At 39.2% G+C, this 57,671-nt stretch carries 49 protein-coding genes and 7 pseudogenes (1 of these 56 running past the window's edge); 20 read left to right on the top strand and 36 right to left on the bottom strand.

Going from position 1 to position 57,671, the window contains the following annotated elements:
• Window positions 1-838: the 5' portion of an alkaline phosphatase gene (gene phoA, locus D3222_RS06860; RefSeq protein WP_118985491.1), read on the bottom strand. The gene continues 599 nt to the left of window position 1, outside the view; 838 of the gene's 1,437 nt are visible here — the first part of the coding sequence; its start codon is at window positions 836-838; its stop codon lies beyond the left edge, outside the window.
• Window positions 839-1,013: 175 nt separating this feature from the next.
• Here phoA and D3222_RS25425 point away from each other — a divergent pair.
• Window positions 1,014-1,289, top strand: a pseudogene (locus D3222_RS25425) (IS30 family transposase); the annotation flags it as partial.
• Window positions 1,290-1,656: 367 nt separating this feature from the next.
• On the opposite strand, the gene D3222_RS06850 reads toward D3222_RS25425, so the two are convergent.
• From D3222_RS06850 to D3222_RS06775, 16 genes are all read right to left on the bottom strand, one after another.
• Entirely contained in the window at window positions 1,657-1,905 is a 249-nt protein-coding gene (locus D3222_RS06850; protein ID WP_118985490.1) for a hypothetical protein, read from the bottom strand.
• 45 nt (window positions 1,906-1,950) lie between these two features.
• Entirely contained in the window at window positions 1,951-2,271 is a 321-nt protein-coding gene (locus tag D3222_RS06845; RefSeq protein ID WP_118985489.1) for a contact-dependent growth inhibition system immunity protein, read from the bottom strand.
• Between the two features lie 3 nt (window positions 2,272-2,274).
• Window positions 2,275-2,583: a contact-dependent growth inhibition system immunity protein gene (locus D3222_RS06840; protein WP_118985488.1), complete on the bottom strand. Its 309-nt coding sequence runs from the start codon at window positions 2,581-2,583 to the stop codon at window positions 2,275-2,277.
• 179 nt (window positions 2,584-2,762) lie between these two features.
• Window positions 2,763-3,242 (bottom strand): Hcp family type VI secretion system effector, encoded by a 480-nt coding sequence (locus D3222_RS06835; RefSeq protein WP_118985487.1) that lies wholly within the window; start codon window positions 3,240-3,242, stop codon window positions 2,763-2,765.
• A gap of 263 nt (window positions 3,243-3,505) precedes the next feature.
• Complete coding sequence (locus D3222_RS06830) at window positions 3,506-3,817, bottom strand: YjeO family protein (RefSeq protein ID WP_118985486.1); 312 nt, start codon at window positions 3,815-3,817, stop codon at window positions 3,506-3,508.
• A 309-nt stretch (window positions 3,818-4,126) separates the two neighbouring features.
• Window positions 4,127-5,017 (bottom strand): 4-hydroxyphenylacetate catabolism regulatory protein HpaA, encoded by an 891-nt coding sequence (hpaA, locus tag D3222_RS06825; protein ID WP_118985485.1) that lies wholly within the window; start codon window positions 5,015-5,017, stop codon window positions 4,127-4,129.
• Window positions 5,018-5,042: 25 nt separating this feature from the next.
• Window positions 5,043-6,419 (bottom strand): 4-hydroxyphenylacetate permease, encoded by a 1,377-nt coding sequence (gene hpaX / locus D3222_RS06820; protein WP_118985484.1) that lies wholly within the window; start codon window positions 6,417-6,419, stop codon window positions 5,043-5,045.
• Between the two features lie 97 nt (window positions 6,420-6,516).
• Window positions 6,517-7,323, bottom strand: coding sequence for a 4-hydroxy-2-oxoheptanedioate aldolase (gene hpaI, locus D3222_RS06815; RefSeq protein ID WP_118985483.1), 807 nt, complete (start codon window positions 7,321-7,323; stop codon window positions 6,517-6,519).
• A gap of 11 nt (window positions 7,324-7,334) precedes the next feature.
• A complete protein-coding gene (gene hpaH, locus D3222_RS06810) occupies window positions 7,335-8,138 on the bottom strand; it encodes a 2-oxo-hept-4-ene-1,7-dioate hydratase (protein WP_118985482.1) in 804 nt (267 codons plus the stop codon).
• Window positions 8,139-8,142: 4 nt separating this feature from the next.
• Window positions 8,143-9,633 carry an NAD-dependent succinate-semialdehyde dehydrogenase gene (locus D3222_RS06805; RefSeq protein ID WP_118985481.1) on the bottom strand — a complete coding sequence of 497 codons (1,491 nt, stop codon included), beginning with the start codon at window positions 9,631-9,633 and terminating at the stop codon, window positions 8,143-8,145.
• Window positions 9,623-10,852, bottom strand: coding sequence for a Bcr/CflA family multidrug efflux MFS transporter (locus tag D3222_RS06800; protein ID WP_118985480.1), 1,230 nt, complete (start codon window positions 10,850-10,852; stop codon window positions 9,623-9,625). The genes D3222_RS06805 and D3222_RS06800 overlap by 11 nt, the downstream gene beginning before the upstream one ends.
• Window positions 10,853-10,854: 2 nt before the next feature.
• On the bottom strand, window positions 10,855-11,241 hold the full coding sequence (locus tag D3222_RS06795) for a 5-carboxymethyl-2-hydroxymuconate Delta-isomerase (protein ID WP_118985479.1): 387 nt from the start codon (window positions 11,239-11,241) through the stop codon (window positions 10,855-10,857).
• A 13-nt stretch (window positions 11,242-11,254) separates the two neighbouring features.
• Window positions 11,255-12,133: a 3,4-dihydroxyphenylacetate 2,3-dioxygenase gene (gene hpaD, locus D3222_RS06790; protein WP_118985478.1), complete on the bottom strand. Its 879-nt coding sequence runs from the start codon at window positions 12,131-12,133 to the stop codon at window positions 11,255-11,257.
• 64 nt (window positions 12,134-12,197) lie between these two features.
• On the bottom strand, window positions 12,198-13,664 hold the full coding sequence (gene hpaE, locus D3222_RS06785) for a 5-carboxymethyl-2-hydroxymuconate semialdehyde dehydrogenase (RefSeq protein WP_118985477.1): 1,467 nt from the start codon (window positions 13,662-13,664) through the stop codon (window positions 12,198-12,200).
• Window positions 13,664-14,425 (bottom strand): fumarylacetoacetate hydrolase family protein, encoded by a 762-nt coding sequence (locus D3222_RS06780; protein ID WP_118985476.1) that lies wholly within the window; start codon window positions 14,423-14,425, stop codon window positions 13,664-13,666. The genes hpaE and D3222_RS06780 overlap by 1 nt, the downstream gene beginning before the upstream one ends.
• Window positions 14,422-15,054, bottom strand: a complete 633-nt coding sequence (locus tag D3222_RS06775; protein WP_118985475.1) for a fumarylacetoacetate hydrolase family protein — start codon at window positions 15,052-15,054, stop codon at window positions 14,422-14,424. The genes D3222_RS06780 and D3222_RS06775 overlap by 4 nt, the downstream gene beginning before the upstream one ends.
• Before the next feature lie 511 nt (window positions 15,055-15,565).
• Here D3222_RS06775 and hpaR point away from each other — a divergent pair.
• The gene (gene hpaR / locus D3222_RS06770) at window positions 15,566-16,018 is read left to right on the top strand and encodes a homoprotocatechuate degradation operon regulator HpaR (RefSeq protein WP_118985474.1); all 453 of its coding nucleotides are present in this window, start codon (window positions 15,566-15,568) and stop codon (window positions 16,016-16,018) included.
• A gap of 76 nt (window positions 16,019-16,094) precedes the next feature.
• Here the strand turns inward: hpaR and D3222_RS06765 are convergent, their stop codons facing one another.
• The 6 genes and pseudogenes from D3222_RS06765 to D3222_RS06740 form a co-directional block, all read right to left on the bottom strand.
• On the bottom strand, window positions 16,095-16,838 hold the full coding sequence (locus tag D3222_RS06765; RefSeq protein WP_118985473.1) for a 4'-phosphopantetheinyl transferase family protein: 744 nt from the start codon (window positions 16,836-16,838) through the stop codon (window positions 16,095-16,097).
• A 45-nt stretch (window positions 16,839-16,883) separates the two neighbouring features.
• Window positions 16,884-17,909, bottom strand: a complete 1,026-nt coding sequence (locus D3222_RS06760) for a fimbrial protein (RefSeq protein WP_118985472.1) — start codon at window positions 17,907-17,909, stop codon at window positions 16,884-16,886.
• Window positions 17,910-17,938: 29 nt separating this feature from the next.
• The gene (locus tag D3222_RS06755) at window positions 17,939-20,419 is read right to left on the bottom strand and encodes a fimbria/pilus outer membrane usher protein (RefSeq protein WP_232832433.1); all 2,481 of its coding nucleotides are present in this window, start codon (window positions 20,417-20,419) and stop codon (window positions 17,939-17,941) included.
• Between the two features lie 23 nt (window positions 20,420-20,442).
• Window positions 20,443-21,111, bottom strand: coding sequence for a fimbrial biogenesis chaperone (locus tag D3222_RS06750; protein WP_118985471.1), 669 nt, complete (start codon window positions 21,109-21,111; stop codon window positions 20,443-20,445).
• A 63-nt stretch (window positions 21,112-21,174) separates the two neighbouring features.
• Complete coding sequence (locus D3222_RS06745) at window positions 21,175-21,690, bottom strand: fimbrial protein (protein WP_157975296.1); 516 nt, start codon at window positions 21,688-21,690, stop codon at window positions 21,175-21,177.
• A 995-nt stretch (window positions 21,691-22,685) separates the two neighbouring features.
• Window positions 22,686-23,036: pseudogene (locus D3222_RS06740) on the bottom strand (transposase); the annotation flags it as partial.
• Between the two features lie 320 nt (window positions 23,037-23,356).
• Between D3222_RS06740 and D3222_RS06730 the strand changes: the two are divergent.
• Window positions 23,357-23,563, top strand: a pseudogene (locus tag D3222_RS06730) (transposase); the annotation flags it as partial.
• Between the two features lie 82 nt (window positions 23,564-23,645).
• Here the strand turns inward: D3222_RS06730 and D3222_RS06725 are convergent.
• The 7 genes from D3222_RS06725 to D3222_RS06695 all read right to left on the bottom strand — a co-directional run bounded on the left by D3222_RS06725 (window position 23,646) and on the right by D3222_RS06695 (window position 32,151).
• Window positions 23,646-24,656, bottom strand: coding sequence for a fimbrial protein (locus D3222_RS06725; protein WP_118985469.1), 1,011 nt, complete (start codon window positions 24,654-24,656; stop codon window positions 23,646-23,648).
• A gap of 261 nt (window positions 24,657-24,917) precedes the next feature.
• On the bottom strand, window positions 24,918-25,886 hold the full coding sequence (locus D3222_RS06720) for a fimbrial protein (RefSeq protein ID WP_157975295.1): 969 nt from the start codon (window positions 25,884-25,886) through the stop codon (window positions 24,918-24,920).
• A 152-nt stretch (window positions 25,887-26,038) separates the two neighbouring features.
• Window positions 26,039-28,519 carry a fimbria/pilus outer membrane usher protein gene (locus tag D3222_RS06715; RefSeq protein ID WP_232832432.1) on the bottom strand — a complete coding sequence of 827 codons (2,481 nt, stop codon included), beginning with the start codon at window positions 28,517-28,519 and terminating at the stop codon, window positions 26,039-26,041.
• A 23-nt stretch (window positions 28,520-28,542) separates the two neighbouring features.
• Window positions 28,543-29,211, bottom strand: a complete 669-nt coding sequence (locus D3222_RS06710; RefSeq protein WP_118985467.1) for a fimbrial biogenesis chaperone — start codon at window positions 29,209-29,211, stop codon at window positions 28,543-28,545.
• Window positions 29,212-29,277: 66 nt separating this feature from the next.
• Window positions 29,278-29,787: a fimbrial protein gene (locus D3222_RS06705; RefSeq protein WP_118985466.1), complete on the bottom strand. Its 510-nt coding sequence runs from the start codon at window positions 29,785-29,787 to the stop codon at window positions 29,278-29,280.
• A 1,382-nt stretch (window positions 29,788-31,169) separates the two neighbouring features.
• The gene (locus D3222_RS06700) at window positions 31,170-31,586 is read right to left on the bottom strand and encodes a glycosyltransferase family 9 protein (RefSeq protein WP_118985465.1); all 417 of its coding nucleotides are present in this window, start codon (window positions 31,584-31,586) and stop codon (window positions 31,170-31,172) included.
• A 142-nt stretch (window positions 31,587-31,728) separates the two neighbouring features.
• Entirely contained in the window at window positions 31,729-32,151 is a 423-nt protein-coding gene (locus D3222_RS06695) for a glycosyltransferase family 9 protein (protein ID WP_118985464.1), read from the bottom strand.
• 216 nt (window positions 32,152-32,367) lie between these two features.
• Here D3222_RS06695 and D3222_RS06690 point away from each other — a divergent pair.
• The 16 genes and pseudogenes from D3222_RS06690 to D3222_RS06615 all read left to right on the top strand — a co-directional run bounded on the left by D3222_RS06690 (window position 32,368) and on the right by D3222_RS06615 (window position 52,150).
• Window positions 32,368-33,252 (top strand): annotated as a pseudogene (locus tag D3222_RS06690) (IS982 family transposase).
• 229 nt (window positions 33,253-33,481) lie between these two features.
• Window positions 33,482-34,153, top strand: a pseudogene (locus D3222_RS26965) (conjugative transfer ATPase); the annotation flags it as partial.
• Window positions 34,154-34,929: 776 nt separating this feature from the next.
• Window positions 34,930-35,193 (top strand): acyl carrier protein, encoded by a 264-nt coding sequence (locus D3222_RS06680; RefSeq protein WP_118985463.1) that lies wholly within the window; start codon window positions 34,930-34,932, stop codon window positions 35,191-35,193.
• A gap of 34 nt (window positions 35,194-35,227) precedes the next feature.
• Window positions 35,228-36,073 (top strand): hypothetical protein, encoded by an 846-nt coding sequence (locus D3222_RS06675; protein ID WP_232832430.1) that lies wholly within the window; start codon window positions 35,228-35,230, stop codon window positions 36,071-36,073.
• Between the two features lie 10 nt (window positions 36,074-36,083).
• Window positions 36,084-36,758, top strand: coding sequence for a hypothetical protein (locus D3222_RS06670; RefSeq protein WP_118985461.1), 675 nt, complete (start codon window positions 36,084-36,086; stop codon window positions 36,756-36,758).
• Window positions 36,751-37,830, top strand: a complete 1,080-nt coding sequence (locus D3222_RS06665; RefSeq protein ID WP_118985460.1) for an acyl-CoA dehydrogenase family protein — start codon at window positions 36,751-36,753, stop codon at window positions 37,828-37,830. The genes D3222_RS06670 and D3222_RS06665 overlap by 8 nt, the downstream gene beginning before the upstream one ends.
• A 34-nt stretch (window positions 37,831-37,864) precedes the next feature.
• Window positions 37,865-39,235, top strand: a complete 1,371-nt coding sequence (locus tag D3222_RS06660; protein ID WP_232832429.1) for an MATE family efflux transporter — start codon at window positions 37,865-37,867, stop codon at window positions 39,233-39,235.
• 25 nt (window positions 39,236-39,260) lie between these two features.
• Entirely contained in the window at window positions 39,261-40,838 is a 1,578-nt protein-coding gene (locus D3222_RS06655) for a class I adenylate-forming enzyme family protein (RefSeq protein WP_118985458.1), read from the top strand.
• Window positions 40,835-41,905: an efflux RND transporter periplasmic adaptor subunit gene (locus D3222_RS06650; protein ID WP_118985457.1), complete on the top strand. Its 1,071-nt coding sequence runs from the start codon at window positions 40,835-40,837 to the stop codon at window positions 41,903-41,905. Before D3222_RS06655 ends, D3222_RS06650 begins: the two co-directional genes overlap by 4 nt.
• A complete protein-coding gene (locus D3222_RS06645) occupies window positions 41,905-44,946 on the top strand; it encodes an efflux RND transporter permease subunit (protein ID WP_118985456.1) in 3,042 nt (1,013 codons plus the stop codon). The genes D3222_RS06650 and D3222_RS06645 overlap by 1 nt, the downstream gene beginning before the upstream one ends.
• Window positions 44,943-45,890, top strand: a complete 948-nt coding sequence (locus tag D3222_RS06640; protein ID WP_118985455.1) for a ketoacyl-ACP synthase III family protein — start codon at window positions 44,943-44,945, stop codon at window positions 45,888-45,890. The genes D3222_RS06645 and D3222_RS06640 overlap by 4 nt, the downstream gene beginning before the upstream one ends.
• Window positions 45,887-47,452: an AMP-binding protein gene (locus D3222_RS06635; protein WP_118985454.1), complete on the top strand. Its 1,566-nt coding sequence runs from the start codon at window positions 45,887-45,889 to the stop codon at window positions 47,450-47,452. Before D3222_RS06640 ends, D3222_RS06635 begins: the two co-directional genes overlap by 4 nt.
• 368 nt (window positions 47,453-47,820) lie before the next feature.
• Window positions 47,821-48,753: an alpha/beta hydrolase family protein gene (locus D3222_RS06630; protein ID WP_118985453.1), complete on the top strand. Its 933-nt coding sequence runs from the start codon at window positions 47,821-47,823 to the stop codon at window positions 48,751-48,753.
• Window positions 48,746-49,660: a transglutaminase domain-containing protein gene (locus tag D3222_RS06625; RefSeq protein ID WP_118985452.1), complete on the top strand. Its 915-nt coding sequence runs from the start codon at window positions 48,746-48,748 to the stop codon at window positions 49,658-49,660. The genes D3222_RS06630 and D3222_RS06625 overlap by 8 nt, the downstream gene beginning before the upstream one ends.
• Before the next feature lie 5 nt (window positions 49,661-49,665).
• Window positions 49,666-50,601, top strand: coding sequence for a ketoacyl-ACP synthase III family protein (locus D3222_RS06620; protein ID WP_118985451.1), 936 nt, complete (start codon window positions 49,666-49,668; stop codon window positions 50,599-50,601).
• A gap of 289 nt (window positions 50,602-50,890) precedes the next feature.
• Complete coding sequence (locus tag D3222_RS06615; protein ID WP_118985450.1) at window positions 50,891-52,150, top strand: pyridoxal-dependent decarboxylase, exosortase A system-associated; 1,260 nt, start codon at window positions 50,891-50,893, stop codon at window positions 52,148-52,150.
• A gap of 311 nt (window positions 52,151-52,461) precedes the next feature.
• Here the strand turns inward: D3222_RS06615 and D3222_RS26960 are convergent, their stop codons facing one another.
• From D3222_RS26960 to D3222_RS06585, 6 genes and pseudogenes are all read right to left on the bottom strand, one after another.
• The gene (locus D3222_RS26960; protein WP_441339093.1) at window positions 52,462-52,509 is read right to left on the bottom strand and encodes a hypothetical protein; all 48 of its coding nucleotides are present in this window, start codon (window positions 52,507-52,509) and stop codon (window positions 52,462-52,464) included.
• 684 nt (window positions 52,510-53,193) lie between these two features.
• Complete coding sequence (locus D3222_RS06600) at window positions 53,194-53,931, bottom strand: hypothetical protein (protein ID WP_118985449.1); 738 nt, start codon at window positions 53,929-53,931, stop codon at window positions 53,194-53,196.
• A 304-nt stretch (window positions 53,932-54,235) separates the two neighbouring features.
• Window positions 54,236-54,835, bottom strand: coding sequence for a substrate binding domain-containing protein (locus tag D3222_RS06595; RefSeq protein ID WP_198672761.1), 600 nt, complete (start codon window positions 54,833-54,835; stop codon window positions 54,236-54,238).
• A gap of 152 nt (window positions 54,836-54,987) precedes the next feature.
• Entirely contained in the window at window positions 54,988-55,131 is a 144-nt protein-coding gene (locus D3222_RS25420) for a helix-turn-helix domain-containing protein (RefSeq protein WP_198672760.1), read from the bottom strand.
• A gap of 128 nt (window positions 55,132-55,259) precedes the next feature.
• Window positions 55,260-56,100, bottom strand: a pseudogene (locus D3222_RS06590) (phosphoenolpyruvate hydrolase family protein).
• On the bottom strand, window positions 56,084-57,328 hold the full coding sequence (locus tag D3222_RS06585; RefSeq protein WP_118985448.1) for a Tm-1-like ATP-binding domain-containing protein: 1,245 nt from the start codon (window positions 57,326-57,328) through the stop codon (window positions 56,084-56,086). Before D3222_RS06585 ends, D3222_RS06590 begins: the two are co-directional and overlap by 17 nt.
• Before the next feature lie 140 nt (window positions 57,329-57,468).
• Between D3222_RS06585 and D3222_RS06580 the strand changes: the two are divergent.
• A pseudogene (locus D3222_RS06580) lies at window positions 57,469-57,671 on the top strand (TetR/AcrR family transcriptional regulator); the annotation flags it as partial.

Genomic DNA, 57,671 nt, shown 5'->3' with positions numbered 1-57,671 from the left:
GATTCGCTTCTTTCACCGCGTTCAATGATGTTATATCTGTGATCCATTGATACCCTTGCTCCAGTGCCTGCTGCTTCAGCGTTTTTCCTGTATTGACACCTGCCACTGATTGCTGGGAAAAGATATCGATTCCTCCCCCTAACGTGACATCTGCACGTGCCGCCAGAAGTTGTTCCGTGATAGAACCTTTTCCCCCCTTTTCGAGGGCATCAGTGGGACACATTTCCGACGTTTCTGTTGGGCCATAGCATTCACGTTGCGTGACATGCGCATACAGTGCTGCCGATGTTGCATCCTGAACTTCAGCCGTAGTGACATTACCGGTTGCTTTTCTGTTCTTTTTTGCAAGCTCCAATAAGGTTTGATGGGGTTTGTTAAAAACATCAATGGATAATGCCCCGTTGTAAGTTTTTACTCCAGTAGCCCAAGCCGTGGCTGAAGATGCTGAATCCGAAACATAATTGGGTTTCTTGGTGTCTTTATTTAATGAGTAATGTGTATATTGTCCAACTAATGGCATTGCATCAATTCCCTTGAAAAATCCTCCTGCACCTTCTGCGTAGTTACGAGCTAGTGTAATTGCAGAATCTCCCATTCCATCACCAATAAACAAGATGACGTTCTTGACTTTATTATTATCTAATGAGTCTCTAAGCGCTGTAGTTTGTTCTTGTGTAAATCTGCGGGCCCCACCAAATTTTGTTATGTCACCTCTTGATATACGATATTCAGACGGGAGTTGTTCTTTACTATTGATAGCCAATGTAGGTAAGCATGTTCCTATTGTTAATAATGTCACAAGAAACATAATGAATTTCTTAAATCTTTTATTCGTCATCTTGTTTTTCCTATGAAAATTTAATTTTATTTGAGGGTTTGATAGTGAAGAATTTATCACACTTTCCTTAGATAAATGAAAATAAAGCTGAAAAAGCTAAATAGCTGCTTTTAATTTTACTATATCATGACCTTGGTTTGTAGATATTCCGTATCATCGAGAACTACAGCTATATGGCTTAGAATTTGCGAGTCATTGAATTATCGGGAAAAAATTAGAAACAAATATCCGCTTTGCGGCTCCTTATGCTATCAGGGAAAGAGAGGTAAATGAGAATATCAATGGACTAATCAGACAATACTTTCCAAAGGAACAGGCTTCAATAAAGTTTCTAATCGAGAGATAAATTTTGTCGTAAACCGATTAAATAATTTCCTACTGAAAGATTCGGAATGGAAAAGCTCCCAATGAATTATTTAAAGGAATACGAATTTGTTTGCTCGCAGCATAATTATGTTGTGCTTGCTATGCGAAACAGTCTAACTTGTTTATATACCCTTCATCTTTCAAGCTACTGCTTTGTTGGCTGCTTTCACTCACCCCAGTCACATCGTTATCTATGCTCCTGGGGATTCGTTCACTTGCCGCCTCGCTGCAACTCGAAATCTATTAGGTATATGTAATTAATGTTTTTGAAGTTTGGCTAATAAATGGCGTGGGTTATTATTGAATGGCGCTTTTGAAATGTAATATATAATTAATTACCTTAAAAAGCGTTTTTTACTTGAAAGTTTCATGGGTGAAAAGTTGATTTATTTGTCCTTTTCAAGGTGTTTTTTTATATAACTTTGCATTATTTTTGATGACTGATTCAGATGTTATAATACGGCGGAAATAGTTTCCCATAATTTTGGATCAGCTGCACCATAATGATGGTGGCTAAAAAATCTTTTTATATTTTTAGCGTCACGGATAAAATGATTAATATTGTCTAATAATATTATCGGTGCAACATTAAGATAATTTCCTTGCAACTCATTGAACATTTTGTGAAATGATTCAAAACCATTCTTATCAATAGCATTTGTAAGCTTATCTATGTGCTGCAATTTTTCTCTCATTTCCATGATATTTAATCTCTTTATTTACTGTCATATTAAAAATGACTATGATTAGTCATCTTGTTCAGAATATTCGTTTAAATAATCCTGAGATTTTTTTGATACGTGCTCTAAAAATTCAAGTGCTGTGAGTCCCCACCATTCTAGGAGAACGTCAGCATCATGGTAATGATAATCAAATGTGCTCTCTGCATCTTCGGAAATGTCAATAAGACCATTGATTTCTTCTATTAACCCTTTTATCATTCCCAAAGTTGCGTCATTAAGAAAATCATTGATAACATCATCAAGCTCGGGACCTGATATTATATCGAAGTCCTGATTAAAGTAGGTATGCATTAAGATATCTAGAAATGGATATTGTCCGGTCATAAGCTAAACTTCCTTTTTTAGATAATCTCGTGCTCTTTTGGATACATAGTTTAAAAAACCAAGTGCTGTAGCAGTATCCCAAAAATCTGGGTCAAAATCACTATAATAGAGAGTGTTAAAATCTTTTTCTATATCTTCTGAAGTGTTAATAAAAGAGTCAATCTCTTCTATTAATTTTTTTATCATTTTCTGAGTTGCAACATTAAGAAAGCAATCTAAGACTTCATCCATAGTTTCTCCATACAATAAGTCGTAATCTTGACAAAAATAAGCACCTACTAAGATGTCTAAAAATGGGTATTGTCCGTTCATTTTAATTAAACCTTTTTATATGTTAGAGTGTATAGTCTTAGTCTTTTAAATTTTGTCTCTGTAAATCCTAATATCCGACAAGATCGCTGCAAGTTGCACAGGTGATAAAACAATTCGTAACCCATTCTCAGATTTTGAATCAACAGGGGTATCAGTTAAATAAGTGACATTATTCATCGTCAATAAATCCTGTCATCCCAGAAGCTATAAGAACTGGTTGAGCAGGCCAGATTGTTCCTCGTGATATTTTTATAAGTGAAACAGATAATTTCTTGTGGTACGCCGGCATTATTATCTCTGGAATGCGGAAGGTTGCATTTTATGCTGGAGATAAAGGCGTGGCCTAGCCTGATGGAATAATTTTTTTCTAATCCGCCGGTTAGTGATGTTCGATAATTTTCAAACAGGCATTCCAGTTCTTCATTTTCATCGAAGCTTCGCGCTAGTAAAGGCGAAGATTTATCGATGGGTTTTATTACCATAACCGGATGATGGGATACGTGTTGTTCCCTCGTCATTAAATGTTGAAGAGAGTAAATGAAAACCTCATTCTCATGGCCGTGTTGGTAATTATTTCCTATGGAGTTTAAGGAGCCGCAGCCAGCGGAGATCAGCCCCTGTTTTTTGCCTTTCAATGTTAGATAAATGATATTTGCCATACTGGTTGCTCCTTTAATGCGCTTTTTTATCCTGTTGTAGGGTGTGTGCAAAAAGCAATCAAAAATTTATAAATTTAATATAATTTACATTTGTAAGAGGGATAAAATATTATAAAAACAGAATACTTAAAAATATGGCATCAAAGTATTAAGAGGAACTGAAAAATCTGAACTATTCAGGTGTCGTATTTGTGACAATCGCATAGCGTGAGTTGATATTCAGGTAACACCCGGAGGTTGTTACCTGAATGTTTGAAATTATTCTAAACGCATACTATTAATCTGAGGAAAAAACGCCATATCCAGTATCCCAGTAAAGCGAATGTAATGGCATTAAGAGAAAAGGATTTGAATTTTTTCTTCACGGTTGCATAAAGTAAGGGAGACATAATCAGTAAACATGTTGGAGCAAATACATCACGATTATCATCTATCAGCTCTCTGTAAACAGTACAGAGATTATCTATATCCTGACCACCGATATAATGCTCTTCTTCTAAGTATGACATCATATATATAAATAACGCACAAAAGATAGCATAAGTGATATTTAAAACTATGGCTGATTTGCTCATTCTGAAATTCTCGTGATTATATGAAGTCTATGACATCAAAAAGTGGGAATCCGAATTCACCTGCCATATAGTAAGGATTTTGCATATGTTGTGTTTCCTTTTCTTAAATTTATTTATATCGGCACTCCGGTTGCCATCATTTATCCTTCAAAAAGCTCCAGTGAGTTACAGAGTCTCAGTATATTCAGAATTTTAATTCTTGGAAGAGATTTTGTAATAAAAACGAGTAAGTTTAGCACGAATTAATAGCACGAGGTTTGCTGAATAAGCAGAATAAAATGCCGGGTTTGGTATAATTAGCATGGATATTTATTTTTCGTGAATATTTTTTTCTCGCCAATGACTAGGCGAGTAGCCAACTAATCGATTAAAGAAACGGGCAAAATAGGCTGGATCTTTAAATCCGAGCTGATAAGCAACCTCGAATACTGGGCAATCACTGAATAATAATAGCCGTTTGGCTTCACGCAGTTGACGGTCGAAGATGAGTCGTTTCGGGGGACGATTGGTAAACCGACGGCACATATCTTTTAACCGCGATTCTGTAATATCTAACTTATGAGCATATTCCGGTACGGAAAGATGATGATGATAATGATTGTCTATTAATTGGTTAAAGCGCTGAAACAATTTAATTTCTCCTCGCACGCCATTAATCGGGTGATCATCAAGAGGAATATTGCGCAATAACAGGGTAAATATGGCTTGTGCCAGGAATGTCAGCGATTGCTCTCGACCAATAAAGTTATTAGATGATTCGCGGGCGATTAACGCCCAATAGTGATTAAAAGCGGCAAGTTCTTCCGGTTTATCGGCGACGGATAAGCAAATAGCCGGAATATTAAGAATATCTTTATTAGCTGGATAGAGTGATTCTAATAACGGTAATATCAGATCTTGCCGTACGGTAAGGACATATCCGTCACTATCATCTTGAGTGAAAAAAGCGTGAGGAACGGAGGGCGGAGTCAGGATAAACAGCGGTGCCTGTACAGAATAGTGTTGAGCATCCAATTGTAATTCAATATGGCCGGTGATCAAAAAATGGAGTTGGAAGAAACCATCGTGACGATGAGCTTGCATATTACGACCGAAAAATGCCGCCATCCGACCAAAGGTCTGATAATGCACATCATCGGTGCCTTGGGTTTCATCATAATCCTTGCTGATATCAATATTGGCAATGATAGACTCAGCCATGATGGTTTTTCCTTTTTATTGAAAATTACGGCGCTGTTCTCTGTCTGGCGTGTGTCATTGGGATCAGCCAGATAATGGCTGCGCCAATGACCAGCAATCCGGCAACGAAATAGAGACCCGTATTAAAGCTCCCTGTCTGATCTTTCAGCCAACCGATTAATAACGGGCTAAGTGCTGAACCTATGTTACCTGTCGCGCTAATAACTGCAATGCCGATTGCTCTCGCGCGTAAGCTGATAGCTTGATCCGGCGTTGTCCAGAAGACCGCCATTGCGGTAAATGAACCGGTTGAAGCCATAATAATCCCAATAAGCTGAATGACACTGTGGTTGGTTAATGAGGTCAATACCCAGCCCACGGCGGCGAACAGATAGGGTAGGGCCGTATGCATTTTACGTTCTTGTAACCGGTCTGAACGGCGACTCCAGTAAACCATCCCGATGATGGTACAAAACTGAGGAATCGCGGTCAGAATGCCGATCATGATGTTACTGCTGCCCTGATTGAAGCTTTGCACAATCTGTGGCGTCCAGATATTAATCGCACTCAGGGTATTGGTTAGACAGAAGTAGGCCAGGGTATACATCAGCATGATCGGTGCGAAAATCTCATGCCATATACTGCGTTTTTGCATTGCCTGATAAGTTGGTGAGCTGGCTGGTTGAACCAGAGCAGGCTGGTCGTTATCGATCATCTCTTGTAAGCATTTTTTGTCTTCGTCTGTCAGCCAGTTAGCGCGTTTGGGTGAATCATCAAGGTAGAACCAAACGACAATTCCCAATAATACCGAAGGAAAACCTTCCAGCAGGAATAACCACTGCCAGCCGTGAAGGTTTAGGAGGCCATCCATTTCCAGAATATAACCGGAAGCCAGAGAACCAAACGCCATCGTCACCGGCATTGCCACCATAAACAGCGCATTGGCGCGGGCGCGATAGTAAGCTGGAAACCAGTAAGTCAGATACAACAGGATACCCGGCACGAAACCTGCTTCGGCGATACCGACCAGCATACGCAAGATATACAGACTGGTTGGTCCGGTGGCGAACATGGTGGCCGTGGAGGCGATCCCCCAGAGCACCATAATCGCGGCTATCCAGCGTCGCGCGCCGACAATGCTAAGCATGATATTGCTAGGAATACCGAAGATGACATAAGTGGCATAGAACAGCGTTGCCGCCAGACCGAACATGGTTGCGTTCAGTCCAAGATCTTTACCCATTGTCAGGCCGGCAAACCCGATATTAATTCGATCCAGAAACGAAAATACAAATAAGACGAACAGGAAAATAATCAGGCGACGGAATAACTTGTTAATGACGGATTGCTGTCGTGCCGTTAGCGGTTTATGTTGACCAGCCGGAAGATCCGGCTGTTGCACGGCAGTTGATGAATCGCTCATTATCATTTTCCTTAATTACTGTTTTATGTGTATTACGTTGTTTAGGAAATTAAAAGCTGGTTGAGTAAATCGGTTGTTAATACTGTGATTGCTGAGATTAATAAACACCGGATGAAGGTGCTGCCGGCGGCTCTTTATCCGAGATAAATCGTGCCGCCAGCGCTTCCGCTGTCCGAGCCAATAAAGTTGTATCAATACCAACCGCCACGAATAGGGCGCCGAGTTTCAGGTAATGCTCGGCAACATTGGGTGCGGACATCAGAATGCCCGGCGCTTTACCCGCCGCTTTGATTTGGGCGATGGCTTGCTCAATTGCGGCTTTCACTTCAGGATGTTGCGGATTATTGGTAAAGCCCATATCGGAACTCAGATCCGCCGGACCGATAAAGACACCATCTACACCGTCTACTTTGAGGATCTCCGGCAGGTTACGGAGTGCTTCACGGGTTTCTACCTGAACCAGAACGCAGATTTCATCGTTGGCGCGGTGCGGATAATCAGGAATTCTGTTCCAGTGGGAAGCTCTTGCCAGAGCGCTACCTACGCCACGGATACCCGCCGGTGGATAACGGGTTGCGCGAACCGCTTCGTAAGCCTGCTCGGCGTTTTGTATCATGGGGATTAATAACGTTTGGGCGCCGATATCCAGTAGTTGTTTAATGATGACCAGATCATTCCAGGGCGGACGCACAATGGGATGGCTTGGATAAGGGGCAATGGCTTGCAACTGGCTTAGAATCGTCTGAACATCGTTCGGTGCATGTTCGCCATCAATAAGTAGCCAGTCGAACCCGGCTCCGGCCACTAATTCAGCACTGTAGGGGCTACAAAGCCCCAACCATAGGCCGATTTGTGGCTGACCTGCTTTTAATGCCTGTTTAAATTTATTGGTTAACCGATCCATATTTTTCCTCTTTAAACAAAACGGCAACTGATAGCGCCGATGGGGCCGTAATCCACATGGAAGGTATCCCCTTTATTTGCTGGAACCGGGCGGGTAAACGATCCACTGAGAATGATTTGTCCCGCTTCAAGCTGAACACCATGTGGAGCCAGTTTGTTTGCCAACCATGCGACACCGTTAGCCGGATGATTAAGTACCGCAGCCGCGACACCAGATTCTTCAATCACGCCATTGCGATAGAGCAGGGCGCTGATCCAGCGCAGATCAAACTCGTCGGGTTTAATTGGCCGGCCGCCCATGATGACGCCACCGTTGGCGGCATTGTCAGAAATCGTATCGAACACTTTGCGTGGACGTTTGGTTTCCGGATCGATGTTATGGCAACGGGCGTCGATCAATTCCAATGCTGGAATGACATAATCGGTTGCATTGTAAACATCAAACAGTGTGCAGTTCGGGCCCCGCAAAGGTTTTGCCAGAATGAATGCCAGTTCGACCTCAATACGAGGCACAATAAAGCGATCGCATGGAATATCACTGCCATCAGGGAAAAACATATCGTCCAGCAGAGCGCCATAGTCCGGCTCACTGATTTGTGAACTGGCTTGCATGGCCTTTGAGGTCAAACCAATTTTATGGCCTTTGAGTACGCGACCTTCGGCAATTTTCAACTCCACCCAGTGACGCTGAATGGCATAAGCATCATCAATGGTGATTTCAGGGTAATCCAATGAGATTTGGCGTATTTGTTCGCGGCTTTTTTCTGCCTGATGCAGACGATGTGCAACCTGTGATACGACTTCTTTCTGTAACATGCGGTTAAACTCCTGTGTCTTCTATGCCACCAAAGCAGAGGTATTTCACTTCCAGATAATCTTCGATGCCGTAACGTGAACCCTCACGTCCCAGTCCCGACTGTTTAATGCCGCCGAATGGCGCTGCTTCATTAGAAATCAAACCTTCATTGATCCCGACCATGCCGCTTTCCAGCGCTTCCGCCACACGGTAGATCCGGCCGATATCGCGGGAATAAAAATAAGCCGCCAGACCAAATTCAGTATTATTTGCCAGATGAATGGCTTCTGCTTCATCACGGAATTTGAAGAGTGGTGCAATAGGCCCGAATGTTTCTTCTTGGGAGATAAGCATGGATTCATTGACATCAGCCAATACGGTAGGTTCGAAGAACAAACCGCCCAGAGCGTGTGGTTTACCCCCTGCCAAGATGCGTGCGCCACGGGAAGTGGCATCACTGATATGTTCCTGCACTTTATCAACGGCGGCTTGATTAATCAGTGGGCCTTGTTGTGATTTGGTATCGCAGGCCGGGCCAACCTGCAACCGATTAACGGCTTGCTCCAGACGTTCGGCAAAGGTGTCATAAATGGATTCCTGCACCAAAATTCGGTTAGCGCAAACACAGGTTTGACCGCTGTTGCGGAATTTAGCTATCAACGCCCCCTGTACAGCGGCATCGATATCAGCATCATCAAAAACGATAAATGGCGCATTGCCGCCTAATTCCAGCGATAGCTTTTTCACGGTGTCGGCACTTTGTGCCATCAATAGCTTGCCGACACGGGTTGAACCGGTAAAAGAGAGTTTGCGAACAATCGGGCTTTGGGTCATAACCCCGCCGATGGCTTTCGCATCAACTCCGGTCACCACATTGAATACGCCAGCAGGAATGCCGGCTTGTTCCGCTAGTGCCGCCAGAGCCAGAGCGGAAAGCGGGGTTTCTGAGGCGGGTTTTAGGATCACCGTGCAGCCCGCGGCCAGAGCAGGGCCAACCTTGCGGGTGATCATGGCGTTGGGGAAGTTCCACGGTGTGATGGCCGCCACAACGCCAATAGGTTGTTTGATCGTGACGATCCGTCGGCCTGGCATCGGGCTTGGGATAGTTTCACCGTAGGTGCGTTTACCCTCTTCCGCAAACCATTCGATGAAGCTGGCGCCATAAGCGATCTCGCCCATGGCTTCGGCTTGCGATTTCCCTTGCTCCCGGCTTAGCAATTCAGCCAGTGCTTGTTGATTTGCCATCATTAACTGAAACCAACGTTGCAGGATCTGGCTGCGTTGCTTGGCTGTCATTGCTCTCCAGGCAGGCAGGGCTTGTTGAGCGGCTGCAATTGCGCATTCTGTTTCAGCCGCACCCATATTACTGACGTGTGCAATAACTTCACCATTTGCCGGGTTAGTCACCTTAAAAGTGGCTTGGTTGTCGGCATCAACCCACTGTCCGTTGATATAAGCTTGTTGGCGCAGTAATTCTCTATTTACATTAAGTTCTCTATTGACATTATTTGTCATGATTTTTTTCTCCTGAAGACACTTGTGTGGGAGGTTTTCGCTGGTAGAACGTTGCTAGCTGCTGGCATAACCAACTCAATCCAGCGCAAACTGCCATCACAAGGGCCATGGCAAAAGGGGTTTCATCTTGTAGTAAAGAGACGGCGACACTGGCGAATGCTGCCATGGCGAATTGTGCGGAAATAGCGAGTGCGCTGGCGCTGCCGGCAAGTTGACCGCGATGTTGAAGTAATAAAGAGAGGCTGTTAGTACCAATGGCATTAACCAGCGAGATAAACAGTACGACCAAAATGACGATCACCGTCAGACTTTGCTGATAAAAGATAACCAGTAAGATGCCAAACAGTAATTGAGCACTGGTTTGGATAAATAACAGACGAGAAAGATCGTAGATTTTTAGTAAACGGACATTGAGCAGCACGATTGCCATCATGCCTAGCGCATTACAGGCGAACAGTAAGCCGTAGTAATTCGCCGGAACCTGAAAATAGTTGATATAGACGAAAGGGGAACCACTGATAAATGCGAACATGGCGGCACAAGTGAATGCCAATGTACCGATAGTTGCCATAGCTTCGCCGTCAGTCAGTAACTTGCCGTAATTTTTAAAAGCGGTAATAAGTTTTCCATTGTTACTCTGAGCGGGCAGCGTTTCTGGTAATAAAAATAGTAATAATATCCCACTGATACAACCGAACAGACCCAATAGCGTAAATATGGCCTGCCAATTGAAATAGGTTAACAGTAAGCCACCAAGTAATGGGGCGATAAGTGGCGCTATCATGGTCACTAAAGTCATGAGTGATAGCACGCGTGGTAATTCCTGTGGGCGATAGATATCACGGGCGATAGCTCTGCCCATGACCACCGCGGCGCCACTGCCAAATGCTTGTAATGCGCGGAGTAAAATCAGGTGTTCAACTTGTGTCACCAAGGTACACAACGCACTGGCAACGACGAATAAGGCGATACCGCTGAGCAGCAGTTTTCTGCGCCCTAAATGGTCGCTCAGTGGGCCGTATAACAGCATGCCAATACAGAAACCGGCGAAAAATGCGCCCAAGGTATGTTGCATCTGCCCTTGTGTTGCCTGTAATTGCCTTGCCATTTCCGGCAAGGCTGGCAGGTACATATCAATCGACAGAGGCCCGAAGGCCACTAGCGCACCTAATAAAGGGATCAACCAACGAGGAGGATGCTGATGAAAGGATTTCGGCATCACTACTCCTTACGAAACAAAGCGTGGACGTTGTTTTGTTTGTAGTTCAATACCGGGTCTAATTCTTCCATCGTAAAAGAGAGGGCAAGGTAACGCTGTGCCATCAGCGAGGCAAAATGTTGTTTGATCAGGGGAAACAGTATCTCACCAACCTGTTGACGGCTTTCAAGGCTGCGTCCCGTGCCGATTTTTAGTGTCATATGGACGAATGCATAATCTTGTTTACCGTCGGCCATTTGCCAGGTATCCAGCCAGATGGCACGGCTGCGTATGCCGCCTAATGGGAAAATGCCGGTATCTGCCAGCGCCTGATTCACTTTGGCAAACAACTCAGGCAAATTGGCTTGTTCGCGAATGTTTTCCGTACATTCAGCATAAAAATGTGGCATAGGTTGCTCCTAATCAGGGGATCGCGGGTTTATCGGTGATGTAATCAGGTAGTGGAAATACGGCGTTGACTTGCCCGGTACCAGAGCTGGCAAACAGTTCAGTCAGAAATTCCACTTTACCGTCATATTTATCCCAACCGAGTAGACCTAATAGCATCACCGTGTCGTGCATATTGCCTTCGCCATAACAATAATCCGCATATTCCGGCAGCATCTTGCAGAACTCTTTGAATTTGCCCTCTTTCCAGAGCTGAACCACCCGATGATCCATCTGTTCATCAAATTCTCGGGTGTAGCTGTTCATGCCCTCTTCGGCGCGTTGATCATCGATAAAGCGGTGAGACAGGGAACCGCTGGCGAGTACAGCAACGGTACCATCATATTTCTCAATCGCTGTCAGAATTGCCTCTCCAAGACGACGGCTGTCTTCAAAAGCATGGACAGTACAGAATGCGGAGACCGAGATAACTTTAAAATGTCGGTCACTGTTCATGTAACGCATGGGTACCAGCGTGCCGTACTCCAGTTTCAGGCTTGGGATTTCATGCGCTTGGGCGCGCACGCCGACATTGCGCGCCTCTTCTGCGATCATTTGTCCCAATTCAGGATTGCCATCATATTCATAACTCATATCCCGGATGAAGTGAGGTAACTCATTACTGGTATAAATGCCGGAGAAATGGTCGGCACAATTGATGTGATAGGCACTATTCACCAGCCAGTGTGTATCAAACACAATAATGGTATCGACACCCATTTCACGGCAACGGCGACTGATCTCTTTGTGACCATCAATAGCTGCCTGACGGCAACCGTGATGCTTCCCCGGTAGTTCAGACAGATACATGGATGGCACATGTGTAATTTTGGCTGCTAACGCTAACTTACCCATAAAATCCTCATTTGATATCAGGACGGCGAACCGGAATTCGCCGTGGTTAACGCTGATGGAACGGTTATATCCCCCAACGTGGGATTGGATGATCCCCCATGGAGATACAGACGTTTTTCATCTCGGCAAATACTTCAAAACTGTATTCACCGCCTTCACGGCCGGTGCCGGAGGCTTTCACGCCGCCGAAGGGTTGACGCAGGTCACGGACGTTCTGGGTGTTGACGAATACCATGCCGGCTTCAATATTACGGGCCAGACGCAATACCTTGCTGACATCCTGGGTCCAGATGTAAGAAGCCAGACCGTACTCCACGTCATTTGCCAGGCGCAGACCTTCTGCTTCATCTTTGAATGGCAGCAGGCAGGCGACAGGGCCGAAGATCTCCTCCTGAGCAACCCGCATCCGGTTATCAACATCCGCCAGCACCGTTGGGCGTAGGAAATTGCCGTCTTTCAGGTGCGTCGGCAAATCAATCGGTTTATCTGGTCCACCGGCCAGCAGCGTTGCACCTTCCTCTATTCCCAGACGGATGTAACCGGAGACTTTCTCCCAATGCGATTTGCTGATAAGTGCACCGATCTGGGTGCTTGAATCTTGAGGATCACCTACCCGTAAACGATTAGCGCGTTCAGCAAAACGTTTAATAAATTCAGGGTAGATACTTTCCTGAATGAAAATGCGTGAACCGGCGGTACAACGTTCACCGTTGATAGAGAAAATAGTGAACAAGGCGGCATCCAATGCCCGTTCAATATCAGCATCTTCAAAGATCAGAACCGGAGATTTTCCCCCTAGCTCCATTGAATATTTTTTCAGGCCGGCATTTTTCATAATCTGACGACCGGTTGCTGTGCCGCCGGTAAACGAAACCGCGCGTACATCGTGATGTTTCACCAGCGTGTCACCGGCAGTGGCGCCATATCCCTGAACCACATTCAGCACACCGGCAGGGATACCGGCTTCTAGTGCCAATTCTCCTAAACGGTTTGCGGTTAATGGGGAGAGCTCTGACATTTTCAGCACTGCGGTGTTACCTAGCGCCAGGCAGGGTGCAACTTTCCAGGTTGCAGTCATAAATGGCACGTTCCACGGAGAAATCAGCGCACAAACGCCAACGGGTTGCACCAGCGTATAGTTGAGCATCTTGTCATCAACAGGATAGGTACGGCCGTTCATTTGCTGACAAATTTCAGCAAAGAAATTGAAGTTGTGAGAAGCGCGTGGGATCAGGACATTTTGTGTCTGATGAATGGGCAGACCGGTATCTTTGGTTTCCATTGCAGCGATTTCAGGCACATTCTCATCAATCAACTCACCTAAACGGCACATCAGGCGTGCACGTTCTTTCATCGGCAAATCTGCCCATTTTGGGAATGCTTCCTTTGCGGCGGCAACGGCTTGATCAATCTCTTCCTGACCACCGGAAGCGACTTCAGCCAGCCCTTCGCCGGTAGCAGGATTTGTGGTTTCAAAATAGGTTTTACTGCTGACGTTTTTGCCGTTGATCCAATGGTTAATCATGGTCATTACAGGCTCTCCTCATACTCTTGCTGGCTGACAATACGGTTGATCAGACGTCCAACACCTTCAACTTCAACAATAACTTCATCTCCCGGCACCACATCGGATAATCCTTTTGGCGTGCCGGTGGCGATCATGTCTCCCGGTTGCAGCGTCATAAAGTCGCTTAGATAAGCGATTAAGAATGGAATATTGAAGATCAGATCAGCAGTTGTACCGCGTTGACGCAATTCACCATTAACCCAGGTGCTTAATGTCAGATTATGCGGATCGGACACATCTTCTTTATCAACGAACCACGGGCCGATGGGGGTCATCGTATCGCGGCTTTTTACCCTGAGATTAGGGCGATAGTAATTTTCCAGATAGTCACGGATTGCGTAATCGTTACAGACGGTGTACCCGGCAACGTAATCCATAGCGTGTTCTTTAGTGACTTTGTGGGCGGTTTTGCCGATGACAACCACCAGCTCAGCCTCATAATGCATATATTCCACATTATCAGGGCGAACGGAAACCTGACGATGACCGGTTAGCGTATTAGCGGCTTTGATAAAAACTAAAGGTTCTTCGGGGGGCTTAAATTCCAGCTCGGTGGCGTGATCAGCGTAATTCAAACCGAGGGCGAACAGGGTACCGTTTGCGGGTGGCAGCCATTGAACGGATTCGCCGCTGATTTTACTGCCATCTGGCAGACAGACATTTTCCTGTTCATCGACGGTAACAAGCAAATCGCGACCTTGATAGTGAACTCTTGCGTGTTTCATGCTTTTTCTCCCGCTTGCACAACCTGATTTTCCAGTGATGGGAAACCTGCGGCCCGAATGACAACTTTGTCGCCCGGTTTGATAGCAACACGTTGGTGTGGCGTCCCAAGCAGGATCACATCCCCCTCTTTGAGGGTGGCGAAATCACTCAATGCTGCAACTAATTCCGTGGCTGAACGCACCAGATCGGCTGTTGACCAGCGCTCGACTTCCTGACCATTGATTTCGGTAATGATATCTAACGCATCAATGGATTCAGGATTGGCCATTTGGCCTATAGGGCAAAAACCATCACGACACTTAGCTTTTATTGCCGGACGATAGAAAGCGGTTTCAGGCAGGCTGACTTCATTAGCTAATGCATAACCTGCGATATATTCGGCTGCATTTTCAATGGCAACTTTGCGAGCAGTTTTACCTATCACTAATGCCAATGTCGCGCCGCTTTGGACCTCTTCATTCGCAGGATGGGGAATTGTCTCACCGGAAGTGATAACGGTATTGCGTGGTTTAATGAACCACACCGGTGTTTTAGGTAAGGTGTTATAAGGTGCTTGCTGAAATGAATCATGCCAGAAATCTACTTGGCTCTGATGGTTGAGGGCGACGGCGAAGACAGTGCCTTTCATTAACGATTCCTCATGAACTTAAACGGGCGGTTTTAAGATGCGTTTATTAATATATTAATAAACCAAGGATCGCGTTGTTGCAACATGTTAATGTGTTTGTTAATTTTAATTGTGATCTCAGTAACAATATCTCCACTAAATTTGTTTTTTATCATTATTAATCAATGTATTAATCTTTTTTTGGATAAAAGCATTACTCTAACATTAACTTTTTATTAACTTTATTTTTGCGGTTTATTTTTGTTTACTTATTAATATTTTTATGATTTTTTCTTTGTGGTTGACTGAGGGACGTGCTAGTCTTTTTTATTGTGATTATAGGGTGAGGTATATCCTATGGATTTCAAGATGCATCGCGACGGCAAGGGAGCGAATCCCCGGGAGCATAGCAAACTATGTGACCGGGGTGAGTGAGTGCAGCCAACAAAGAGGCAACTTGAAAGATAACGGGTATAGTACTTTCAACAGAGAGTAAATCAGTGATTAACTAAGATAAGAGCCTTCATTACCCATGCATGAATCTCTGACAATTGCATTACTTCAGGCGCGAGAAACCGCAATGGGTTTTTTTCGTCCAATCCTTAAGAGTCATAATCTGACTGAACAGCAGTGGCGTATTATTCGTGTACTGTCTGGTAATCGGTCAATTGATTTTTATGATTTGTCTTGCCAGACCTGTATTCTTCGTCCAAGTCTGACTGGGATATTGACTCGCATGGAGCGTGACGGATTGATCTTTCGTCTTAAACCGATGAATGACCAACGCAAACTTTATGTTTCTTTAACGCCGGATGGCCAGAAACTTTATGAAAAGGCGAAAGAGCAGGTAGAACAGGGATATCAGGCGATTGAAAAAGCCTTCTCACCGGAAAAATTGGTTCAGCTTTCCGCTTTGTTGGAAGAATTAATTGCTGTGGGTAATAACTTACCTGCAAATATAAATACAGAAAAGGAAGTTAAGTAAATAAAATCTCCATTGGAAATGATGGTAATGAAGAATAATGAAATTGCTGAGTAGCATCAGCAATTATTATTTTTAGCTATTGAATAATTAGCGTTAATATTTCCTGTGGGTAAATAATAAATTGCCCACGAAATATTGTACCTGTTGGGTAATTAGGGGTGAGAGTTTCCCGCAACGTTAATGTTATTTCATTATTTTCGAGGGATAGGGCAGTAATTTCAGCCGCTTCAAAACCAAAGAATCGTTTTACTTGCGGATAAAGCGCTTTATACAAGCTCTCTTTTACCGAAAACGCAAGGGTAAACGCTTGTTCAAGTGGTAAATGACAATGCTTTAGCAGTTGAATTTCCTTATCATTCACGATCATTTTTGTGATTTCATCTATATTTTGACGATCAACGATAGCTTCTACATCGACACCAATTAATCTATTATTAATTTGCGGTGCAGCCAGCACAATTGCACAATAAGTTGAATGAGAAACAGAACCGCAAATACCTTCCGGCCAGATTGGAGCGCGATCATTACCAGAGATCAAATTAAATTCAGGTTGCCCTAATTGTGCTAAAAGTTGTCTGGCACAATAACGTGCTGCCAGATATTCAGCTCGTCGTTTCTTGACGGCTTTAGCTAATGTGTCAGGGAAGGGGAGATTTAATTGATTGAACAATTCATCGTGATAATGTGAAAGTTCAAAGCGAGCTTGCCAGAAATGTACTTGGGGGTGTTTAACAACCGTTCCATACTCGATTTGAGTGATAAACTCACTGCCATGTTCTGGCAGTGATGCTTGATTGGTGTGTATAACTGTTTGTTCCATGTTTATTGTCCAGATGAGGAAATGCTATACAGTTTATACTGAATATCACTCATATTGAACGGTAAAATGTGCTGTGGCGTTAGCTTTTCCGCCTGTTATTCTATCACCGGTTTGGTAATAGTGAGCGGTAAAAGGGAATGTATGGTCATTATTTGCTATTACATTTCCTAAGAAAAGTGATTCTCCAATAATAACAGGCGTATTGTTGTATAGAATTTGAACTCCTACGCCTTTGGCTGTATTAGTATCACTGCTATCATCTAATCGAATAACACTCTTTGACGTATCTGAGGGATTTTCTTGTCCTGAAAAAATAATTGTTGGTTTAAGTCCTTCTGTGCATTTTATTGCGATATTAAAATCAGCATTGCCAGCGGTAGAGCCTTTTCCTTTAAATAAGGAACTGTGCACACTACCAAAATTTACTGTCGGTGTTGAGGTCATTGTCATACAGCCAGTGGCCTTAAAGTCATATGGGTGTGGATTCCTTATTTGTATTAAGTCTATTCTTCTTTTAGAGTATATTGATAATATAAACATTACTCCCCCAGTAAGTCTGCCCGGTGTATCAATTGCTCCTGTTTTGTAAAGATAGAGATTAATATTTCCTATATCTTTCCAAGTGAGTTCTTTTCTTGTTCCCAGATTATATAAGTAATCAGAGCCACCTGCTTGAGGATATCCTTTTTCACCGATTATTCCATCTGAGATAGTAAAATAAAAGTATAACTTATTTGGGATTATTTCTAATCCTCCTGTTCCATGTGGAGTTCTAATTGAGCTTACGCGATTCCAGGCACTTTGACCAAACGTTAAGGATTCATTATCTTGCTCACATGAAAAGATTGGGTCTTCTATACTAATACCCATCGCATTAGCCATCTGTGCAGCGCTGAAAGTTGTTACATAAATACTTTTCGTATTATCTGTGTTAAGACTCAGTTTAAAATTATTGAGATCAAGGTATAAATTGGCAACTTTTGCTTTTGAGGTTAGTTCACAGTCAGCATATGACTTATAGCTACTTAGTAAAAGTAGAGGATAAATTAATAACCATAAATACCGTTTCATATTATATTCCCGTTGAGATCTGTTCTTAATTATTGACAACGTAATGAAGTCAGAATAATACCATTAATTTTCTGATATAATTTACTATCGAATTGAATATGACAGTTTTGTTTATTGCCTAAATCGGCGGTTAATTTTGCTGTGTCACTCACACCATTGAGGAAAACTTCTCCCTTTTCATTCACCATGCCATTGACACCATTTGGGCCCGTGATTATCGTGCCGAATGGGAGTTTCTTACCGTTATGTTGTAAAGTTAAAAATACTCGATGACCAACGTGAATAGAATAATCCGCCAATACCAAAGCTCCTTTGGTTGGAATGACCTTAGTGGTTGGATTATCAGTATCTACATCATCACCAAATGTATTGGTATCAAGGGATAACATATTTTCCCGATATTGCGATATATAAGGCACAACGGTATATCCCCGCCAGTCTGTACTGATAGACGTATTATTCAGTACCTTAGCATTAATTGCTCCAGGGGCACGAATTAAAGCACTGGAGCCGCTTTCGCTAATATTTTGCGCCAGGGTAACGCCATAAGGATGGGCAATAATTGCTCCCTCTAACCCATAATTAATCCGCTGATTTTTTCTATGATCAGTGTTGTAACCTGCATTAATTGAACCATATGAGCCTCTGTAATATAAGCTGGCGGCGTTGCCTGATTGTTTTTCTTTCTCTGACTTTTCGTAGCTATAATTCTGAGAAATCATATAGTTCAGATTTTGTTGTTCCAGTAAAGAACCAGATAATGTCATTGAATGCTGGCTGCTGCCGTTGGTGTGATAAGAGGTATCATAATCTACCGATGCATTGTGATTATCTGATGGCAGCCATTTATCCAGAGGAACACTGATATTGAATGAAAAAAGCTGGTCGTTGTTGATTCCTGAACGATTCCGGTGGTAATTGTAGCCCAATGACAAAGAGATATCATGAATATTGGTATTATAGGACATGGAATATGACTGATTCTTACTGATTTTATCTTGCCAATAATCTTGCTGCCAGGCTGATAATGAAAGACTGCCATATTTACCTAGACTCTGGCTCATTGTTATTTGCATCCGGTCTTTGGGGGTGCTACTTCTGTTATTATCAGTAAGTTGGTAATTATCATTGGCATCGCTAAAGTTGTAATAACCATTGGTGGTGTAGCGATAACCTGCCAATGTCACCGTTGTATTGGTTTCAGTAAAACCTTTACTGTAGCGTATCTGATAAGATTGTCCGGTTTTCTTTTCTCCGTTTGGGAAATGGGTTGCTGCATCGGTGACATCGATTGACACTGCGCCAAATTTCCCCAGATTATGCCCCAGACCTAATGCATGACTTTGATAGTCAGAAGAAACAATGACTCCACCATAAATGGTGGTGCTGTCCCATAATCCGTAAATAGCTTCTGTCTGGATAAATCTTTTTTTGCTGGCTTGTTTACCACCGCTGAATTTACCGATATTAGCAAAATACTTTATTTGGCCGCTACGGATCATCAATGGCGAAGCAGAAAAGGGCTGAGTAAATTTCCTGACATGGCCATTTTCTTCATAAATAGATACTTCCAGATCACCATTCAGGTTACTGGGGTAAATATCGGTAATTTCAAAGGCGCCTGGTGGAATAAAAGTTTGATAAATAAGATTATCTTTCTGGTGCACTTCTACTCTTGCGTGAGTCATAGCAATACCGCGAACGATAGGCGAAAATCCTTGCTGACTATCTGGCAACATTTGGCTATCAGACATCAATTTAACGCCATTAAAAGTGAAACTATCGAATACCATGCTATCGGTGGATGTTTCACCCAATACCAGTCGAGATTTTAATGGACGAATATCCCGTTCAGCATAGGTCTTAAGCGATTTCCATTCAGATGTCGTACCAGTACGGTTATAGTAACTATTATGGCGAATTCGCCACGGACCTAAATTAAAGCCACTACGTAAATTCAAATATTGATTCTGTTCACTTTGATTTTTATTCCAGGATTGCATTCCTGTTAGATGGTAATTGGTGAAAAACATAGGCATACCGTCATCCCACAGATCAGAGGAGATATCTCCCTTGATCTGTGATCGCATGGCAGCTTGCGGAAAACTCAACATCAGTGTAAGAGTACTTAAATCCAGTTCTGCTGATGCCTGCTTAATATATTTATCGGGTTGAGAAATGATTTCTTGCTCACCAAGGGAGGCTAATCCTGGGAAGCTCTCTGTTTTTACCCCGATTTCTTTCAGTAAACCGATAGATAACTCAGGGCAAAGTTTTTTACCACAGTCAATAAAAGATAAACTTTTCATGCCAATATCCTTTCCATTGACGATAACGTTAACTTTATAGACACCAGGAATGTGATAATCTGTTTTTTCCAGACTCTCCAGATTAATATTTTTTCTGTCTTCATCTGATAATTGTAATGCGTTGATATCGAAATACAGCTCTGCATATGCTGGTAACGATAAACAACAAATCATTAAACCAAAGCTAATTATTTTTTTCACAATACACCCATTAGATAATATTATTAAAAATTAAACTGGTGCTCCTCTGTTGTACCACCATAATCATTGATAGCGGTCAGAGTCACGCTTTTTATACCATTTTTGGCTGGAAATACTTTGTTACTAAAAGGGGGAATAAATCCGGGTTTAGGTATTAATTTTCCGTCAATTTTCATCTCATTAAGATTAATGTAATAAGCCGTGGGGTTAGTTAATTGAACGTCATTGACATTACGTGATGTTTCCAAACGATTAATGGCATTATTCGCATCATTATCAGATAGCCCTGCCGGGCGATAAATCAGTTTGATAATGTTTTTTATCGTTATGATCATCTTGTTATTGTCATTTTTTTCAACTGCCGGAATTGCATTGACATTAAGTAAAAATATCGATTCCCGATCCGCTGGCAAATGATTGCCGATGTATGAAACACGGATCTGATGCTCGCTCTCTTTCGATATATTAAACAATGGTGGTGTAATAACGAACGGTACCTTATTTTGACTATTATCGATATTATCTACCCACGACTGTACAAGATAGGGTCTTTCTGTATCCGAGTTGGTGATAGAAATCGAGGCTTCTTTTTTTGAGCCATTATAGATAAGGCGAGTTGCGTCTAAAGTAATTCCCGCTTGTACTTGTCCCATAAAAGAGACAAGTAAAAAGGGAGTAATAAAGCGAAGCATTCTTACTCCTTTAGTATAAATGATACTTTGTTAAGTTAGCTTTAATAAAGTACTTAGCTGGTTTTATTGGTATATAAGTGTGAAGTTTACTTCTGAATTAATATCACCAGCACCTACTTTAGCCTTGGTTGATTGTAATTTTGCTATAAGAGGGATATTGAGATCCTTATTGTTATTAGTTTTGTACCCATTGACTGATGTATTAGCATTTATTTTGGTTCCATCATCTTTAGCCAGTAGAATACCAACGCCAGAAACTGGTGACTTGTACAAAGTAGAATCATCGGGGTCTTGGGTGCCAGAAAATTGGATAGCTACACTTGATTCTGGACAATTCTTTAAAGCAATAGAAAATGGTTTTACAGCAGCTATGCTTCCTTTTTCATTCTTAAATTTTTGTTTTAGTATTTTACCAAAATTAATTTCTTGAATTCCTTTAGCATCAGTACTGGCAACGGTGCAGCCGTTCTCAAGAATAGTACCTTTGAATTTAATTGTCCCATCATAAGATAATGCACTGAAACTACTAGCAATCCCTAATACCGTCACTAAAGAAGCTAAAATAAGATTCTTTTTCATTTTAAAATACCTCATATTAATAAATATGTGTTTTGGTCCTGTGTGTACAATGAAGACATATATCTAACCATCATTCTAATTTAATGGTTGATAATATCATTGAAGTCATTTTTACCGATGGTATATAATGCAATAGCATTTTTTACCAATATCTTTATTTTACCCTGATTTAGTCATTATTCCTCACCATGTTATAGTTTTCCCATTAATATTATTATCAATAATAATTTTTAATGTTAATTTCTTTACAGAAAAACAGAAAAACAGAAAAACAGAAAAACAGAAAAACAGAAAAACAGAAAAACAGAAAAACAGAAAAGAACTGTTTTTTATTCTCTAAAACACCATCTATTGTTATAAATAGATTCGTGTTGTTAATGATCAAATAACACTGAGCACAGCCCCCTTACTTCAGGTAGGGGATAAGCGGTTATCGGAGTGTGCAAACTCGACGCTAAACACTCCTAGTTTTTTGACGTTAAGTGGATGCCCGCCGTTACCGCATAGCAGTTGGCGTAGCCATAAGGCGGGGAGGATGTCCACTCTTGTATTATAAATTTATCTTCACTATTTATGTTTGTTGAATAAGGAACCGCCAATAGATTAGCTATGTTGATGAAAATCAATCACCATAACCAAGCATGGCACACTAGTGCCTTGCAGTAAAGAAAACCAATATTCTGATTGAACAAACCTAATGTTATCATCTAATGCTACTTATCTAACACTATGTTTCAATACAGGTAAAACGCTATCATTGTTTGCAATTTGATAGCAACGATTTCTTCTTGAGAGCTTAAAATTGGTTCTGCTTTAGGACTCCATTTTTCTTTCTTGCTGTAGGGGAATTCCACTCGATAGAAAATAGTATTAACCAAAAAATGATCTTTTTCAATAAGTTAGGTGAAAAAAAGATGGTGTTTTTTTGCGATCAACTGAAATTTCTTTTTATTTCATTGGGTTATAATATCAAATGAATTAATTAATTTGGTTGATTAAGTGAAGAAATTATTGGCGTAATTTCGTGCCAATTTATCGTATCTTGGTGCTATAGCACGAAAATGTTTAATCCTGGCAACGAGATAAATAGTTATCAATCTTTGGCTATTTTTTCGTCAAGAAATGACGGCTGTCGAGCCTTGTTTTTCAACGCAATTTCTGAAAGTATTGCTATTGTAACCTTTGTCAGTGATACAAAATCCGATGAAGGTGATTGCTTCTACCAAACTTTCCGCATGAACAATGTCATGAGCTTGACGACCGGATAGCTCAACATGCACAGACAAACCGTAACTGTTTACAGTTAAATGAATTTTAGTGGAACGTCCTCCCCGACTCTTACCTATAGGTATCTACGCAATTTTCGTCAAAAATGGTATTGATATTCAGTATGCATTCAATTTTTCCATCGCCGAGTTCGATGCCTGACTCAATCGTCGATATCAATCTTTGGTTAAACAACCTATGACTCCTGCGGCTTCCCTGGCGCCGGCGATTAAAGATATTGCTAGTGCCTAGAAGACCACCTTTGCCACCGCTCAGGCCATCTGGCGTTTTCTTAACAATGAACGTGTTTCATTTAGCCAGCTTAATCAGCCGATGATTGAACTGGTCCGACAGGGCATCACTCAAAAAAATTAGAAACATAAATTGGCTTTTCCTCCTTTACTCGCCTTGGTAAAGAGGGAGCAATGAGAATATCAATGGGTTAACTAGACAATACTTTCCGAAGGGAACCGATTTTAATGAAATCTTTGATCAGAAAATAAAATCTGTGGTAAACCGATTAAATAATTGCCCCCGAAAAACACGGGGTGGGAAAACATCGAATGAATTATTTAAGGGAATACGAACATGTTTACTTCCGGGTTAACGATATGCATTTGTATCATAGTGGTTATGGTGGTTAGCTTATTATGTGCATCTACTAAATACTGTCCAGTTTATACTTAATATTACTCATATTGAACGGTAAAATGTGCTATTGCATTAGCTTTTCCACCTGTTATTCGATCATCGGTTTGGTAATAGCGGGCAGTGAAAGGTAAATTATAACGAGAATTTCTGTCAGAATAACCTACAACAAATGGTTTTCCAATAGGAATGGGAGTTCCCATATATAAGATTTGTACACCAACCCCTTTTGCTGTATTTGGTGCATTAGCTCTGTCTAATTGAATAATACTCTCCGGCGTGCCATTGATTGTTCTTGCTGAAAATGTAATTGTAGGTTTGATTTTTTCTGTACATTCAATGCCGATATTAAAATCAGCATGACCAGCAGTTGTGCCTTTTCCTTTAAACGAAGAACTATAAACATCATGAAATTTAACGGTTTGATCGCCAGATAGAGCCATGCAACCTTGAGCAGTAACATGATATCTTGTTTTGTTTCTTATTGTTAATAGGCGGATGCCGTTCGATGTTTGTAATATGGAAATTATTCCAGCATGCAATGATTTACCCGATTTAATTTCACCTTCTTTATAGAGATAAACATCAATATCACCGATATCTTTCCAGGTGATTTTTTTCTTCTCTGGAGGATAATATATATAACTTCTGCCATCCGCTGTGGGATATTTAATATTATTTAGATTCCCAGTATGAGCAACGAAATATAAATAGAGATTCTCTATGCCTGTTGTTAATTTTCCTGTCCCATGCTCTGTATTACCTGACATGCCAAGATAAACACTTTCACCAAAAACAAAATATCCGTTGTCATCACATGAAAAAATAGGGTCATTTATATTGAGCCCCATACTGCTAGCTAATTGTTCAGCACTGAATCTGGCGACATGAATACTTTTAGTGTCTGATGTATTTAAGTTTAATTTAAGTGAATTTAAATCAAAATAGACAGTGCCGTTACTCGTTGTGGATTCTGAGATACAAGTAGCATGTATTTTGTTGATATTAAACAGTAAAACAGCAGAAATTAATAACCGTGAATAAGATTTCATATCTATACCTGTTGAGATTTATTCTTAATTACTGACAATGCAATTTACTAATAACACCATTTATTAATAACATAATGAAGCGAGAATAGTGCCATTATTTTTTGGGTATAATTTATTAGTGAGATTAATATGGCAGATTTATTTATCGTCTAAATCAGGTTTTAATTCTGCTGTATTATTAACATCACGGAGGAAAATTTCTCTTCTTTCTCATGTTAATGTGATGTTAATACTTTAAGTTAAATTAGATGACTTGTAAAGCTATTTGTATTCAATTGTAAATTGTACTGATGCATTAGCTTTTCCACCGGTTACTTTATCATCTATTTGGTAATAGTGGGCAGTAAGCGGTAAATAGTAAAGATCTTTTTCACCTCTCCATTCAGTTATAGTAAGAGATGTACCCATATAAACAGGATTATTGTTATGTAACAATTGAACACCAATACCTCTGGCTGTTTTTCCCTCGCTGTATTGATGTAGTTTAACAATGCTATTTAGACTTGGGCTCACTGTTTCTCCTGTGAACTTTATAGTGGGAATATTTTTATCTTTACATTGAATGAGAATATCAAAGTTATTACGACCAGCAGTAGAGCCTCTTCCTTTAAATGAAGAAGTATTGATTCTTCCAAATTTTATTTCTTGATAGGGTGTGGATGTCATACAGCTTTGACTGCCAATTATATTGTCCTTATTATATTTGATATTTATTAATTTTTTACCATCACTTGTTGATAAAGATAATATCAAACCTTTTTTTAGTGTGGAGCCTGATTTGATATCATTTGTCTGAATAAGATTAATTGTTATTTTACCGATATCTCTTAAAGTTATTTTTCTATTGATGCCATCATGAGAGCTACCCTTCCCATTTCCATCATAAGATACGGAAAAATATAAATTATCTACACTTGTTTTTATCCAATCACTCTCTTTGGATAATCCTATTATACCTAATGTTGTTTCAAAAGAGATATTTTCATTATTATCACAGATAGCAATGGTTGAATCGGCTTTAATATTTATTTTATTAGCCAGCTCCATAGGACCGTATTCAGCTATGGTAATATGTCTTCGAATGTTATAGTTTGCATTGATAATTTCATTTATCTCAACATTTAAATCAATTGCTTTAAATTTATTGCTTAATTTACATGAGGCAATTGATTTTGTAATATTGAGTAGTGTTAGTAATAATGTTGCTAATATAATTAATTTATTTTTCATACTTTCCCTAGATATACCTAATAGATTTCGAGTTGCAGCGAAGCGGCAAGTGAACGAATCCCCAGGAGCATAGATAACGATGTGACTGGGGTGAGTGAAAGCAGCCAACAAAGCAGCAGCTTGAAAGATGAAGGGTATAAATACTATTTTAATCACTGACAACGTAATGAAGTCAAAATAATACCATTAATTTTTTGATATAATTTACTATCGAATTGAATATGACAGCTTTGTTTATCGCCTAAATCAGCCATTAATTTTGCTGTGTCACTCACACCACTCAGGAAAACTTCTCCCCTTTCATTCACCATACCATTAACACCATTTGGGCCCGTGATTATTGTACCGAATGGGAGCTTCTTACCGTGATGTTGTAAAGTTAAAAATACTCGATGACCAACACGAATAGAATAATCCGCCAATACCAATGCGCCTTTGGTTGGAATGACCTTAGTGGTTGGATTATCAATATCTACGTCATCACTGAATGTATTGGTGTCAAGAGATAACATATTTTCTCGATATTGCGATATATAAGGCACAACGGTATATCCCCGCCAATCTGTACTTATGGACGTATTATTCAGTACCTTGGCATGGGTTGCCCCAGGGGCTCGAATTAAGGCACTAGCGCCGCTTTCGCTAATATTCTGCGCTAGGGTAACGCCATAGGGATGGGCAATAATCGCTCCCTCTAATCCATAATTAACCCGCTGATTTTTTCTATGATCAGTGGTGTAACCTATATTCATTGAACCGTATGAGCCTCTGTAATATAGGCTGGCGGCATTACCTGATTCTTTTTCTTTCTCTGATTTTTCGTAGCTGTAATCTTGAGAAATCATATAGTTCAGATTTTGTTGTTCCAGTAAAGAGCCGGATAATGTCATTGAATGCTGGCTGTTACCGTTGGTGTGATAAGAGGTATCATAATCTACCGATGCACTGTGATTATCTGATGGCAGCCATTTATCTAGAGGAACACTGATATTGAATGAAAAAACTTGATCGTTGTTGATTCCTGAACGATTACGATGGTAATTGTAGCTCAATGACAAAGAGATATCATGAATATTGGTGTTATAGGACATGGAATATGACTGATTCTTACTGGCTTTATCTTGCCAGTAATCTTGTTGCCAGGCAGATAATGAAAGACTACCATATTGTCCTAAGCTTTGGCCCATCGTTATTTGCATCCGGTTTTTAGGTGCGCTATTTCTGTTATTATCAGTAAATTGGTCGTTATTATTGGCATCGCTAAAGCTGTAATAACCATTGGTATTGTAGCGATAACCCGCTAATGTCACCGTTGTATTGGTTTCAGTAAAACCTTTACTGTAGCGTATCTGATAAGATTGCCCGGTTTTCTTTTCTCTGTTTGGGAAATGGGTTGCTGCATTGGTAACATCAATTGATACCGCGCCAAATTTTCCCAGATTATGGCCCAGACCTAATGCATGACTTTGATAGTCAGAAGAGACAATGATTCCACCATAAATGGTGGTGCTATCCCATAACCCGTAAATAGCTTCTGTCTGGATAAATCTTTTTTTACTGGCTTGTTTGCCACCATTGAATTTACCGATATTGGCAAAATATTTCATTTGGCCGGTACGGATCATTAATGGCGAAGCGGCAAAGGGTTGAGTAAATTTTCTGACTTTACCATTTTCTTCATAAATGGATATTTCCAGATCACCGTTCAGGTTACTGGGATAAATATCGGTAATTTCAAAGGCGCCCGGTGGAACAAAAGTTTGATAAATAAGATTATCTTTCTGATGGACTTCTATCCTTGCGTGCGTCATGGCGATACCGTGGACAACAGGTGCAAACCCTTGCTGGCTATCTGGCAACATTTGGCTATCAGACATCAATTTAACGCCATTAAAAGTGAAACTATCGAATACCATACTGTCGGTTGATGTTTCACCTAATACCAGACGGGATTTTAATGGACGAATATCCCGTTCAGCATAGGCTTTAAGCGATTTCCATTCAGATGTTGTACCCGTATGGTTGTAGTAACTATTATGGCGAATTCGCCACGGACCTAAATTAAAGCCACTACGTAAGTTCAGATATTGATTCTGTTCACGTTGATTTTTATTCCAGGATTGCATTCCTGTCAGATGATAGTTGGTGAAAAACATCGGCAAACCATCATCCCATTGATCAGGAGAGATATCTCCCCTGATTTGTGATTGCATGGCAGCCTGAGGAAAATTCAGGGTCAAAGTAAGCTGGCTTAAATCCAGTTCTGCTGATGCATGTTGGATATATTTTTCTGGTTGAGAAATGATTTCTTGTTCAGCAAGTGAGGCTAATTCAGGGAAGCTTGCTGTTTTTACCCCGATTTCTTTCAGTAAACTGATAGATAACTCAGGGCAAAGTTTCTCACCACAGTCAATAAAGGATAAGCTTTTAATGCCAATATCCTTTTTATTGACGATAACATTGACTTTATAGACCCCAGGAATATGAGAATCTGTTTTTGCCAGACTCTCCAGATTAATATTTTCTCTGTCTTCGTCTGATAATTGTAATGCATTGATATCGAAATACAGATCTGCATATGCTGGCAACGATAAACAACAAATCATTAAAGCAAAGCTAATTGTTCTTTTCACAATACACTCATCAGATAATATTATCAGAAATTAAACCGGCGCTCTTCTGTTGTGCCACCGTAATCATTGATAGCGGTCAGAATCACGCTTTTTATGCCATTTGGGGCTGTAAATACCTTATGACTAAAAGGGGGAATAAATCCGGGTCTAGGTATTAATGTTCCGTCAATTTTCATCTCATTAAGATTAATGTAATAAGCCGTAGGGTTAGTTAATTGAACGCCATTGGCATTACTTGATGCTTCCAAACGATTAATAGCATTATTCGCATCATTATCAGATAACCCTGCCGGGCGATAAATCAGTTTGATAATGTTTTTTATCGTTATGATCATCTTGCTATTGTCATTTTTTTCAACAGCCGGAATCGCATTGACATTGAGTAAAAATATTGATTCCTGATCTGTTGGCAGGTGATTGCCGATATATGAAACACGGATCTGGTGCTCGCTCTCTTTCGATACCTTAAACAATGGCGGTGTAATAACGAACGGTACTTTGTTTTGACTGTTATCGATATTATCTACCCACGACTGTACAAGATAAGGTCTTTCTGTATCCGAGTTAGTGATAGAAATCGTGGCTTCTTTTTGTGAGCCATTATAGATTAGGCGAGTGCCGCCTAAAGTAATCCCTGCTTGTACTTGTCCTATAAAAAAGACAAGCAAAAAGGGAGTAATAAAGCGAAGCATTTTTACTCCTTTAGTTATAAATGATATTTTGTTATAAGTTAGCTTTAATAAAGTATTTATTTGGTTTTAGGGGTATATAAGTGTGAAGTTTACGTCTGAATTAATAGCACCATCACCTACTGTAGCATTGGTTGATTTTAAATTTGCTATAAGAGGGATACGGGCATTTCTTGTTGTAATTGGATAACCAGATACTTCTGCGTTGGAGTTTATTTTTTCTCCTCCATTTTTAGTCAGTTCAATACCAATCCCAGAAATTTTGCTAGAATATAAAGTATTATCATTAGAATCTACATTTCCCAAAAACCTGATACCTATAGTTGAACCGGGGCAATTAGTTAAATCAATTGTAAATGGTTGAGAGGAAACTATTGTTCCTGCTGTGCCCTTAAATCTTTCTTTTGGTATTTTACCAAAATTAACTTCTTGAATTCCGCTACTACCACTACTAATGGTGCAGCCATTAGCAAGAATTGTGCCTCTAAATTGAATTTTTCCATCATAAGATAACGCACTGAAACTGCTAAAAATCCCTAATATTGTCACTAAAGAAGCCAAAATAAAATTCTTTTTCATTTAAAAATACCTTTACCTTAATAAATATGTGTTTTAGTTCTGTCTATACAATAAAAATATATATCTAACCATCATGATAGTTTAATGGCTGATGATATCATTAAAATCATTTTTATCGTGGTATATAATGCAATCGCATTTTTAACCATTTTTTACCTATATCTTTAGTTTATCCTAATTTAGTCATCATTTTTCACCATGTTATAGTCTGTGTATTCATATTGTTGATAATAAATTTCTGATATTAATTCTTTATAGAAAAGAATGGTTTTCTCTCTGAGATATCATCTATTATTGTAAGCTTACTCGTGTTGTTAATAATGATTCTTATTTTTATTTAAATGCCCGGAATCCTGTAGCATGATAAGCACCATATTGATAGCAAAATTCTTGTAAGGTATTGCTAATAACAGTGAAAAGCTCTTATAGGCAAGGTGCATAGTACATATGGATAAACTTATTTTCACTATTTTTATTGAAATGGAGATTCCATAGCGATATTAACAAAAGTAATCTATAGCTACTCAACGCACTAGTATCTTACTCAAAGAAAGTGAATATTCTGATTGGGCAAACCGTAATATGTAATACCATCGTATTAACGATGTTAATACGATCGGATAAATTGTCATCTTAACTGTGATTAAGATAACGAAAATTTCTTCTTATTTTTCTTAGGATCTAAGTTGATTTCCAATTCAGAGTTTCATTTTTGCTTTAGGGTTATTCTCACTCGACGGAAAATAGTATTAACTAAAATATGATCTTTTTCAACAACTTAAACAAAAAAATAGTATTTTTTTTGCAATTAATTAAAATTTCTTTCTATTTCATTGTGTTATAAGATTAAATTAATCGATTGATTGAGTTAATTCAATCAAGAAATAATAATGATGTTTATTTAATGTCTTATTTTTCATCATGATATAAATTAGACAAATTGATTCATTTTTGTCTTATTATTAATTCGGATATTCTGTTGCTATTGATGTGGCTGTATATTTCATCATCAAAATTATTAATCACAGTTTTAGTCATAGAAGAAATTAATCGGGCTGGAACAACTGTGTTAACAGACGTCAACTCCTGTTATCTGGTGTGTACATTTAGCGTTTCTGTCTGGCGGGGGTGATATTGAAACTGTCAGCAAGTCACATAATGAAGAATTAGGTCATGGACAGTATTGAGGTTAATGGGGCTGATTTTCCAGAGACTTTAGTTGTAGTAATGAGGCATAAAGGCGTTCCATCTGGTATAGGTAACACAATGAGAGAGTTAAAAGATTGGCACAATAATATGAATATTATTCATGTCACCTTGCTAATGTTTAATTTTGAACCAATAGTTTTCCTATGTGAGACAATGATTATTTTGTACCTTTATCAATGCTGGATTCGACTAATAAGTGCATTTTTTTCTGGAGAGAGTAATTTAAAAACGGCCTGATAGATATCTTCCAGAGGAATATTGTTTACATTCTGGGGATCATAAAGTGTTACACATTGATTTTCAGAAACAAGGGGAGCCCAATTTTCCGGTTTAGTGACACCATGGAGGGCAACTAATTTTTTGTTTAACGCGGCGGCTAAATGGCATATTCCACCATCACCGACAATGATCAGATCGGCACTGTTGAGAAGTGACAAAAAAGATTGTAATGATTGACATTCTACTATTTGAGTTTGCTTTCCTATCATTGCCAACAACTTTCCAGCATTTGATCTGTCCTGCCGAAGAGTGGAGATAATAAAGCTGGCATCTGGAAAATATTCTTTAATTTTCTGGGAAATTAATGCCATTCGTTCATGAGTAATACTGCTCCTTTCCCGATTATTTGAAACAGAAAACAGGATAGTAGGAGAATCCTGTTTTTTGACAGGCGGAAAATATTGATATGGAATTTTAGGGAATAAATCAGAGGATAATTTGTTTATTTCAGGATTAAATACTCTTAATACTTTGAGTGCTTGATGATATCCTTTGATATATTGTGGATAGACTGGAATAATTAATTAGTTTTTCATGCCATTGATGTGATTGTGTTACAGCATAACGTTTTTTAGCCCCCAAAAGCCATAAAAATAAGTTATTCAACTTCATGGGCGTGGGTTTTGCTGAAATGGCGATATCAAAATGTAACTTGCGCCATTTCAATGCAGTTCCTAAAGTAGTCGTATATTTATTCCCTTTGGGAATGATATGCGTTATTATTTCTGGGGAAAGATAACCAGCCAATTCTTTATTATTAGATTCGATGAATAGATGGATCTTTGCTGCCGGGAATCTGTATTGTAAATATTTGATTAATGGCTGGGTACAAATCAAATCACCAAGACCATTACGACGTAAAATTGCAATTTTCATTTGTTGTTAACTGACATGTAGATGAATAGTACTAATAGTATCGTAAATAAGAAAAAAGTAATACATAAACAACATTCTGTCTTGGATAACGCTTAGCTTTTACCTTTAACTGTTTTCTTAAATAACCCGAATTCTGGATAAGAAATTGACGAGAAGCCTGTTCCAGGAGCAAAGTTTTGGTGCAGACTCAAAAACAGCTCCGAGGTGGAACAGGCTATGGACAACTTAGTTGAAATTTTCTGTGATGTCGATGATTTTTGCCGTTTTTTCATCCCTCAATGGGAACAATTTTGTCTCGATAACCAGCATCGTTTACGCCGCCGACAAGGTCACATGTCTCCCAGTGAAATCATGACCATTTTGATCCTTTTTCATCGGTCGCATTACCGGGATTTTAAACATTTTTATTGAGAACATATTTGGAAATATCACCACAACGATTTTCCCACCTTACTCAGCTATCCCCGTTTTGTCAGTGTGGCCCCTTCCGTTTTGGTGCCACTATGCAGCTATCTGATGCAATTAAAAGGAAAACCCACAGGCATTGCTTTTATTGATTCCACCCGTTTGAGTGTCTGCCATAACATTCGCATTCCTCGACATAAGGTCTTTGCGGGGATAGCCAAGCGCGGAAAAAATTCAATGGGAGGGTTTTACGGTTTCAAATTACACTTGGTTGTCAATCATCAGGGGGAAATTTTGGCGCTTAAAGTCACTGCCGGTAATGTAGATGATCGTGAACCTGTTCGCGAGTTAACAACAGAATTAACGGGTTCTCTGTACGGCGATAAAGGTTATCTCAGTCAGGAATTGGCTGACGACTTAGCTAAAGCGGGACTCACTTTCATCACCCAAAAGCGCCGAAATATGAAAGCTCACCTGCAAGCTGAGTGGGATAAGATAATGTTATCAAAGCGTTTTATCATTGAAACGATTAATGGGCAATTAAAAACTATTTCTCAAATAGAGCATTCCCGCCACCGAAGTATAAAAGGTTTTCTGTTGTGCGTTTTAGGTGGATTGATTGCTTACTGCCTTAAATTGAAGAAGCCATCACTGAAAGTTTTCTACTTAGAAGAAGATTTTTTAATGATGGCTTAAGCAGAATTCGGGTTAAATAATTATTTGTTACCTTGTTCTTGGTGTGTGAAATCTCCGATACAGTGACGTGATTATGGTAACTTTTGTATCCATAAATTGCATACCGTAGTTAATACGGTAATGCTTGAGATCACATATATTGAATGCGTCAATTATCCTCCGATCCGTGAGAGTTTTAAGGTCAGTTTGCCGCAGAGGTATTTCAGCATCGTTGGTTGGAGAAGAATAGCGTTTGACCCACTTTGATCGGGGATTGATCCGCGAAGCGATTATCCTGGCTGCACAGATTAGCTTTGAGGAAGGACACTAGATGATCGCTTCGGACTTACAGAATGCGCTCTATGTTATTGCCCGTAATTACCAAAAAGATGAGAGCGGTTAACTTTGGATTACGGCATATCGGCGGGCACGTACCGATAAAATAGGCCAGAGCTATATCAATGTTTACCTAAGGTTTTGAAGGGGAACTGTCTAACCGCACTGGTACTCCGCAGTTAGAGGTGGATGTCGCCTTAATAGATTTTGGTACATAAGCGGGTGACAGCGACTCGGTACAGATGGCATTGGCGATTGGTATCGCCAATTAACAAAGTCAATAATTTGGCTGAACGGGACTACCCTGATATCGTCGATAAAATGCCGAATATGACGGAGTGGTGGTTGTGCCTGACTATGTCACCGGATGAGATAGAACAAATCACCCTTTTCAAAAAACTGACTGAAAAGCAGAAAGCCGTCCTGTTATCAGCCAGTAAATTATCTCGTTGTTATACCGAAAGGAGTAATGTTGGTGAAAAAAATTGAAGTGTTGTTTCGGGTGGCTCCACCGAATTTGTATCTGGCACTGGGCATGACGGAGAAAGGAGAAAAGGCTGAATGTCGGGTGTTAATGCGGGAACATTGATGTGGTGAATTGAACACTATTATTTTGGCGGCTGGCTAGAAAGTTAGATATGGAACGAGAGCTATAATAACAATTACTGATTCCTATCTTTATATTTCATACCGTTATTATTTATTTCTGTTTAATTTTGATGTTGCTCTTTTTGTTTGTTTTTTATTCGTAACATAGGGTTCCTAATTTATAGGAAAATGTACTTTTTTATTGTTAATTAGTAATTTGTTATTATTTTTATATACCTATTATTGATTATTTTGTTTTTTATTAATTGGTTAAATTCTTTTTTAATCATAACGTTATGTATTTTTTAGAGAGGTATGAATCCTACTCTGAATAAATCGTATATCTTTTGAATAATTAGTGTTTTATTTTTAATTTTTTAAATTTAAAGATAATATTTATGATATTTTGTTTATTTTTGGATTTTTTGTTGATGTCTTATTTTAATTCTTCTCTTGTAGGGATTGTGAAATTTTATTGACGTTATTAATATGCTTGTGTATTATCAATGCATATGATTATTAGTTGATTGCTTCTTTGTTTTAGTGCTCTTAATTCTTATAATTATAGAATAAAATATGATATCTATTTATGTTGCTCTTTTTTCCATAAAAGGAGGGATAAAAGTTTATGAGCTTCATTGTAATATATATAAATTTATAAAATGAAAGTATTTTTAATGATGGAAGTTATGAGTTCCTTCATGATTTATAGTATTTTTATTTAAAAATGCCCTAAGATATCCTTTTAATATTAACTAAAAATTGGTGAATATGATGAATAAATCAGATATTTTTCTTATTATTAAAAACATTTTGACGAAAGAATTAAATGTTGTCTTTCTTAACGACATAAGTGAATCAACATCATTACGTGATGAGCTTGGGCTGGATTCTATGACTACACTGACATTTTTAATGTCACTAGAGGATAATGTTCCAAATTTTATGATTGATGCAAATACATTGGAAGCTAGTCATGTACAAAGTATTGGTTCTGTCTGTGATTATGTTTTAGAACGCTTAAACGGTGTATCATGACATGGTTTACGTAAATCAGGTTTTCTGTGAGATAATGAATAAGAGATCTCTCAGAAAAACCCCAAGAAACCGTTATTCCATATACCAGAAAGACTTACATCGTATTTCGCAAGATGAATTAACTGATTCAACTTTATTAGAAGGTGATCAATACTCTTATACTGAATTAGGAGACTTTGTTCTTAAGAAAATGGAAAATTCTATTTTTTTGAGTGATGTTGATTTATCTATATTTGCTTGTTGGGCACCTGAGTTTGATCCGGATCATTCGGCTTTTGGTCCATATTTTATGGACCATTATAACCTTAAAGGATATTCATTCGATATTTGTGATAATGGAAGTTTGGTATCAACCACAGCTTTAGGTATTGCTGGTAATTATTTATCTAGCGATAATGTGAGTAAAGTATTACTATTAGGAATGGAGCAGAATACTATTCCTCGTAATATTTCTAATGGGTTTCCAATACCAGAGCGATCTTGTGCTATTGCAGCCTTACTCACAACGGAAAAAAGCAATGAAAATAAATGGATATTATTAAAAACAGGGCAGATAAGTGAATGGGATTTGGCTGATGGTTTGGATGCCTTTGGCATGGTAAGAAATATATTGCATCAATTGCAGTTAGATGAAGAAGATACTGTATTATTAACGGAGCGTGCAGGCTATTTTTTTAAAAAAATGCGTTTTCAAATGGAAGAGAAAAATAAGAAAATCTCAATCAAGTTTGCTTTCTTGAAACCTGAAGTTACAGGAATGAATACATTGTTACTTCTAGCAGATAAGACACTAACACCATTAAGTAGAAGGAATATATTATTGGTAGAGCATGATATGGAAAGTTTAAGAATAGCGTGGTCTGTCTTACAAAAAATTTAGGAATCTAATCATGTTTAATATCAGCTATCCATTCGAATCAAAGAAGGAACAACGTTTTCACTGGTTGGTGGAACAATTAGCCCAAACAGTTTTCTCTACATCAAACCAAATTGTTGTAAGAAATAGGTTTGCTGTAGTTTCAGAAGGACAGTGGAAAAATTCAGAATTATGTTTTTTGGATGAAAAACAATACAGTTGGAGAGGAATAAATACTGTCGCTGTTCTTCCTGTCGGTAATAACATGAAGCGCCAGAGATTATTGTTATGCAAATTTAAGGAGAAAGATGGTGATATTGCTTCACAAGAGATAGCAAAAAAGTATGTTGACTATCAATGTGAAATGATACGAATGCAGCTTATTTGGATTGAACGCTGGATATCGATTTTACTTGATCATACAGCACAGCGTAAGGTTGGTAATGTTTCTTTATTATCAATTTCTTCTATTCGTCTCCGTTTAGCGCAAGTTATACAGCGTCAATTATTGTTATTTCAGTGTGTAGGAGACATAAAAGAAGAAATGCCTTCACAGTTTGCTGAACATGCGGCTGAAGAAATTGAGGGAATGGTTGATATCCTGATTAAAACAACGGGAGGGAGGGCTCTTCTGCAGCAGGGGTTGGTCGAAATGCAGAGCATTTTCTCTGTTCTGAATCAAGTTTATCTGAGGGAATTCCATGGTTAATTTTGACGGTTCTATTGCCTGTACACACTATGGAGAGAAATGGTTAGAGTTAGCTCAACTATTTCGCTCTTTGTCTTTGAAGGTGTTAGACGATCGGGATACTGTATTATCATATCTTGATACACCGCTTTTCGACCAACTTTATATGGACCACAGTAGTAGCTGTCTGGAAAGGACAAAAATGTATGAGGTGCTTGCTTACGGAGACCCAAATGTCCTGCTGTCATGTCCAGGCCCATCTCTTTCCGGTATCGTTGTACGAGAATTAGGCTCAACTGAACAACAAGACTATTTTTTTGAATATGTTGCTCAGCATAGAGCTCGTACTTGTATGGCAGTTACGGAGCCTAGCAAAGGCTCTGATGCAGGAAATCCGTCTTCATTGTTGAGTGATGATTTTGAGCTTAATGCTGAGAAATGGCTAGTAGGTAATGGACGTGATGCTACGATCGGAACAATGGTTGTCAGAACTGGAACGGGGCCATATAGTATCGGTGTAATTTTGTTGACCCCTGAAACCCTTTCTCATCCCAAAGTTTTTCGTCAGTTGCTACCTGTTGCTGGATTGCAAGGTGCTGGCTTAAGTCACCTATATTTTGACAAGATTTCTATCCCTGAAGAGCACATTTTGGGCTTACACCGCAGACCATTAGAACGTGGTATGCACGCAGTGATAAAAACTTTTTATCGTATGAGACCTTGTGTATGTGCTATGGCGTTAGGTAGTGCCCAAGCACTACTTGATTTTGCCATACTGCGTATAAGTAATGTGAGGGCTAGAGAGCTCCACTCCTCCTTGCAGATTGAAATTGAAGCTATAAGAAATCTGAATTACCGTGCCGCCTTGAGAATAGACGATGACATATTGGATGGTGCAGCTGTTTCACTGGCCAAAGCTTGTTCTACCGAGTTTGTGGAAAAAGTTATTCGTATCATGCCAAAGCTTGTGGGAACAGAGCTCTTTTTAACAGATATTTGGTTACAGAAGACAGTTACTGACATTCAGGGATATGAATGGATGGAGGGAAGTTTGGATATGCAGCGTCTAAATATTCTGGCTGGATCTATATAATTTATTGAATATAATAAATAAATTGGTAATTGATATGACGATGCAATCCATATTTCAGCGGGGACATTTTCAGCGATATCAGTGGTTGAAGTTACTCAGTGATCTTTGGAATACAGGTATTACACTTTGGAGCACCATGGTGGTTTCTGCGGTTGCTGTGTTAATCAATATTAGTATTATTAGTCATAATTCACCTAATACGTTGTATATAATTGGATTATTCTTACCGCTGAATTATATGATGATGTCTATCCATGAAGGATTGCGTGTACCTGCATTGCGATATAGTTCACACTTAGGAAGTGCTAATTTTTCTTTGCTAGGACAACGGTTGTTATTGTTGTTTTTAGCTATGTTAGCATTAATGGCGATACTCATATTTAATGTATGGTATTTTCGAAGTGGCATTTCTTATTTGTTTCATATTGGATCTTTCCAGCAGGATGAAGTAATGAACTTTATCGTTCCTATGCTTTTTATTGGGATAATGATTGGTTTTGCCACGTTAATTTTATCCACTTTATTTGGTCTTGGATTTAATCGTTGTGGAAGTTTACTGGGAATATCAGGTACAGTACTTAATATAGGTACAACTTACTTAACAGAAATATATTGGCATCAGGGATTACAAAGCCTGATTTGGGGGGCAACTTTTGGTAGTAGCTATCTTATTTTAATAGGAAGTGTTTTACTCTATCGTCAAGGTGTGGTTGTATCTTGGTTGGGAATGCGTGATCAAGTTTTTCAGGTAATAAAAGATATATTTACTATGGCCTTGCCCGTAATGGGTAGTTTCTCCCTTGTTTTTATTTTTTTATTGTCTTTTAATTATTTGGTGTCTTTTTATGATGTTCATGAAATAGCAGGGTTTAGCATAGCTTTTCGTATACAATCATTTATTATTTTGCCTGCTATTGCTTTAGGAACAGCTATGGCAATTCACTATAATAATTCTTTATCTAAACGAAATTTTGTCAGAGCTAACCAAGTATTTTTGATTGGAATTAGTCTCACTAGTGTTATATATATATTTATTAGTGTTGCTGTATTCTTTTTGAAAGTTTGGTTGGTTAAGTTTTTTACTTTAGATGAATTGATTGCTGAGGCTGCTTTACGCTATTTAAATTGTGTGTCTCCATCTTATTTTGGCTTAGGCATAGTATTGGGATTAATGACTGCTTTAGAGCAGATTGGCCAAGGATTACGTGTACTACTTATCAATATTATCTTGTATTCTCTGGAGATTGGAATAGCTGCGTTACTAGGATTAAAGCAGGAGGATGCCACACGGTTGTATCTGACTATTGCTATTTTTAATTGGATTTCTGTACTTTACACTTTTAGTATTTTTAATAAAAAAATTGATTTTAATATTAAATGCTCTTCGAGTGATATACACTCTTAATTAATTTAATTGTCAGGATGATTACATGAATTATAATTTGGTTGAGATTCTTAGAGATGCTGAAATGGCATATCCACAAAAACCAGCTTTAATTTTCAATAATCAGAATTATACTTATAAAGATATATGGAGGAAAATATGTGCTATTGCTGCCGGTATGAGGCTGAACGGACTACAGCAAGGAGACAAAGTAGTAATTTGTTTAGGGAATCATATAAACTCTATTGCTATATTTTTTGCTGCGCAAAAATTAGGTGTTTGTCCATCTATCATAGCATTTGATACACCAGAAGAAAAAATTAAATTTATTTTAAATAACAGCGGAGCTGGTTTTTTCTTCACTTCTTCAAAGATTGCATCGACATTATTAAAATATGATTTTGTTTATTTTTCAAGTATTAATTTGATTGTTGATAAAGTTGAGCATATATATGCTGGAAATAATTTAATTAATTTTGATGATTTTATTTCTGATCCGACTTCTGAAGCTAATATTCCACTTCAGGCAATTAGTGTTGATTTGGCTTCTATTATTTACACCTCAGGTTCTACTGGTGAACCGAAAGGAGTTATGTTAAATCACCAAAATATGATGGCAGCGACACGGTCTCTGGTAAATTATTTAGAATATCGACACGATGATACGGTAATGGCAGTATTGCCAATGGCCTTTGATTACGGACTATATCAGATCATTTTGACATTTTTTGTTGGCGGAACAGTGGTACTTGAGTCAGATAATACTCCTCCCCCGGTAGTATTAAGGCATATTCAACAGTACCGTTGCACAATTATGCCTGGGCTATCATCACTGTATAGTTTACTTGATATTTATGCTAGTAAAGGTTCTTTTGATTTGAGTTCTATACGTCTTGTTTCCAATACAGGTATGGCTTTGCGTAAGCAGCATGTGTCAATGATTAAAAGGTTATTCCCTACAGCCAAAATATTTTCTATGTATGGACTAACAGAATGTAAACGTTGTACATATCTTCCTCCAGATGATCTAGACCGCAAACCAGATAGTGTAGGGATTGCTATCCCAAATACTCAAATTATGGTGGTAAATGATAATAATCAATCCTGCTCAGTGGGTGAAATTGGACAGTTGTTAATTCGCGGGGAAACCGTAATGCAAGGATATTGGCGTAATTCCGAAGCAACGGAAAAAAGAATTGGCATACATCCTATTTATGGGGATCGTTGTCTATATTCTGGTGACTATGGTTGGTTGGATGAAGAGGGATATTTTTATTTCGTTGGTCGTATGGATGAAGTTGCGAAAGTCTGTGGTCGCAAGGTGATTTTTAGTGAAATTGAAAAAGTTTTGTTTGGTCATAATTCTATTATAGAAGCCGCAGTTATTGTATATTATGATGAAGAAAATTCTGAAGATAGTGTTATTGCTTTTGTGGCAACTCAGACACAAGAGAAACTATTAGAATCTGATTTGAAATATTTTTGTTCTAATTTACTAGAATCGCACCAAATACCCAATGTTTTTATACAACTGCCTGGGTTACCAAAAAATGCAAATGGAAAGTTTGATAAACATCAACTGCGTCAAAAATACCAATCTATAGTTCAGGAGCGGTTCGCATGAAACACCATCATGTGATATTGGCATCTTGTGCTATTGTGGCAGTTGTTTTTGCAGGAATTTCTATCAGTTTGGTTACTGCTCGGGGATTTAATAATACTGAGGAGAAAGATACCAAAATATCAGTTGTACAAAAAGGGCCACAGCCAGTTTTGGTTGAAACAGCTCAAGTCATTTCAATGAATTGGCAAGATAGAAAAAGCGTTATTGCTACCGTTAAGTCAATACGCTACCTCTCTGTTCGAGCTGAAATATCTGGGACTATTTTGCAAATTGCACCTGCCGGAGGGCAGGTGCCAATCAATGGGGTATTGTATCATTTTGATGACCGTGTTGAGCGTTTTCAGCTTAAGGAAAAAGAGGCTCACTTAGATATGACCCAGAAAAATACCAGGCGTGCCGATTTGCTGGTGAATAAGGCAATTTCACAGGCTGCTCAACAGGCTGAGCACGTTAACTTAGCTCATGCTGTCAGTGAAGTAGAAAAATTTAAAAATACATTGCGTAAAATGATGGTTACCGCTCCATTTGCTGGAGTTGCTAGTTTACATGATTTGACGCCAGGGCAGTTGATTCAGGAAGGCCAAACGTTATTTTCATTTTATGATCCAAATGATTTATATGTTGAATTTAGTATCCCTGAAACTGATATTGGAGCTCTTTCACCTGGTGTCCAGATTAATGTAAGTGATACGGTCGCTGGTTTTACTGGTATAGCTAACATTACGTTGGTCAATACTGAAATAAATTCAGTCAACAGAACGCTAACATTGCGAGCTAAATTGGAGAAAGGTAATTTTCGTTATGGCGCTAGCGTTCGGGTGACTTATCCTGCAAGTGCTCCTCAGATGACTCTGGTGATACCCAAAGTTGCTGTGCGTTATAGTGCCTATGGGCAGTCTGTATTTGTAGTAAAAGATAATCGAGTTCAGGTTCGCTCTATTGTTACTGGAGACGATAATGAGGGCATTGTTCAAGTAAGGAGCGGGTTGAAAAAAGATGAATTAGTGGTTACAGCCGGACAAATGCGTCTATACCCAGATGCGCTTATTCGTCAGGAAACGTACTAATGAAAATTATCGGTCTTTTTTTACGTCGTCCAATCATAGTAACAACATTTAGTGGTTTGTTGTTTATTGCTGGCTTGTTTTCTTTAGGGTATCTACCAGTAGGCCTTTATCCAAGTGTAGATGCAGATGCAATTAGTGTCAGTACTTATTATCCTGGTGCATCAGCAGATCTAATGGATGGGCGTGTTACGTCAGAAGTATTATCGGCAGTGTCTGGAATTGATGATATTAACTACGTCACTAGTACTTCAGAAACTGGGCGTAGCAAGGTGGTATTACATTTGGCAATTGGTAGTGATACTCAAAAGGTATTGACTAATATCATGGAACGAGTCAGTACCATATCTCATTTTCCCGATGATATGGATCCACCACAAATCTCCCGTCAAGAAGCGGAGCGAATTCCTGATTTCGCGTTATCATTTACTAGTGAAACAATGCAAGCTGCTCAGGTATCGGATTTTTTGCATAGAGTTGTTAAACCACGCTTAGAATCCTTAAAAGGTGTAGGGAATGTAGAAATATTGGGTAGTGAATATGCAATGAGAATTTGGTTGGATCCAGAGCGTATGGAACGTCACGGTGTAACCGCAATAGATATCAGCAGAAGTTTAAAATTGGAGAATGCTCAGGCGAATGGAGGCGCTTTACATGATAGCAAATTACGTTTTCAACTTGTGCCAGAAACAGGGCTTTCAACGATCAGTGATTTTGCTAACTTATCTATTATGACTGCAACAAATATATCTCCGATTCGTCTAAAAGATGTAGCTGACATAGAGTTGGGCGGTAGTCAGCCGGAAATTAAATCTATTTTTAACGGTAAACCTGCCACAATAGTATTGATCAACTGGCAACAAGGTAGTAATCCCTTGTTGGCTGCTGATGATATATATAGAACTATGGAGGCATTGAAATCCAGTTTTCCTTATGATTTACAGGCTAACGTGCTTATTGATGGTAGTGAATATATTGGTGGTGCGGTACATGAAGTTTTCATCACTATTTTACTTACTTGCTGCGCTGTTACCTTGGTAATATTTTTAGGAGCAGGAACATTACGAGCTGTTGTGATCCCAGTTATTGCCATTCCACTCTCTTTGGTTGGCGTGTGCTTATTGATTCATTTGTGTGGTTTTTCAATTAATACACTGACCTTGCTAGCAATGGTTCTAGCAACAGGGCTGGTAGTTGATGATGCCATAATTGTGTTAGACATTGCTCTGCATCGAATGCGAATGGGAGATACTCCTTATCAGGCCGCGTTAAAAGGAGGGAGTGAAATTGCTACATCTCTAGTAACCATGACTTTAACTCTAGCAATCGTATATTTGCCATTAGCATTTATTGGTGGAATTGTAGGAAAGCTGTTTTCTGAATTTGCAGTGACTCTTGCTGGAGCTGTAATTATCTCTGGGATATTAGCACTTAGCCTAACTCCCGTCATGTGCGCACGTATACTATCAACAAATCATCAGCATTCACTGATGGTAATACGAGTAGAAAAGATGTTTGCTCGCTTCCGTCGCAGCTATGAGCGTGTTTTAATCCGGCTGGTGAGAACTGGAAATTTCCCACTATGGTTATGGGTAACTACGTTAGCTGGTGTAATCATTTTATTCATTATATTACCTCATGCGTTGGCTCCTAAAGAAGATCAGGGAAGTCTAATGGTAATTGCAGAAGGCCCAAGTGTCATTGGAACAGACTATATTGAGCAACATACACCTATATTAGAGAATATTTATAGTACCTTGCCGGAAATAGCTAATTTTAACTATGTCATAGGTATACCAAAAGACAACCAATTGCTTTCTTTTGTTCGATTAATTAATTGGTCCGAACGTCAACGTTCAACAATGCAATTACAACCTGAATTGCAGAATATTGTAGCTAAAATCCCGGCGTTACAGTCGGTAGTGATCTTGCCTTCTTCCTTGCCGGGTGTCGGGGGATTACCTTTCCAATTTGTGCTCAAGCATGAAGATAAAGATTACGCTAATCTAGATGCGCTTAGTGATCTAATGCTACGCGAAATGCGTGCTAGTGGTATGTTTCTGTTTTTGAAAAAAGATTTGAAATATGATACTCCGCAGATTCACATAAGACTAGATCGTGAACAATTAGCGAAAGTAGGGATTTCCGCTTCAGATGTTGGTTATAGTATGAATTTGGCATATGCCAATACTAAACTACAACCTTTTATTTATGAAGGACGGACTTATAACGTCATCATGGCCTTGAAAAAAACTGAACGGGCTGCGATACAATCACTCTTAGATCTACAAGTACGAAGTATAGATGGCAATCTTATTAGATTAGGAAGTCTAGTGACTCAAAATCCTGAGGTAGGTCCTGAATCTCTAAATACGTTCCAAAAACAAGCTGCTGTAACGTTGCAAGGTGTGTTGGCTCCGGGAATAGGGCAGTCAGAAGCGACAGAGTTTGCTCTTCAGCTACTCCGTAATCTCAAGCCACAAGGAGTGTCATACGACCTATCAGGAGAAACACGACAAAGCAAAGAAGAAGGACAACGTTTACTAGTAACTTTTGCTATAGCATTAGTAGGTATTTATTGTCTATTAGCATTACAACTTACTAGTTATCTGGGGCCACTAATTGTTTTACTGGGTAGCATTCCTTTTTCGGTACTAGGTGCATTACTAGCATTATCTTGGTTTGATGTGCCGCTTGATATGTTTACACAAGTTGGCATGCTGACTTTGGTTGGGTTGATCAGTAAGCAAGGAATTTTAATGGTGCAAGCTACTGATAACTTGTGCAAGAAAGGTGGTATTAGTATTTACTATGCAACTGTGCGAGCTTCTGCATCTCGCTTGCGTGCAATTGTTCTAACCACGCTGACCATGATATTGGGAGCCTTACCTCTTTTATTCGCCAGCGGTCCAGCGGCAGAATCCCGTTTTGAACTGGGTCTGGTGATTATCATGGGAATGTTAGTAGGTTCATTCCTCACCCTTTTCCTGCTGCCTTCGCTTTATATCTTTGTACATAAAAAAACGAATGGAGCCACATCGTGAGTCTAATAATCAATGATATTGGTGTTTATCTGCCAGAACAGAAAATTGGATTGGAGCGAATTTCTATTGAGCCTCAATTATCTAAAGGTGAAATCAAGATATATCAGCGTTTTTATGGATTAAATCGCATAGCTATCAGTAAGATATCTCTGGAAGAGATGATGTATCATGCAGCTCAAGATACGTTGATACGTAATGGTATAGCAATAGAATCTATTACTTTACTTATCCATGCGCATACTGCCCCAGAAACTTGGACTTATCCAAATAATTTGTTATCGAGGTTGAACCGACGATTGGGGCTGCGTAATGCAACTTGTTTCTCCATTCATTCGAATAATTGCGCTTCTAATCTTAATGGGTTGCAGGTAATTCAAAATCATCTAATTGGAAATGGTGGTCAAGGTTATGCATTATTGCTGACAGCTGATCTAACTTTTAGCGGTATTCTGCAACAGATTCCCAATACTACGTTGTGTGGCGATGCCGCTACAGCTTGCATAATTAGTTTGGGAGGTGATGGGGCTAAAATGAAAGCCTTAGAGATTGATTACTATGGACAACACTCTAAAGGTTCTTGGCAAACCGCAGAAGAACAAGTGCGATTTGAAGCCAGTTATGCTGGACGCTTGGCTAATGTAATGGAGCGCTGTTTAAAACAATCTAATTTGTCTTGGGAACATATCCGTTGGGTTTTTCCCCACAATGTTAACTTAATTTCATGGCGTGATGTAACTCAAAAGATTGAGTTACCTCTGAGCAAAGTTTATTTGGATAAATTACCTGAATTGGGTCACTGTTTTGGGGCAGATATCTTTATCAATTGGAATTTTGCTAAAGATACACTGCGATTAGGAGATTATGTAATGGTTGCTACTGTAGGATTAGGGGCAGTATTCGGTGCTGCTATTTTTCAATTGGTTAAAGAGGATATTGAATCATGAGAGTTTTTGAACACTTAGGTGAATGGCTGCATGATAGCGCACTGAAATATGTAGATTACCAAGCGTTATCTATTGATAATGATATATATAGTTACCGTGAGTTACATGAGTTAGCATCCCTTCTGGCCCGTGGGTTCTCTCTTTCGCAGGGAAAATATTGTGCTTTGCTTGGAAGAAGAAACGTAGGAATCTTCGCAGGTATTGTTGCTTCATTGTGTTACGGTAAGACTTATTTGCCATTAAACGGAGACGAGACTCCTGAGGGGCTGAATTTATTATCTAAAATTACTGATTTTGATTTATTAGTGACTTGTGCTAAGGAGCAAAAATTATTGCACGATTTGTTGAAGCATATAGACAAACCGTTAATAATAATTTTGTCAGATAGTGAACAACGCCCCAATTGGTGTAATGATTACCCAAGACACTATTTTCTCGCACATGCTGATTTAGCTAGGATGCCTACTGCACAAATGAAAACGGATAATCCTGATGCATATTTGATGTTTACATCAGGTAGTACAGGTAATCCTAAAGGGGTTGAGGTTGCACATACTAATGTTACACGTTATGTGTCCAATACTATAGCTCTGTATCAACCAACCTGCGCTGATCGTTTTTCACAAATTTGTCCTCTAAGCTTTGATGTTTCCGTACATGATTTATTTGTTCCTTGGACTATTGGAGCATCAACTCATGTTTTTGATGCTAAAAACAGTTTAATGCTTGGAGCGTTTGTTCGAGAGAAACATCTGACATTTTGGACATCGGTGCCTTCTATTATTCTGTACTTTCAGCGTTCACGACAATTGGAACCTGGTTCTTTTCCTAATTTACGCCAATCATTGTTTTGTGGAGAACCTTTGTTACAGAGCATGGCTGAAAGTTGGCACTTGGCTGCACCTGCATCATATATCGATAATATTTATGGGCCAACGGAAGCAACAGTTGCAATTAGCGGTTATCGCTGGAGCTCTGAGCCGACAGTAACTAATGAATTGATTGTTCCAATTGGAACTCCTTATCCTGGTACAAAGTTAAAGATTGGACGCCCGCGCCAAAGCGAGGGGGATGTAGAAGAAGGTGAATTATGGATTGGTGGTGAGCAGGTGGTTAGTGGTTACTTATCAAGTAACTCTATACAGGCTGATAACTTCGAATATGATGGTAGTTGTTATTGGTATCGTACTGGAGACTGGGTTAAGCGTGACAGTGATGGAATATTTCATTTCTTAGGGCGTTGCGATGATCAACTGAAAGTCAATGGTCAACGTTTGGAACGTTTGGAAATCGAGTCAATGCTAAGTAAAGCAGTAGGGATTGACGATATTGCAGTTATCGGCTGGCCTATTATAGAAGGGAACTGTGTTGAAGGATTAGTATTTTTTATTTCTGGGCATGAAAAATCTAATCTAGAGCTGCGTAAAATATGTCAGCAGTTTATGCCCAGAGGGATGTGGCCAACAAGATTAGAGATAGGGGCTATTCCTAAAAATCGTAATGGAAAAACAGACTATAAGAAATTAAAGGCAAAGCTTGCTGAAGGTAGGGTGTCTTCTTAATGATCAGTACTCAATTTATGGAATAAAAATTTAATTTAAAAAAGTATCTATTAATTATATATTCATTCTATTTTAAAATGCAGGTTTGATATGTAAATTGTTTATTTTAAATCATATAATTATGAGATTGTAAACCTGCATCTTGACGCTTAAAATGATATAGAAAGAAAGTAAAAGTATTTCTTAATGGAATTAAATTTATACTATGGTGTAGGAAATATAAATAAAATAAAGGGTGTCTATGATTTAATAAGAAGAGTATCGTATAGAGTTGATGAAAATAATATTAGTATAACAAATTATTCGTTTTTATAGTGGAGTTTGATCATTTTACTAAGCAATGCTAATAAATTGGAGATTTATATTAAATGCTAAATGGAGTCAATGATATATTGCACATCATTGGTAGTGGAGTAATGCATTACAATTGGCCATCTTCATTAGGAACTATTTCTGCTACTCTTTGGTATCCTGCATATGCTGGGAGTGGGGCTGTAAAACGATACCGAAATATATTATATGCAAAATCAGAAGAAAATGCGATCCCTATGGGAACAAATTGGCCATTGATAATAATTTCTCATGGTTCTGGTGGTTCACGTTTTGATCAATCATACCTTGCCGAGTTGTTATCAACACAAGGTTTTGCTGTGTTAGCAGTAGATCATCAAGATATTCAGGATGCTCGGTATCGTTGGATGAATTTGATGACTAGACCTCAACATTTAGTGTATGCATATAATGAGTTACTTTTAGAGGCTCTAGGTGAGAGAATAAACTTTTCGCGTCCATTGGTGATAGGCCATTCCGCTGGAGCGTATGATGCATTAGTGATGTGTGGTTGTCAGCCTTGCTTTGAACTGGAACCAGAGTTTTCATCAGTACTAGATGAACTATCGTGTTTTGCAGTTGAACAATGTTTGGTTAAGGGTATTTGTGCTGTGATCTTACTGGCTCCAGCTTTGTCAAATTTGTTTCTTGCTAATACCCTAAATGAAATGCTTTTACCTACTTTAATTTTATCAGGTGAAAGAGATACTATGAAGTTGCTAGGATCGCCGACTGATTACGCAACGCATTTGCCTCATGTTGAGCATCATATCCTATTTGGAGCTGGTCATTACGCTTTTATTCATGAGTTTTCTCCTTTATTGAAAGCATTAAATTCGGTCGTTAGTGGTGGCGATTATGTACCAAGAAAAGAATTGCATTATAAAATAATGAACTATATTTCAGCTTTTATAACTCCATTTAACACAGGGGAAATTATTTCTTTGCCAAGGGAGCTTGTTCATGTTTGATCCTATTAATCACTACCGGCAGCATACTGAGGTGACATTAGCAGAATCATATTCATCTCAGCTTGATGATTTACCTAATGGTGTGGAAGAGTTAATTTCTATTGTTCAGAATTTATTGATTCACTATCAGACAGAAAAAGACAAGCTTAATCCAGATATCATTTCTATGCGTAATATAGAAATAGATAGCCGCTGTGTTTCACTGATGCTAAAAAAACTTTTGTTACTTGATGATTCAGGTTTTTTAAATCCTCGGCCTCCAGAAAAACGTCTATTATCTACTTGTCGGGATTTTGCAGTTTTATTATGTTCCTTTATGCGACATAAAAATATTCCGGCAAGAGTCCGTTATGGATTTGCTCATTATCAATATAATGATGAATGTCCGATGCATGATCATACTTTGGTAGAATATTGGAATGGTACTAGATGGTTATATGCCGAAAGTAGATTAAATATTTCTCCTAAGCCATTATTAGATGTTAATCCATCAGATTTTCCTAAGCATTTATTCTTTAGTGGAGCAGAAATATGGAAGCATATCCGACAGGGAACAATGAATGAGCGTATTTTCAGTGGATATCGATTTGATGATGGATATGGGCAGTGGATAGTACGTAATTTATTTTTTTTAGACTTATCTTCACTGGCTGGATATGAACCATTGATATGGGATAGCTGGGGAATATTACTGGAAGAAAAGCCTGGAGTTAGGGTGACGGATGTGCAGCAACTAAACTTTTTGGATCGTATGGCATTGTTGGATCCTTGTTTACCAGGTGAATGTAATGAACTGATTACGTCTTTTAATAATTACAGTGGGCTGAGTTATCGAGGAAAAGTTCATAGTTTTAGCCCGGTATCCGGTGCTTATTGTGTCGATTTACATGCTATATGGAGTAAATAATTCATATGATGACTTTAGAGACGCTTGCTAGCTATGTACCTAAAAAGAAGCTTGAAGTTGAAAGGGAATACCAACGCTTAGGTTTAACCCAAAATGAGGCGCGGGTGTTTAGCCGTATGTATGAATTATCTCATTGTCCGGTAGAGGAAGGCAGTGAAGAAGAAATGCTGCTCAAACCCTGCAAGGAATTGTTTCAACAAGTTCCCTACATTAAGCGAGAAGTTGTATTGCTAGTTTATGCTCATACGGGGACTATAAGTGGTATATGGGGTCAAAATATGGCTTCATTTCTTGTTCGACGCTTACAGCTACCTAATGCTGTTGCTATAGGAACCAGCAGCAACAATTGTGTATCCATATTTTCCGCACTATCTTTAGCAAAACATTATTTACAGAATGCACTTCCTAATAGTAAGGCTCTGATAGTAGTCGGGGAAATTGCTGACAGTTTTGAACTTAGAATAGTTCCTAATGTAGCGGTAATCGGTGATGCTGCTGCTGCCACTTTGCTCTCTCTGAATGGGCAAGGTCCAAGCATTCTTGCACATTCTATACATAACTATCCAGGGTATTCTCAAGGTATTTGGTTACCAACTAATTCTGATGCTTATCGAGATTTTGCAGCGAATTATCAACTCAGATTACAATCTGTGATTCAAGATGTATTACGGCAGGCGGATATTACGATGGATGAAATATCGTATATTATTCCACATAATGTGAATGTTTTGATATGGCGTCGAGCAGCAGAGTTTATGAATATTCCTATAGAGAAGATATTTCTTAAAAACATTAGTGAAACAGCACATTGTTTTGGTGCCGATATGCTTATTAATTTACATGCGTTGAAAAATAGTGGAGCATTACATTCAGGAGATAAAGTTTTGCTGATTTCTGCCGGGGTAGGTGGTCTATTTGGTGCCTCTTTATTGCTTTATTAGTGATTGAGTGGTGGATGAAAACTAGTTCTGGATGTGAAAGCTATAGGCTATAGTTAGCTATATGTGGGTATATCCTTTGTTTTTTTAATCAAATAAATGCGTTTTTATTTCTATGGAAATAGAGTGGGGTATGGTTTTTAAAATTCCAGAGATTAGATTTTTATTAGGATTTTATAATTCTGTTATTTTTAATAAAATATTTTTGTAAGGGGTGTCGAGTATAGACTGTGCTTTGATTGGTTGTGGATTCTATATATTAATGCTGTCTTTTTTTAGTGTGAGGTAAATTATGAATGTAGAAAATGGAATGACAGAGAAAAGTTTATCAATGAAAATCGCAGAAACATTTGTCATTAAAGACGATTGTTTGGAAATAGGAGGAATACCATTAACCCGGCTGGAAACTCAAATAGGACAGACTCCCTTTTTTGCCTATTCTAGAAAACATATTGACCTGCGTGTGTGTCTGTTGCGTAAATATTTACCTGAAAAAATTAGTATCCATTATGCAATTAAAGCAAATCCTTTTGTACCACTTATCCACCATTTGTCCCAAAAAATTGAAGGGTTTGATGTTGCATCTGCGAATGAGATGGCGTTGGCTCTAAATACAGGTATTTCTCCTGAAGATATTAGTTTTGCGGGGCCGGGTAAAACAGATGCAGAATTAAAAAGAGCAATTTCTGCACAGGTATTACTAAATGTTGAGTCGTTAAATGAGTTACGGCGAATTCAAATATTATCTGAAAAACTTGGTTTGTGTGCACGTGTTTCTTTACGTATAAACCCTGATTATAATCTTAACTCCTCTGGCATGAAGATGGGAGGGGGACCACGCCAATTTGGTATGGATGTAGTTTATGTGCCTGATGCACTGATGTTTATACGTGATTGTCCAGATTCCCTGGTTTTTGAAGGATTCCAGCTCTACCCTGGCTCACAAAATTTACGTGCAGAACATTTGATTGAAGCACAAAATAAGGCTCTTGATTTAGTAATTGAATTATCACGTTTTGCTCCATCTCCAGTACGTCGTTTTAATCTAGGAGGTGGTTTTGGAGTCCCTTACTTTCAGGGAGATACAGAACTGAATATTACCGAGGTAGGCAATGCAATGCACAAACTGGTAGAGCGTGCAGAGAAACTTTTACCTGAAGCGGAAATTATTTTGGAGTTAGGCCGTTATTTAGTTGCTTCATCTGGAATTTATGTTACTAAAATTGTTGAGCGTAAGACCTCCCATGGTATGGTTTTTTTAGTCACAGATGGTGGCATGAATCACCACCTATCTGCATCAGGAAATTTGGGACAACTAATAAGAAGAAACTATCCTTCAATCATTGGTAATAAAATTAAAGGAGAGAGGCGTGAAATAGTTAATATAGTTGGTCCACTCTGTACCCCACTAGATATTCTTGTTCATCAAGGAGATATGTCAGTAGCAACTCCAGGGGATTTAGTCGTCATTTTTCAATCTGGTGCTTATGGTTTAAGCGCAAGTCCAAATAATTTTCTAAGCCAAAAAAATGCAGTGGAAGTATTAGTTTAATGGTTACCAATATATTCATTGGTATAATTGTTGGTTAATTTTTAAATGTTGTTTTTAAATTTATTATATGATTTTTTGAGGGGAGGTAGACCCCCAATTTATATATTGGGGGTGTTTTATGATATTTTATATGAGAATATTTAACGAGGTAATTAAAGGCTTGGTTTTAAATTTTATTTCTAATGGTTTTTAGTACGTTATTAATTCCTAAATATAAAACAATAAGTTGTGTTTGATTGTTTTATTAGTCATGACCTCAAAGGGTTGTAATGATGTTTTTCAATATATGTACAAATGAGTATTTCATGGATTTATATTGAGCGTGAATAACAAATTGTCCTTCTTGTCAATCGTTTGATATGTGTTCGTAGATTGAAATTATTCCGCTCTATGCACTAGGTGAAAATTTTTCCCATCAAATGTGCTTTTTTCTGGATCAACTTCTCTAGCATAATTCCCCCTGCCATTCGTTATGATGAAACGTATGTGAAAAGGGGCCAAGACGCTGGAGAATTTTGTAATTAAGATACTGGGTGAGTGCTTTTCATATTTCGAATTATTTAAATTCGAGTGTGTAAAATGAAGATACTTTCCGTAATCTCTCCTAAAGGTGGTGAGGGTAAATCCACACATGCTACTAACTACGGCCATGCTTCATGCTGCTGATAGACGTTTGTGTCTGAGGAATATATTGCAGCACTCTCTGTTCAGCCAGTGAGCCATTATTATCATTGATCCTAAAGGTGTGACTGGTGTGATAGTAGAGCTGGTTGTGTTGATTGCAACTGAATTTGTATTGGGTATGATTAAGCTAATTCTGTCAGATGTACGTGAATTTCTGCGGGGATAGTTGCGTATGTTGACGTGACTGCAACCATTTGAGAATGACGGTATTAGATATCCCTGTTTGCTGCTGTTACATTAAAAGGCTATTGAGGTGTTTGGAATTACTGAACCATTACAGCCTGCTGATACAGATTTTATAAATAACAAACCGGCTGTACATGAAGTGCAGCCGGAAAATTAACTTTCATTTTAGAATGTTATTTTATTAATTTCGGGATATCACCGCTGAAATCAACCCACGGGTTGGTGCCCAGCATCTCTGCACCGTCAACACTTGGCTCGTTATCGCGCATAACGAAATGCTTCGGTCCGTGGGCAAATGCTATGATCAGTCCATCCTCAGCATCCAGGAATCCAGCATGCATTCCGAGTCCGGGATAGCTGAGGCGCCAGGCAGGATTGCCAGCTTCCACGCGTCCTAGCGACAGTTTTGCAATCACACCGTCCAGCAGCCGGAAGAACCAGGTCCACGGACCTCCAGCCACCACTGTCATGACTTCATCAATGCCCATACCGTCTTCAGCGCTGTTCACATGCAGTTTGCCGAATTTTTCGAGAATGGTTTTTCTCGCTTCAACCGAGATTGCTTTCATATCATAAACTTTAGGATAAGGTGCAACACCAACTTCCGACGTCGATAGGAAACCGCCGCGGTGAGCTTCCGGCTGGCGACCAGCCAGTCGGATTTGTTCCAGGAGTTCTCCACGGTGTAAAGAAAATAGCGAAATCAGCTTCTCGCTCTCTTCTCCAGTGAGCGCACGCGTTTTTGATACTTCAAGAATGGGTCTGGCTTTTTCAGGGATCGGCGTTGTACTGACTCGGACGCCAATGGAAAATAAAACCTTGTTTACGTTCTCAATGCCAATAGTCGGCTGGCGTCCGTCAAGATAGGACAGGGCAAGATTTTCTGATGTTGAAATAATGGAATTGTTCATACCTACACCTCCTCAATTTTGATGTAACCGGTAAGTTCATCTGCAAAACCGAGTATAGGGAGATAGATAGTTCATTAAAATGCCTATTATGTGAAAACATTGTACACTGATAGTGAACAATTTTAATAGCTTCTATTATATGACCATTACTTTCCACAACCAATTTGTCTGGCGTTTATTTCAAGCGGAAATTTGCTATTTAACGCAATTATCGGTATTCAGGGAAAGTGAATATGAAGGTAAGGCGAGTGCTGTGATTCTGTAATAGAGTGGCCGTTAAAATCACGGATCACTCTTCAAATATTCAGCAGGTTTCATCCAACGCATTTACAAGGAAATCAATAAAAGCCCTTGCCTTGTTGGAACGTTCTTTATGAAAGGGTTGTATGGCATAAAGTGCCTGCGTGTCAGCTTCCCATTCAGGAAGTAGTCTGACAAGTTCACCTGATAGTAGCTCATCAGTGACCAGTAATTCAGGTAGCAAAACCACACCATGTCCGGAAAGCGCTGCCTGTTTGAGCGCAAGTCCGTTATTCACCACATAGGTTCCGGGCTTAAGGTCAACGATTTTCACATAATTTTGATTGTGAAACACCCAGCGTCGTGGAGAAGAAGATAAACTGTAGATAAGACAGTGATGAGAAGTGAGATTTTCAGGGATGAGTATTTTTTCAGAAGCCTCAATATATGCGGGTGAGGTGCACAAGACTCGGGGCACTTTTATCAGCTTCCTGGAACGAAGGCTGGAATCGCTCAGTTCACCTCCGCCGCGTATCGCAACATCTATTCCATGCTCAATAAGATCAATATATTGATCAATCATGACAACTTCGACAGAAATACCGGGGTGAGCATGCATAAACTGGCATATCAGTGGATTTAATACTTTTAACCCTATAGACATTGGAATACTCACTTTTATCGAGCCTGTTAGAATGTGAGAAGTTTCCATAACTGATAAGTCAGCATTTTCAAGCTCGTCCAGGATGTTGCATGCCTGATGATAGTAATTCCTGCCGCTTGCAGTTATATGTATGCTTCGGGTCGTTCGGTTAATCAGGGGCTTTTAAGATGTTCTTCAAGCTCATTGATGTTCTTACTGACAGCAGCCTTGGATAAGCCTAGATCTTGGGCGGCGGCTTTGAAGCTGCCTAGTTTCACAACACGCCGGAAAACGCTGATTGCTCTTAACTTGTCCATAAGCACCACTGTTGAATGAAACCGGAAAATTTTTGGAGGGTTTTTCGCTTTAAAGGCATAAACTATCGCTGACAGGGTGTTCGATACTGTCGGTACTCAGTTTCCACATAGCTTAAGTATAATTCTCACTAACCCCGATTAATTTCTTTAAATTTCTGGATCGTGTGTTTGATGGCTTGTTCTGTTGGCAAGCGCTCCATTGAACTCGCACCATAGAACCCATGACAATTGGGACAATGAGCTAAAATATAGGCTACATCTTCCGGTTCCGAAAGTGGGCCACCGTGACACAAAGTAATAATGTCATTTCGAATAGTTTTAGCTGCCGAAGCACAAGTATTAATGATTGGTATACAAGATTTCAGATCATATGATGTATTAGCACTAATATCCCCGCCAGTGGTTAATCCCAGATGTACGACGATGATATCAGCACCTGCTTGTGCCATGGCTTCAGCCTCTTTTGCATTGAAAACATAAGGGGTGGTAATCATTCCCTTTTCATGAGCCAGGCGGATTAGCTTCACCTCCAGTGCATAGCCCATGCCTGTTTCTTCCAGGTTTTTTCTGAACTTTCCATCAATAAGCCCTACTGTTGGGAAGTTCTGAATACCAGCAAAACCTTGTGCCTTCAGTTCATCCAGGAAAAGAGATAAATTACAGAATGGATCAGTACCACAGCGTACCACAGACACCCGCCAATACAGGTGTTTCCTTAACTATCGGCAATATTTCATTACCCATTTCTCTGACAATTTCGTTTGCATTACCGTATGGCATTAATCCGGCCAATGATCCTCTGCCAGCCATTCTGAAGCGTCCAGAATTATATACGATAATGAGGTCTGCCCCTCCTGCTTCCTCGCAACGCGCCGAAAGACCCGTGCCTGCACTCGCTCCAATAATAGTTTCGTTACGTTCGACTTTTTGTTTTATAGTTTTAATAATCTGATTATATTTTTTCTTCATAAGAAATTCCCTGGTGTTCTATAATTTCCTTGAATTGTTGTATTACAAGAGTACAAAATTGTGGTGAATTTATGTGAAAAGGTGTTTTTATAACTTTTCTCAATTCTGTTTGTTTTATTGTTTTTTTTAGTCCATGACAGAAAGCCTGTGTTGATGCAGGTAAATAAAAAGGTTGTTCAGGGCAATCTAGCGCAGAGAATCCGCCTTCCGGAATAATGAATCGAATAGGTCCATTACACTTGTTAAGTTTGTTCCCTATCCAGATACCAAGCTGATAGTTTTCTTCAGGTGTGGTTCGCATCAATGTCACCTGAGAGTTATGCTTAAAAAACAGCCTGTTGCTGTAGCGTTCTGGAATCGTGTCCTTTGCGCCAAAGTTAACCATGTCCAAAGCACCAGTACTGCCGATCCACGGAGTGCTTTTTTTTGCAATGACGTCTAAACGTGTGTCAGGACAACCCAAAACCCCCCCAAATAACAGATCGGCAATTTCTGTTAATGTAATATCCAAAACACACACCAATTCGCCGTCCTTAACCAATTTCTCCATGCTTGTTCCACCATTGCCGGTAGCATGAAAAGCCAGGCAATCGTATTGAGTATTTAACTCAGCAGTGAGCTGATTAATGCACGGAGTCGTCACACCAAACATCGTTAACCCTAAAGCGGGTTTATGAATATCAGCCAATGGCGTAAAATAATTGACAGAACCCGCCATCATGTTTGCAGCATTAGACAAGACTGAACGAGAAATACGGTTTAGTCCGTTGAGATCGGTTACCGTATAAAGCATGGCAATATCGCTGGCCCTAACGTAGGCGGAGACATTCCCTGACGCCATAGTGGATACCATGATTTTAGGCAAACCGATAGGCAGGCTTTGCATAGCCGGAGTAATCAGCGCTGTTCCGCCTGAGCCGCCGATACCAATCACCCCTGCAATATCGTCGATTGAACTGTTCAGGAAATTCGTGAGGGCGACAGACATCGCGGTTATCGCTTTATTCCGCACGCCACAAAAAACGGAGTCAGCGCCAGAGGGATGATACTCAGCCACCTGAAGTGAATGAATATCTATCTTTTTATTCTGATGATTTTTCCCGGGAGTTGATGTAGACACATCAATGATGATTGAATCAACTCCGGCGAGGTGTAAACAACATTTCAGCCAGGCCAGCTCGTCCAGTTTTGTGTCTGCTGTGCCAACGACAACCACAAATCGTATCATAGTGTTCACCCCATGTGACATACCCAGTTCAAAGATGGATGTAAACCTATTGTAATATTTTACAACATGCAAGTTACTTTTTATCATTAGTGATATTTTTTATTATTAATGCTATACGGTTAAAATTTTAAGGGGTTTAAATGATTCTGTTTGATGAAGAAAAGCTGTCGCCAGTCCGGCGTCGTACCCTGGAACGTATCACTCATTCAGCGCTGAAGTTATACCGTGAAAAAAAATTTCCGTCTCCTGAAGAGATTGCCAGTGAAGCTGAATATGCGAAGGTCACGTTGCGCAGCTACTTTTCAACCCACAGTGATTTTGTAGTAGACTATGTTGTAAAACA

This window comes from Photorhabdus sp. CRCIA-P01, from assembly GCF_003545805.1.
Taxonomy (GTDB): domain Bacteria; phylum Pseudomonadota; class Gammaproteobacteria; order Enterobacterales; family Enterobacteriaceae; genus Photorhabdus; species Photorhabdus antumapuensis.
This window is presented reverse-complemented; position numbering and strand designations above follow the sequence as displayed.

Excerpts from the sequence above, each read along its gene's own strand:
- D3222_RS06850 (WP_118985490.1), bottom strand. The coding sequence starts at position 1,905 with ATGGAAATGAGAGAAAAATTGCAGCACATAGATAAGCTTACAAATGCT.
- D3222_RS06845 (WP_118985489.1), bottom strand. The coding sequence starts at position 2,271 with ATGACCGGACAATATCCATTTCTAGATATCTTAATGCATACCTACTTT.
- D3222_RS06840 (WP_118985488.1), bottom strand. The coding sequence starts at position 2,583 with ATGAACGGACAATACCCATTTTTAGACATCTTAGTAGGTGCTTATTTT.
- D3222_RS06835 (WP_118985487.1), bottom strand. The coding sequence starts at position 3,242 with ATGGCAAATATCATTTATCTAACATTGAAAGGCAAAAAACAGGGGCTG.
- D3222_RS06830 (WP_118985486.1), bottom strand. The coding sequence starts at position 3,817 with ATGAGCAAATCAGCCATAGTTTTAAATATCACTTATGCTATCTTTTGT.
- hpaA (WP_118985485.1), bottom strand. The coding sequence starts at position 5,017 with ATGGCTGAGTCTATCATTGCCAATATTGATATCAGCAAGGATTATGAT.
- hpaX (WP_118985484.1), bottom strand. The coding sequence starts at position 6,419 with ATGAGCGATTCATCAACTGCCGTGCAACAGCCGGATCTTCCGGCTGGT.
- hpaI (WP_118985483.1), bottom strand. The coding sequence starts at position 7,323 with ATGGATCGGTTAACCAATAAATTTAAACAGGCATTAAAAGCAGGTCAG.
- hpaH (WP_118985482.1), bottom strand. The coding sequence starts at position 8,138 with ATGTTACAGAAAGAAGTCGTATCACAGGTTGCACATCGTCTGCATCAG.
- D3222_RS06805 (WP_118985481.1), bottom strand. The coding sequence starts at position 9,633 with ATGACAAATAATGTCAATAGAGAACTTAATGTAAATAGAGAATTACTG.
- D3222_RS06800 (WP_118985480.1), bottom strand. The coding sequence starts at position 10,852 with ATGCCGAAATCCTTTCATCAGCATCCTCCTCGTTGGTTGATCCCTTTA.
- D3222_RS06795 (WP_118985479.1), bottom strand. The coding sequence starts at position 11,241 with ATGCCACATTTTTATGCTGAATGTACGGAAAACATTCGCGAACAAGCC.
- hpaD (WP_118985478.1), bottom strand. The coding sequence starts at position 12,133 with ATGGGTAAGTTAGCGTTAGCAGCCAAAATTACACATGTGCCATCCATG.
- hpaE (WP_118985477.1), bottom strand. The coding sequence starts at position 13,664 with ATGACCATGATTAACCATTGGATCAACGGCAAAAACGTCAGCAGTAAA.
- D3222_RS06780 (WP_118985476.1), bottom strand. The coding sequence starts at position 14,425 with ATGAAACACGCAAGAGTTCACTATCAAGGTCGCGATTTGCTTGTTACC.
- D3222_RS06775 (WP_118985475.1), bottom strand. The coding sequence starts at position 15,054 with ATGAAAGGCACTGTCTTCGCCGTCGCCCTCAACCATCAGAGCCAAGTA.
- hpaR (WP_118985474.1), top strand. The coding sequence starts at position 15,566 with ATGCATGAATCTCTGACAATTGCATTACTTCAGGCGCGAGAAACCGCA.
- D3222_RS06765 (WP_118985473.1), bottom strand. The coding sequence starts at position 16,838 with ATGGAACAAACAGTTATACACACCAATCAAGCATCACTGCCAGAACAT.
- D3222_RS06760 (WP_118985472.1), bottom strand. The coding sequence starts at position 17,909 with ATGAAACGGTATTTATGGTTATTAATTTATCCTCTACTTTTACTAAGT.
- D3222_RS06750 (WP_118985471.1), bottom strand. The coding sequence starts at position 21,111 with ATGCTTCGCTTTATTACTCCCTTTTTACTTGTCTCTTTTATGGGACAA.
- D3222_RS06745 (WP_157975296.1), bottom strand. The coding sequence starts at position 21,690 with ATGAAAAAGAATCTTATTTTAGCTTCTTTAGTGACGGTATTAGGGATT.
- D3222_RS06725 (WP_118985469.1), bottom strand. The coding sequence starts at position 24,656 with ATGAAATCTTATTCACGGTTATTAATTTCTGCTGTTTTACTGTTTAAT.
- D3222_RS06720 (WP_157975295.1), bottom strand. The coding sequence starts at position 25,886 with ATGAAAAATAAATTAATTATATTAGCAACATTATTACTAACACTACTC.
- D3222_RS06710 (WP_118985467.1), bottom strand. The coding sequence starts at position 29,211 with ATGCTTCGCTTTATTACTCCCTTTTTGCTTGTCTTTTTTATAGGACAA.
- D3222_RS06705 (WP_118985466.1), bottom strand. The coding sequence starts at position 29,787 with ATGAAAAAGAATTTTATTTTGGCTTCTTTAGTGACAATATTAGGGATT.
- D3222_RS06700 (WP_118985465.1), bottom strand. The coding sequence starts at position 31,586 with ATGGCATTAATTTCCCAGAAAATTAAAGAATATTTTCCAGATGCCAGC.
- D3222_RS06695 (WP_118985464.1), bottom strand. The coding sequence starts at position 32,151 with ATGAAAATTGCAATTTTACGTCGTAATGGTCTTGGTGATTTGATTTGT.
- D3222_RS06680 (WP_118985463.1), top strand. The coding sequence starts at position 34,930 with ATGAATAAATCAGATATTTTTCTTATTATTAAAAACATTTTGACGAAA.
- D3222_RS06675 (WP_232832430.1), top strand. The coding sequence starts at position 35,228 with ATGAATAAGAGATCTCTCAGAAAAACCCCAAGAAACCGTTATTCCATA.
- D3222_RS06670 (WP_118985461.1), top strand. The coding sequence starts at position 36,084 with ATGTTTAATATCAGCTATCCATTCGAATCAAAGAAGGAACAACGTTTT.
- D3222_RS06665 (WP_118985460.1), top strand. The coding sequence starts at position 36,751 with ATGGTTAATTTTGACGGTTCTATTGCCTGTACACACTATGGAGAGAAA.
- D3222_RS06660 (WP_232832429.1), top strand. The coding sequence starts at position 37,865 with ATGACGATGCAATCCATATTTCAGCGGGGACATTTTCAGCGATATCAG.
- D3222_RS06655 (WP_118985458.1), top strand. The coding sequence starts at position 39,261 with ATGAATTATAATTTGGTTGAGATTCTTAGAGATGCTGAAATGGCATAT.
- D3222_RS06650 (WP_118985457.1), top strand. The coding sequence starts at position 40,835 with ATGAAACACCATCATGTGATATTGGCATCTTGTGCTATTGTGGCAGTT.
- D3222_RS06645 (WP_118985456.1), top strand. The coding sequence starts at position 41,905 with ATGAAAATTATCGGTCTTTTTTTACGTCGTCCAATCATAGTAACAACA.
- D3222_RS06635 (WP_118985454.1), top strand. The coding sequence starts at position 45,887 with ATGAGAGTTTTTGAACACTTAGGTGAATGGCTGCATGATAGCGCACTG.
- D3222_RS06630 (WP_118985453.1), top strand. The coding sequence starts at position 47,821 with ATGCTAAATGGAGTCAATGATATATTGCACATCATTGGTAGTGGAGTA.
- D3222_RS06625 (WP_118985452.1), top strand. The coding sequence starts at position 48,746 with ATGTTTGATCCTATTAATCACTACCGGCAGCATACTGAGGTGACATTA.
- D3222_RS06620 (WP_118985451.1), top strand. The coding sequence starts at position 49,666 with ATGATGACTTTAGAGACGCTTGCTAGCTATGTACCTAAAAAGAAGCTT.
- D3222_RS06615 (WP_118985450.1), top strand. The coding sequence starts at position 50,891 with ATGAATGTAGAAAATGGAATGACAGAGAAAAGTTTATCAATGAAAATC.
- D3222_RS06600 (WP_118985449.1), bottom strand. The coding sequence starts at position 53,931 with ATGAACAATTCCATTATTTCAACATCAGAAAATCTTGCCCTGTCCTAT.
- D3222_RS06595 (WP_198672761.1), bottom strand. The coding sequence starts at position 54,835 with ATGTCTATAGGGTTAAAAGTATTAAATCCACTGATATGCCAGTTTATG.
- D3222_RS25420 (WP_198672760.1), bottom strand. The coding sequence starts at position 55,131 with ATGGACAAGTTAAGAGCAATCAGCGTTTTCCGGCGTGTTGTGAAACTA.
- D3222_RS06585 (WP_118985448.1), bottom strand. The coding sequence starts at position 57,328 with ATGATACGATTTGTGGTTGTCGTTGGCACAGCAGACACAAAACTGGAC.